This window comes from Mycobacterium sp. NGS54, assembly GCF_059812465.1.
This window is the reverse complement of the sequence record NZ_JCALCS010000003.1, coordinates 562,213-616,704: the sequence shown is the minus strand read 5'-3', so window position 1 is coordinate 616,704 and position 54,492 is coordinate 562,213. Positions and strand designations below refer to the sequence as shown.

At 68.3% G+C, this 54,492-nt stretch carries 61 protein-coding genes (2 of these 61 cut by a window edge); 23 read left to right on the top strand and 38 right to left on the bottom strand.

The window, feature by feature from the left end; translation table 11 throughout:
• A protein-coding gene (gene cmaA2 / locus AC5Y5E_RS11885; protein ID WP_499903171.1) for a cyclopropane mycolic acid synthase CmaA2 crosses the window boundary here: on the top strand, window positions 1-200 show its end. It extends 706 nt beyond the left edge of the window; 200 of the gene's 906 nt are visible here — the last part of the coding sequence; the start codon falls outside the window, past its left edge; the stop codon is at window positions 198-200.
• A gap of 33 nt (window positions 201-233) precedes the next feature.
• On the opposite strand, the gene AC5Y5E_RS11880 is transcribed toward cmaA2, so the two are convergent.
• The 9 genes from AC5Y5E_RS11880 to AC5Y5E_RS11840 all read right to left on the bottom strand — a co-directional run bounded on the left by AC5Y5E_RS11880 (window position 234) and on the right by AC5Y5E_RS11840 (window position 7,664).
• Entirely contained in the window at window positions 234-1,325 is a 1,092-nt protein-coding gene (locus AC5Y5E_RS11880; protein WP_499903170.1) for a lysophospholipid acyltransferase family protein, read from the bottom strand.
• A complete protein-coding gene (locus AC5Y5E_RS11875; RefSeq protein ID WP_499878962.1) occupies window positions 1,307-2,422 on the bottom strand; it encodes an SDR family oxidoreductase in 1,116 nt (371 codons plus the stop codon). Before AC5Y5E_RS11875 ends, AC5Y5E_RS11880 begins: the two co-directional genes overlap by 19 nt.
• Before the next feature lie 71 nt (window positions 2,423-2,493).
• The gene (locus AC5Y5E_RS11870) at window positions 2,494-2,595 is read right to left on the bottom strand and encodes a 30S ribosomal protein bS22 (protein WP_003402602.1); all 102 of its coding nucleotides are present in this window, start codon (window positions 2,593-2,595) and stop codon (window positions 2,494-2,496) included.
• Window positions 2,596-2,695: 100 nt separating this feature from the next.
• Window positions 2,696-2,953: a cell division/environmental response transcriptional regulator gene (locus AC5Y5E_RS11865; RefSeq protein ID WP_066917724.1), complete on the bottom strand. Its 258-nt coding sequence runs from the start codon at window positions 2,951-2,953 to the stop codon at window positions 2,696-2,698.
• A 140-nt stretch (window positions 2,954-3,093) separates the two neighbouring features.
• Window positions 3,094-3,966 (bottom strand): pyrroline-5-carboxylate reductase, encoded by an 873-nt coding sequence (gene proC, locus AC5Y5E_RS11860; protein WP_499903169.1) that lies wholly within the window; start codon window positions 3,964-3,966, stop codon window positions 3,094-3,096.
• A 27-nt stretch (window positions 3,967-3,993) separates the two neighbouring features.
• Window positions 3,994-4,821: a thioesterase family protein gene (locus AC5Y5E_RS11855; protein ID WP_499903168.1), complete on the bottom strand. Its 828-nt coding sequence runs from the start codon at window positions 4,819-4,821 to the stop codon at window positions 3,994-3,996.
• Window positions 4,822-4,847: 26 nt separating this feature from the next.
• On the bottom strand, window positions 4,848-5,690 hold the full coding sequence (locus AC5Y5E_RS11850; protein WP_499903167.1) for a sugar phosphate isomerase/epimerase family protein: 843 nt from the start codon (window positions 5,688-5,690) through the stop codon (window positions 4,848-4,850).
• Window positions 5,691-5,706: 16 nt separating this feature from the next.
• The gene (locus tag AC5Y5E_RS11845; RefSeq protein ID WP_499903166.1) at window positions 5,707-6,651 is read right to left on the bottom strand and encodes an Rv0497 family membrane protein; all 945 of its coding nucleotides are present in this window, start codon (window positions 6,649-6,651) and stop codon (window positions 5,707-5,709) included.
• Entirely contained in the window at window positions 6,648-7,664 is a 1,017-nt protein-coding gene (locus tag AC5Y5E_RS11840) for a Ppx/GppA family phosphatase (protein ID WP_499903165.1), read from the bottom strand. Before AC5Y5E_RS11840 ends, AC5Y5E_RS11845 begins: the two co-directional genes overlap by 4 nt.
• Before the next feature lie 95 nt (window positions 7,665-7,759).
• On the opposite strand from AC5Y5E_RS11840, the gene AC5Y5E_RS11835 reads away from it, so the two are divergent.
• Window positions 7,760-8,545: a DUF3109 family protein gene (locus tag AC5Y5E_RS11835; protein ID WP_499903164.1), complete on the top strand. Its 786-nt coding sequence runs from the start codon at window positions 7,760-7,762 to the stop codon at window positions 8,543-8,545.
• Here the strand turns inward: AC5Y5E_RS11835 and AC5Y5E_RS11830 are convergent, their stop codons facing one another.
• Entirely contained in the window at window positions 8,546-9,268 is a 723-nt protein-coding gene (locus tag AC5Y5E_RS11830; RefSeq protein ID WP_499903163.1) for a FadR/GntR family transcriptional regulator, read from the bottom strand.
• 76 nt (window positions 9,269-9,344) lie between these two features.
• On the opposite strand from AC5Y5E_RS11830, the gene AC5Y5E_RS11825 reads away from it, so the two are divergent.
• The 4 genes from AC5Y5E_RS11825 (at window position 9,345) to AC5Y5E_RS11810 (ending at window position 12,837) form a co-directional block, all read left to right on the top strand.
• Window positions 9,345-10,301 carry a tocopherol cyclase family protein gene (locus AC5Y5E_RS11825; protein WP_499903162.1) on the top strand — a complete coding sequence of 319 codons (957 nt, stop codon included), beginning with the start codon at window positions 9,345-9,347 and terminating at the stop codon, window positions 10,299-10,301.
• Entirely contained in the window at window positions 10,298-10,627 is a 330-nt protein-coding gene (locus tag AC5Y5E_RS11820) for a hypothetical protein (protein ID WP_499903161.1), read from the top strand. The genes AC5Y5E_RS11825 and AC5Y5E_RS11820 overlap by 4 nt, the downstream gene beginning before the upstream one ends.
• Window positions 10,624-12,483 carry a GMC family oxidoreductase gene (locus AC5Y5E_RS11815; RefSeq protein ID WP_499903160.1) on the top strand — a complete coding sequence of 620 codons (1,860 nt, stop codon included), beginning with the start codon at window positions 10,624-10,626 and terminating at the stop codon, window positions 12,481-12,483. The genes AC5Y5E_RS11820 and AC5Y5E_RS11815 overlap by 4 nt, the downstream gene beginning before the upstream one ends.
• Before the next feature lie 207 nt (window positions 12,484-12,690).
• Window positions 12,691-12,837, top strand: coding sequence for a hypothetical protein (locus AC5Y5E_RS11810; protein WP_499903159.1), 147 nt, complete (start codon window positions 12,691-12,693; stop codon window positions 12,835-12,837).
• Here the strand turns inward: AC5Y5E_RS11810 and regX are convergent.
• The 6 genes from regX to AC5Y5E_RS11780 all read right to left on the bottom strand — a co-directional run bounded on the left by regX (window position 12,834) and on the right by AC5Y5E_RS11780 (window position 18,867).
• The gene (gene regX, locus AC5Y5E_RS11805; RefSeq protein WP_046187060.1) at window positions 12,834-13,517 is read right to left on the bottom strand and encodes a two-component sensory transduction protein RegX; all 684 of its coding nucleotides are present in this window, start codon (window positions 13,515-13,517) and stop codon (window positions 12,834-12,836) included. The two genes, AC5Y5E_RS11810 and regX, sit on opposite strands and share 4 nt — an antisense overlap.
• On the bottom strand, window positions 13,514-14,734 hold the full coding sequence (locus tag AC5Y5E_RS11800) for a sensor histidine kinase (RefSeq protein ID WP_499903158.1): 1,221 nt from the start codon (window positions 14,732-14,734) through the stop codon (window positions 13,514-13,516). The genes regX and AC5Y5E_RS11800 overlap by 4 nt, the downstream gene beginning before the upstream one ends.
• A 149-nt stretch (window positions 14,735-14,883) precedes the next feature.
• A complete protein-coding gene (locus tag AC5Y5E_RS11795) occupies window positions 14,884-15,633 on the bottom strand; it encodes a phosphoglyceromutase (protein ID WP_499903157.1) in 750 nt (249 codons plus the stop codon).
• A gap of 26 nt (window positions 15,634-15,659) precedes the next feature.
• On the bottom strand, window positions 15,660-16,175 hold the full coding sequence (locus AC5Y5E_RS11790; protein WP_499903156.1) for a type III secretion system chaperone family protein: 516 nt from the start codon (window positions 16,173-16,175) through the stop codon (window positions 15,660-15,662).
• A complete protein-coding gene (gene mshA, locus AC5Y5E_RS11785; protein ID WP_499903155.1) occupies window positions 16,172-17,503 on the bottom strand; it encodes a D-inositol-3-phosphate glycosyltransferase in 1,332 nt (443 codons plus the stop codon). Before mshA ends, AC5Y5E_RS11790 begins: the two co-directional genes overlap by 4 nt.
• 53 nt (window positions 17,504-17,556) lie before the next feature.
• Window positions 17,557-18,867 (bottom strand): ROK family protein, encoded by a 1,311-nt coding sequence (locus AC5Y5E_RS11780; RefSeq protein WP_499903154.1) that lies wholly within the window; start codon window positions 18,865-18,867, stop codon window positions 17,557-17,559.
• A 173-nt stretch (window positions 18,868-19,040) separates the two neighbouring features.
• Between AC5Y5E_RS11780 and AC5Y5E_RS11775 the strand changes: the two genes are divergently transcribed.
• The gene (locus AC5Y5E_RS11775) at window positions 19,041-19,790 is read left to right on the top strand and encodes an SDR family oxidoreductase (protein ID WP_499903153.1); all 750 of its coding nucleotides are present in this window, start codon (window positions 19,041-19,043) and stop codon (window positions 19,788-19,790) included.
• Here AC5Y5E_RS11775 and AC5Y5E_RS11770 read toward each other — a convergent pair.
• The gene (locus AC5Y5E_RS11770; protein ID WP_499903152.1) at window positions 19,774-21,132 is read right to left on the bottom strand and encodes a L,D-transpeptidase; all 1,359 of its coding nucleotides are present in this window, start codon (window positions 21,130-21,132) and stop codon (window positions 19,774-19,776) included. The two genes, AC5Y5E_RS11775 and AC5Y5E_RS11770, sit on opposite strands and share 17 nt — an antisense overlap.
• A 40-nt stretch (window positions 21,133-21,172) precedes the next feature.
• Entirely contained in the window at window positions 21,173-22,270 is a 1,098-nt protein-coding gene (locus AC5Y5E_RS11765; protein WP_499903151.1) for a UDP-N-acetylmuramate dehydrogenase, read from the bottom strand.
• Window positions 22,271-22,296: 26 nt separating this feature from the next.
• On the opposite strand from AC5Y5E_RS11765, the gene AC5Y5E_RS11760 reads away from it, so the two are divergent.
• From AC5Y5E_RS11760 to AC5Y5E_RS11750, 3 genes are read left to right on the top strand one after another with little or no spacing between them, the layout of a single operon-like run.
• On the top strand, window positions 22,297-22,821 hold the full coding sequence (locus AC5Y5E_RS11760) for a DUF2505 domain-containing protein (RefSeq protein ID WP_499903150.1): 525 nt from the start codon (window positions 22,297-22,299) through the stop codon (window positions 22,819-22,821).
• A gap of 21 nt (window positions 22,822-22,842) precedes the next feature.
• Entirely contained in the window at window positions 22,843-23,685 is an 843-nt protein-coding gene (locus tag AC5Y5E_RS11755) for a carbon-nitrogen hydrolase family protein (RefSeq protein WP_499903149.1), read from the top strand.
• Complete coding sequence (locus AC5Y5E_RS11750) at window positions 23,682-24,722, top strand: LmeA family phospholipid-binding protein (protein ID WP_499903147.1); 1,041 nt, start codon at window positions 23,682-23,684, stop codon at window positions 24,720-24,722. The genes AC5Y5E_RS11755 and AC5Y5E_RS11750 overlap by 4 nt, the downstream gene beginning before the upstream one ends.
• Here the strand turns inward: AC5Y5E_RS11750 and deoC are convergent.
• From deoC to AC5Y5E_RS11720, 6 genes are all read right to left on the bottom strand, one after another.
• The gene (deoC, locus tag AC5Y5E_RS11745) at window positions 24,719-25,405 is read right to left on the bottom strand and encodes a deoxyribose-phosphate aldolase (RefSeq protein WP_499903146.1); all 687 of its coding nucleotides are present in this window, start codon (window positions 25,403-25,405) and stop codon (window positions 24,719-24,721) included. The genes AC5Y5E_RS11750 and deoC overlap by 4 nt on opposite strands.
• Window positions 25,406-25,825 (bottom strand): DUF2599 domain-containing protein, encoded by a 420-nt coding sequence (locus AC5Y5E_RS11740; RefSeq protein WP_499903145.1) that lies wholly within the window; start codon window positions 25,823-25,825, stop codon window positions 25,406-25,408.
• Between the two features lie 4 nt (window positions 25,826-25,829).
• A complete protein-coding gene (locus AC5Y5E_RS11735; protein ID WP_499903295.1) occupies window positions 25,830-26,093 on the bottom strand; it encodes a DUF2516 family protein in 264 nt (87 codons plus the stop codon).
• Between the two features lie 101 nt (window positions 26,094-26,194).
• A complete protein-coding gene (hbhA, locus tag AC5Y5E_RS11730) occupies window positions 26,195-26,788 on the bottom strand; it encodes a heparin-binding hemagglutinin HbhA (RefSeq protein ID WP_499903144.1) in 594 nt (197 codons plus the stop codon).
• Between the two features lie 278 nt (window positions 26,789-27,066).
• Window positions 27,067-27,486 carry a helix-turn-helix domain-containing protein gene (locus AC5Y5E_RS11725; RefSeq protein WP_499903143.1) on the bottom strand — a complete coding sequence of 140 codons (420 nt, stop codon included), beginning with the start codon at window positions 27,484-27,486 and terminating at the stop codon, window positions 27,067-27,069.
• A gap of 83 nt (window positions 27,487-27,569) precedes the next feature.
• Window positions 27,570-28,907, bottom strand: coding sequence for a DUF445 domain-containing protein (locus AC5Y5E_RS11720; protein ID WP_499903142.1), 1,338 nt, complete (start codon window positions 28,905-28,907; stop codon window positions 27,570-27,572).
• Between the two features lie 133 nt (window positions 28,908-29,040).
• Here AC5Y5E_RS11720 and AC5Y5E_RS11715 point away from each other — a divergent pair, with 133 nt between their 5' ends.
• From AC5Y5E_RS11715 to pcaA, 3 genes are all read left to right on the top strand, one after another.
• On the top strand, window positions 29,041-29,742 hold the full coding sequence (locus AC5Y5E_RS11715; RefSeq protein ID WP_499903141.1) for a TetR/AcrR family transcriptional regulator: 702 nt from the start codon (window positions 29,041-29,043) through the stop codon (window positions 29,740-29,742).
• A 12-nt stretch (window positions 29,743-29,754) separates the two neighbouring features.
• Complete coding sequence (locus AC5Y5E_RS11710; RefSeq protein ID WP_499903140.1) at window positions 29,755-30,768, top strand: prenyltransferase; 1,014 nt, start codon at window positions 29,755-29,757, stop codon at window positions 30,766-30,768.
• Between the two features lie 144 nt (window positions 30,769-30,912).
• On the top strand, window positions 30,913-31,776 hold the full coding sequence (pcaA, locus tag AC5Y5E_RS11705) for a cyclopropane mycolic acid synthase PcaA (RefSeq protein WP_499903139.1): 864 nt from the start codon (window positions 30,913-30,915) through the stop codon (window positions 31,774-31,776).
• Between the two features lie 49 nt (window positions 31,777-31,825).
• On the opposite strand, the gene AC5Y5E_RS11700 is transcribed toward pcaA, so the two are convergent.
• The 4 genes from AC5Y5E_RS11700 to AC5Y5E_RS11685 form a co-directional block, all read right to left on the bottom strand.
• Window positions 31,826-32,686 carry a cyclopropane mycolic acid synthase family methyltransferase gene (locus tag AC5Y5E_RS11700; RefSeq protein WP_499903138.1) on the bottom strand — a complete coding sequence of 287 codons (861 nt, stop codon included), beginning with the start codon at window positions 32,684-32,686 and terminating at the stop codon, window positions 31,826-31,828.
• Window positions 32,687-32,770: 84 nt separating this feature from the next.
• A complete protein-coding gene (locus tag AC5Y5E_RS11695; protein ID WP_499903137.1) occupies window positions 32,771-33,634 on the bottom strand; it encodes a 3-hydroxybutyryl-CoA dehydrogenase in 864 nt (287 codons plus the stop codon).
• Window positions 33,635-33,789: 155 nt separating this feature from the next.
• Entirely contained in the window at window positions 33,790-35,076 is a 1,287-nt protein-coding gene (gene aceA, locus AC5Y5E_RS11690) for an isocitrate lyase (protein WP_499903136.1), read from the bottom strand.
• Between the two features lie 285 nt (window positions 35,077-35,361).
• Window positions 35,362-36,156 carry an acyl-ACP thioesterase domain-containing protein gene (locus AC5Y5E_RS11685; RefSeq protein WP_499903135.1) on the bottom strand — a complete coding sequence of 265 codons (795 nt, stop codon included), beginning with the start codon at window positions 36,154-36,156 and terminating at the stop codon, window positions 35,362-35,364.
• Window positions 36,157-36,311: 155 nt separating this feature from the next.
• Here AC5Y5E_RS11685 and ramB point away from each other — a divergent pair, with 155 nt between their 5' ends.
• Together ramB and AC5Y5E_RS11675 are read left to right on the top strand one after the other, a co-directional pair.
• On the top strand, window positions 36,312-37,727 hold the full coding sequence (gene ramB, locus AC5Y5E_RS11680; RefSeq protein WP_499903134.1) for an acetate metabolism transcriptional regulator RamB: 1,416 nt from the start codon (window positions 36,312-36,314) through the stop codon (window positions 37,725-37,727).
• Window positions 37,724-38,281, top strand: a complete 558-nt coding sequence (locus AC5Y5E_RS11675; RefSeq protein WP_499903133.1) for a carboxymuconolactone decarboxylase family protein — start codon at window positions 37,724-37,726, stop codon at window positions 38,279-38,281. The genes ramB and AC5Y5E_RS11675 overlap by 4 nt, the downstream gene beginning before the upstream one ends.
• On the opposite strand, the gene AC5Y5E_RS11670 is transcribed toward AC5Y5E_RS11675, so the two are convergent.
• The 6 genes from AC5Y5E_RS11670 to adh are packed head-to-tail and all read right to left on the bottom strand — an operon-like array spanning window position 38,278 to window position 42,759.
• Window positions 38,278-38,553: a hypothetical protein gene (locus AC5Y5E_RS11670; protein WP_499903132.1), complete on the bottom strand. Its 276-nt coding sequence runs from the start codon at window positions 38,551-38,553 to the stop codon at window positions 38,278-38,280. The genes AC5Y5E_RS11675 and AC5Y5E_RS11670 overlap by 4 nt on opposite strands.
• A gap of 8 nt (window positions 38,554-38,561) precedes the next feature.
• Complete coding sequence (gene lpdA / locus AC5Y5E_RS11665) at window positions 38,562-39,965, bottom strand: dihydrolipoyl dehydrogenase (RefSeq protein ID WP_499903131.1); 1,404 nt, start codon at window positions 39,963-39,965, stop codon at window positions 38,562-38,564.
• Window positions 39,966-39,983: 18 nt separating this feature from the next.
• The gene (locus AC5Y5E_RS11660; RefSeq protein WP_499903130.1) at window positions 39,984-40,499 is read right to left on the bottom strand and encodes a hypothetical protein; all 516 of its coding nucleotides are present in this window, start codon (window positions 40,497-40,499) and stop codon (window positions 39,984-39,986) included.
• Window positions 40,492-40,770, bottom strand: coding sequence for a putative holin (locus tag AC5Y5E_RS11655; RefSeq protein WP_499903129.1), 279 nt, complete (start codon window positions 40,768-40,770; stop codon window positions 40,492-40,494). Before AC5Y5E_RS11655 ends, AC5Y5E_RS11660 begins: the two co-directional genes overlap by 8 nt.
• A 19-nt stretch (window positions 40,771-40,789) precedes the next feature.
• Window positions 40,790-41,236, bottom strand: a complete 447-nt coding sequence (locus tag AC5Y5E_RS11650; protein ID WP_499903128.1) for a DUF779 domain-containing protein — start codon at window positions 41,234-41,236, stop codon at window positions 40,790-40,792.
• Window positions 41,236-42,759, bottom strand: a complete 1,524-nt coding sequence (gene adh / locus AC5Y5E_RS11645) for an aldehyde dehydrogenase (RefSeq protein ID WP_499903127.1) — start codon at window positions 42,757-42,759, stop codon at window positions 41,236-41,238. The genes AC5Y5E_RS11650 and adh overlap by 1 nt, the downstream gene beginning before the upstream one ends.
• A gap of 57 nt (window positions 42,760-42,816) precedes the next feature.
• Between adh and AC5Y5E_RS11640 the strand changes: the two genes are divergently transcribed.
• Together AC5Y5E_RS11640 and AC5Y5E_RS11635 are read left to right on the top strand one after the other, a co-directional pair.
• Window positions 42,817-44,853, top strand: a complete 2,037-nt coding sequence (locus tag AC5Y5E_RS11640) for a prolyl oligopeptidase family serine peptidase (protein ID WP_499903126.1) — start codon at window positions 42,817-42,819, stop codon at window positions 44,851-44,853.
• 27 nt (window positions 44,854-44,880) lie between these two features.
• Complete coding sequence (locus AC5Y5E_RS11635; RefSeq protein WP_499878862.1) at window positions 44,881-45,123, top strand: hypothetical protein; 243 nt, start codon at window positions 44,881-44,883, stop codon at window positions 45,121-45,123.
• Here AC5Y5E_RS11635 and AC5Y5E_RS11630 read toward each other — a convergent pair.
• Window positions 45,120-46,364, bottom strand: coding sequence for a hypothetical protein (locus tag AC5Y5E_RS11630; protein ID WP_499903294.1), 1,245 nt, complete (start codon window positions 46,362-46,364; stop codon window positions 45,120-45,122). The genes AC5Y5E_RS11635 and AC5Y5E_RS11630 overlap by 4 nt on opposite strands.
• Window positions 46,365-46,521: 157 nt before the next feature.
• Between AC5Y5E_RS11630 and AC5Y5E_RS11625 the strand changes: the two genes are divergently transcribed.
• The 4 genes from AC5Y5E_RS11625 to AC5Y5E_RS11610 all read left to right on the top strand — a co-directional run bounded on the left by AC5Y5E_RS11625 (window position 46,522) and on the right by AC5Y5E_RS11610 (window position 48,799).
• Window positions 46,522-46,833: a hypothetical protein gene (locus tag AC5Y5E_RS11625; protein WP_499903125.1), complete on the top strand. Its 312-nt coding sequence runs from the start codon at window positions 46,522-46,524 to the stop codon at window positions 46,831-46,833.
• A gap of 7 nt (window positions 46,834-46,840) precedes the next feature.
• Window positions 46,841-47,749 carry a crotonase/enoyl-CoA hydratase family protein gene (locus AC5Y5E_RS11620; RefSeq protein ID WP_499903124.1) on the top strand — a complete coding sequence of 303 codons (909 nt, stop codon included), beginning with the start codon at window positions 46,841-46,843 and terminating at the stop codon, window positions 47,747-47,749.
• Window positions 47,750-47,815: 66 nt separating this feature from the next.
• Entirely contained in the window at window positions 47,816-48,274 is a 459-nt protein-coding gene (locus tag AC5Y5E_RS11615; RefSeq protein ID WP_068181455.1) for a DUF5078 domain-containing protein, read from the top strand.
• A gap of 171 nt (window positions 48,275-48,445) precedes the next feature.
• Window positions 48,446-48,799, top strand: coding sequence for a hypothetical protein (locus AC5Y5E_RS11610; protein WP_499903123.1), 354 nt, complete (start codon window positions 48,446-48,448; stop codon window positions 48,797-48,799).
• Window positions 48,800-48,813: 14 nt separating this feature from the next.
• On the opposite strand, the gene AC5Y5E_RS11605 is transcribed toward AC5Y5E_RS11610, so the two are convergent.
• The 3 genes from AC5Y5E_RS11605 to AC5Y5E_RS11595 all read right to left on the bottom strand — a co-directional run bounded on the left by AC5Y5E_RS11605 (window position 48,814) and on the right by AC5Y5E_RS11595 (window position 53,047).
• The gene (locus AC5Y5E_RS11605) at window positions 48,814-51,744 is read right to left on the bottom strand and encodes an MMPL/RND family transporter (RefSeq protein WP_499903122.1); all 2,931 of its coding nucleotides are present in this window, start codon (window positions 51,742-51,744) and stop codon (window positions 48,814-48,816) included.
• The gene (locus AC5Y5E_RS11600) at window positions 51,741-52,256 is read right to left on the bottom strand and encodes an MmpS family transport accessory protein (RefSeq protein WP_499903121.1); all 516 of its coding nucleotides are present in this window, start codon (window positions 52,254-52,256) and stop codon (window positions 51,741-51,743) included. The genes AC5Y5E_RS11605 and AC5Y5E_RS11600 overlap by 4 nt, the downstream gene beginning before the upstream one ends.
• A gap of 86 nt (window positions 52,257-52,342) precedes the next feature.
• Window positions 52,343-53,047 (bottom strand): TetR/AcrR family transcriptional regulator, encoded by a 705-nt coding sequence (locus AC5Y5E_RS11595; RefSeq protein WP_499903120.1) that lies wholly within the window; start codon window positions 53,045-53,047, stop codon window positions 52,343-52,345.
• A gap of 286 nt (window positions 53,048-53,333) precedes the next feature.
• Between AC5Y5E_RS11595 and AC5Y5E_RS11590 the strand changes: the two genes are divergently transcribed.
• Window positions 53,334-53,756, top strand: coding sequence for an MmpS family transport accessory protein (locus tag AC5Y5E_RS11590; protein WP_499903119.1), 423 nt, complete (start codon window positions 53,334-53,336; stop codon window positions 53,754-53,756).
• Window positions 53,753-54,492 carry the 5' end (the start) of an MMPL/RND family transporter gene (locus AC5Y5E_RS11585; RefSeq protein WP_499903118.1) on the top strand. Its footprint extends 2,149 nt past the window's final position, so only the first 740 of its 2,889 coding nucleotides appear in the window; its start codon is at window positions 53,753-53,755; its stop codon lies off the right edge, out of view. Before AC5Y5E_RS11590 ends, AC5Y5E_RS11585 begins: the two co-directional genes overlap by 4 nt.

The window sequence follows — 54,492 nt, the reverse complement described above, 5'->3', positions numbered from 1 at the left end:
TCGAGCGCTACCACCGGATCGGCAAGAACTACGTGCCGACGCTGACCACCTGGGCCGACACCCTCGAGGCGCACAAGGATGAGGCCATCGCCCTCAAGGGGCAGGAGACCTACGACATCTACATGCACTACCTGCGGGGCTGCTCGGACCTGTTCCGCGATCAGTACACGGACGTCTGCCAGTTCACGCTGGTCAAGTGAGCGGCGAACCGCCCAGCGCCTCGGCGTTGGGCGCTAGCCGAAGAAGATGTTGCGACGGCCGGCCAGCAGCCGGTACAGCGTCTGCTGGATGGTCTCACGCACCTGATCGGTCAGCTCGAAGGTGACCATCGGGTCTTCGGCGTCGGAGGCGGCGTAGTCGTTCGTGTAGATCGGTTCGCCGAACGCGATGCGCCACTTAGACGGCAGCGGCACCAGCCCCGCGGGCCCGGCCAACGGAAACAACGGGGTGATCGGGAAATAGGGCAGCCCGAACAGCCGCGCCAGCAGCTTGACGTCGGTGAGCATCGGGTAGATCTCTTCGGACCCCACGATCGAGCACGGGATGATCGGGGCCTTGGTGCGCAGCGCCGCCGTCACGAAGCCGCCGCGGCCGAACCTCTGCAGCCGGTAGCGGTCCTCGAAGCGCTTGCCCAGGCCCTTGTAGCCCTCCGGGAACACGGCGGTGAGCTCTCCCGCGGCCAGCAGGCGGTGCGCGTCCGTCGTGCAGGCCATGGTGTGGCCCGCCTTGCGCGCGGCTTCGCCGACCACGGGCAGGTCGAACACCATATCGGCGGCCAGCAGCCGCAGGTCCCGCTGCGCCGGATGTTCGTCGTGCACCGCCACCGAGAGCATCAGCCCGTCGAACGGCAACACCCCGGCGTGGTTGGCCACCACGAGCGCGGCGCCCTCGCTGGGCAGGTTCTCGATGCCGCTGACTTCGACCCGGAACCAGGACCGGAAGAAGAACCTCAGCAACGGCCGAACGATCGCGCTGTTGAAGTGGGGATCGAACCCGAATTCGTCGACGGTGTAGTCGCCGGTGAACCGCTGCCGCAGGAAGCCGGCGACGGCGGCGACCTTTTGCGCAAGATCGTTGAGTGGCGCCTCGGCCGTCGACGTCGCACCCGCCGCGCGCCGGTGTTCGTCGATTTCGCGGACGACCGCGGCGATTTGTTCGGCAGACGCCCGGCCCCGCGGATCGGTGAGCATCGAGGGATGTTGACGAGACGAGTCCGCCCGCTGATCGGCTCTCCGGCGAGCCGCTACCCGACCCCTATTTGTATGCAGTGGAATGACGTTCGCTCTGGTTTCGCCCGCCACGATACCTACCTGCCCCCACCCCATGGAATTGCATTTCGGCTTCCCCAGCGCTGCGCTAACGCTATGGCGCGACCCTCCAGGGAGCGTACCCGATCAGGGTCGATTATGGGAGTCAAGCCACGGCCGCGAACGTAGTCGTCGAACGCCCCGGCCGTCGTCCATTTCGGCTGGAAGCCGAGTTCCGTGCGCATTCTCGTGGTGTCCATCACGCGGCCGTAACTCAAGTAATTGAATTGGTCGCGAGTGATTTCGGTATAGCGATTAGCCCGTCTCAGCGAATCCAGCGCCCACACCCCAAAACCGGGTACCGGCACCGGGATTCGGCCGGCCCGGCGAATCGCCTGCGACAGCATGATGATGCCGTCCGCGCCGATGTTGAACGTGCCGGCCTTGCCCGCCATCGCGGCGCGCTCCAGGGCGCCCAGCGCGTCCTGCTCGTGCAGCAGCTGCAATCGCGCGTCCCGGCCGAACATCGTCGGGACCAGCGGACCCGCCAGATACCGTGACAGCGTCGTGTCCATCGCCGGCCCGATCATGTTGGCCAGCCGCAGAATCGTCACCGCGATGTCCGGGCGGCGCCGGCCCAGGCCGCGCACGTAACCCTCGATGTCGAGGCTGTCCTTGGCGAATCCGTCGCGGAAGGGTCGGCGGCTGCTGCTGTCCTCGGTGAACATCACCGGATCGTGTGCCGTGGACCCGTACACCTCGGAGGTCGACTTCAGCACCACGCGGCGCACCGATGGCGCCTTCTGGCAGGCCGCGAAGAGTTGCATCGCCCCCATCACGTTGATTTCCTTCAGCGCCGCGCTCCCGCCGGCCCGGGGCGCATAGGACGCCGCAGCGGCGTGCACCACCGTGTCGACGTCGCCGTTGCGAATCACCTTGGCAATGAAGGGATTACGAATGTCGGCGCGGACGAACTCGGCGCGCCCCATGCGGCGGAGCATGTCCTTGCTGGGGGCGATCGCGTCGACCGCGATGACCCCTTTGATCAACGGGTTCTGGGCGAGCCGCGCGGTCAGGTAGCCGCCCAGAAACCGGCACGCGCCGGTAACCAGCACAACTTTGGGGTAGTGCACGGTGCCGCTCGTTCCGGCACCTTCCCCGCTCGACTGATCCACTCAAACAGCCTAACGGGCTGGCGAGACGACGGCGTTAAGGCCGCGTGACGGTCGACTGGGCCGGCTGGCGGTTACTTGCCGAGTTTTCTGCGCTGCACCCGAGTGCGACGCAGCAGCTTGCGGTGCTTCTTCTTCGACATTCGCTTGCGCCGCTTCTTGATTACTGAACCCATGAACTCCGCTATCTGACCGGGGACCTGCTCCTGCTTGACCCGGACACTTTACCCGGCCCTCAGCATGGAACACCAAACCGGCAACCGCGGGGGGTGATGGTCAGCCCGCGTCGAAGTACGAAGTCTCCAGCATGTCGTGGACGGCCTTGGCGTGCACCCGGAAGGAGCGGCCCACCCGGACCGCCGGCAGCTCGCCGTTGTGCACCAGGCGGTACACCGTCATCTTGGACACCCGCATCAGCGCTGCCACCTCGGCGACGGTAAGAAACTGTGTCCTGGCCTGCTGGCCATCGCCGGAACCGGAGTCCCGCCCCTTAGCAGCGGAATCTCGCGCCGATGGCCCGTTGGTAGACGTCATCGCAACCCAATCGTGTCAGGCTCGCGCAATGCCAGCGGCTTCCCCTCCGCTGGCACCCACACGTGCATACAAAGAGGAGAATAGCGGGACTAGTGGGGTTAATGGTACTGGTGAGGGACAATCAATCCGGAAATCTCAAATTATTCCGATGTAATTCTTAGCTGCTCAGAGCGCCTTTTCGCGGCCTGGACGGCCGCGTCGACGGCCACCCGCAATCCCCCTCGCTCCAGTTCGCGCAGCGCAGCGGCGGTCGTGCCGCCGGGCGAGGTGACGGTCGCGCGCAGCTGCGCCGCCGACGCGTCCGCGTGCATCCCCGGCGGCTCCCCTTCGACGGCGCGCTGGGAGTCCATCCGCTCGAGCAGCATCGCCGCCGAGCCGGCCATCGTCTGCGCGGTCAGGTCGGTGGCGACCTGGCGGCTCAGCCCCGCAGCGACGCCGGCGTCCACCAGGGCCTCGACCATCAGGAAGAAATACGCCGGGCCGGAGCCGGACAGCGCGGTCACGGCGTCCATCTGCGTTTCCGGAACGGTGAGCACCCCGCCGACGGAGTCGAACAGGGCCGACACCTCCTCGAGCTGCGGTTCGGTGACGAAGCGGCCCTTGGCCAGCGCGGTCACCCCGGCGCCCACCACCGCCGCGGCGTTCGGCATCGCCCGGACCACGGGCGTCCCGGCCGGCAGCTTGGATTCGAAGTAGGTGATCGTGATCCCGGCGGCGACGGTGACGAACACCTGCTCGGCGCTGTCCGTCTCGGCCGCGCTGGCGGCCCGGGCCAGCTCCCCGAGCACCGTCTCGACGTCGGCCGGCTTCACCGCGACGACGACGAAGGTCGCGTTGTCCACCGCTTCCGTCACCGAGGCCAGACGCACCGAATAGGTGTCCGCGAGGTACTTGGCGCGCTCGGGCACTCGTTCGGCCACCACCAGGTCCTTGACCTGCCGGCCGGCGCGCAGCAGCCCCGACAGCAGCGCCTCGCCGATGCTGCCGCCACCGATGATCGCGATTCTCGCCATGCCCGAAAGCATTCCAGACAGCGACCGCTAGCGAGCGGCGGGCACCATCGCGAGCTGGCGCGTTTGCACCACCAGGCGGCCCAGCTGGTCGACGACGATGTGGTCCTCGTCGAACCAGTCGTGCCCGATCTCCACGCAGGTGGCGACGATTCGCAGCCAGCCGTCGGCGGGCAGGGCGCGCAGGAAGGCCGTCAGCTGGATGGTGGGCGCCCACCCGGTGCGGTCCACGGCGAACGTCACGGGCGCCGACACATCCCCGCACATGAGCGCGAACAGCGCGTCCGGGGCCACGTCGCGGGGGCGGGCCCACATCTGGATCACCGGCGGGTGGCCGTCACGGGGCCGCATCGTCGAGAGCAGCGGCCGCACGTCGCAGCCCTCGCCCAGGTGCACCAGGCCGGCCAGCGGGTGGCCCGGGCCGATCGGCTCGACGTCGTCGGGCGGCTCGGGTGCCATCAGGTCGGCGACCGGGTTCGCCGACAGCAGCGGCGCGTGCGAGCCGTCGGGGGGAAAATGCTCCGGCTGGCCGAGGTTGACCACGGCGTGCACCGCGGTGCGCTCGCCCTGCATGAGCTCGACGTCGACGACGCTGATCCGGCGGCCACGCTTGCGGAAGGAGGTCAACAGCCGCATCGGCCCCGGATCCGGCGCCCACAGGAAGCTCGCGGACACGGCCACCGGCTGGGGTCCGTCCGGGCCTTCACCGCACGCGGTCCGGGCGGCGTTGGCGCACAGCGCCAGCATCGCGCCGCCGTGCACCTTGGGCCCGATCGTCCAGTGCTTGTCGAGCTCGCCCTCGTACACGCCGGGGCCGGCCCCCCGCAACGTCATCGCGGTGGTGAATAAGGCGGTCATATATCTCCTGGCCGATCGGCGAAAGATCACCGCATCAGGTGGGTGCGCGCGAATTGCAGCGATTCGGTGAGCATGGCTTCACGCTCGTGCGCCGAGCGCGCGCTGGACGTGGACACCTCGAGGATGACGTGGCCGGCGAAGCGGCCGCCGGCCAGCATCTGGCACACCTCGGCGGTCGGTTGGGTGCCGCGCCCGGGGACCAAATGCTCGTCGGCGGGCAGGCCGCTGCCGTCGCACAGGTGCAGATGGGTCAGGCCCTCGCCCATCCGCTGGGCCATGTCCAGCGAATCGGTGCCCGCGGTCGCCGTGTGGGACAGGTCCAGCGTGTAATTCGCGTGGTCGCCGTCCAGCGGGTCGTAGGAAGGCGCGAACGCCGAGATCGCCGGGCCCGGCCCGCCGCCCCGCCTGCGCATCCGTTCCAGGGACTGGCCGGCCCCGAAGAACCGGTCGGCCCGGAACGGGAACATGTTCTCCACGGCCACCTTGACGTCGCTGGACGCCTCCAATGCGGCGACCTGATCGCTGAATCCCTCGGCGTAGCGCCGCTGCCACCGAAACGGCGGATGCACGACGACGGTCTGGGCGTCGAGCTGTTCGGCGGCCCGCACGCTGCGGTCCAGCTTGGGAATCGGGTTGGCGCCCCAGACCCGCTGCGAGATCAGCAGGCAGGGCGCGTGCACGGACAACACCGGCACGCGATAGCGCCGGGACAGCTTCTTGACCGCGCCGATGTCCTGGCTGACCGACTCGCTCCAGACCATCAGCTCGACGCCGTCGTACCCGAGCCGGTCCGCATACTCGAAGGCGGCCTCGGCCCGCAACGGGTAGACCGAGGCCGTCGACAGGCCGACTTTGATTGCTGGGCGCACTGTCGGTGTGTGGCGCCTAGCCCGACTGCAACGACAGCGCCAACGGTCCGAGGGTGATCAGCGCCCCGACCGCCACGGCGATCAGCGTGCTGGCGATGTCCTCGGTCTTGCGGACCACCCGAACCCCCACCACCAGGCCGAGAATGACCAGCACCGACAGCACCAAAGCCACGATGCTGTTCCAGCGCCACAGCTCGTCGAACGCGACGAACAGCCCGGCGCCGAACGCGACGGCCAGCATCGACTGCAACACGATCAGCGTTCCCCGCCAAAGCGCCGCAAGCCGGCCGGGCGCCTCGTGCTCGCGCTCGGCCTCGATGCCGAGGCGGTCTTCGTCGTCCTCGGCGATTGCGTCCGCGCCCCGCTCGGCGCCGCGGCGCCGCGCCACCTCGTCGGCCAGCGTCTGCCCGCCGAACAGCGTGGAATCGGACTGCAGGTAGGAGCGAACGTAGGCCGAGTCCTCGGACGCCGGGTCGGCGTCGCGGACCTCGGAGTCCATCACGTCCACCGGGACGTCGCCGTAGTGGTCGACCGGGTCCGGGCTCATGCCCTCGGCGCCGGACTGGCCGGTGCGGTTGGCGGGCACGTCGGCGTGCGGCAGGGGTCGCGGGTAGGCGCTGCGCTCGGGTCCCGTCAGCCGTTGCGGCTGCGGCGGCGACTTGGGCCAGCGCGGCTCGGGTTCGGACCAGTACGGCGCGTTGGGCCGGTCCTCGGCAACCTGCTCGGCGGCCGGCTCGCTGACCTGGACCGCTCCTTTGGCCGCGGGTTCGGTTTCGTCGTCACGGATGACGGGGATTTCGCCGGTGAGCTCGGCGACCGTGACCGCGTCGCTGTCGCCGCGCCGGCGGCGCCGCCGCCGGGTGACCGACGGCTCGCCGATCGTCCCATTCCTGGCCAGCAGTTCGGCCACCGAGATCGGCCGGGTGCCGGGGCTCTCGGTCTCGGAGTGTGGTCCGGTCATGATTTGTCGCCCTTCGATCGGTTGGCGTTCCGATCAGCCTTCTGGCCTCCAGCATCGCGCACGGAGCTGCCGACGAGGGAGGTTCCGTCGGCTTCGCTGTCGAGTTTTCGCAAGATGAGACCTTCCCGTAATGCCCACGGGCAGATATCCACCGCGTCGATCGACAGCACTCGCATACTCGCCTCGGCCACCAGGGCACCCGCCACGATCTGCGGTGCCCGTTCGGCGCTCACTCCCTCCAGTTCGGCCCGGTCAGCGGTCGTCATCCTAGAGATGAAAGATATGAGTTGTCTGAGGCCGTTTGCTGTCAACGTCCTCTTCACCCGCGGTCCGGCCGCCGATGGCGCGGCCCCGGTCAGCCGTGCCAGCGACCGGAACGTCTTGGACGTGGCGACCGCGAGATCGGGGGCGCCGGCGTCGAGCACCGTCTCGCAGGCTTCCGCGAGCTCGGCGTCCAGCCAGTCCCGCAGCATCGCCACGCGGCGCCGCCCGGGCGGATCGTCGGGCAGCCATTCGCGGGTCAACCGCCCCGCGCCCAGCGGCAACGACATCGCCACCTCGGGCTCCTCGTCGACACCGCTGGACATCTCCAGCGAGCCCCCGCCGATGTCGAGGTTGATGATCCGCCCGGCGCTCCACCCGTACCAGCGGCGCACCGCCAGGAACGTCAGCCGCGACTCGTCGACGCCGCGCAGCACCTCCAGTTCGACACCGGCCTCTTTGCGGACCCGCGACAGCACGTCGTCGGAATTCTCGGCGTCGCGGACCGCCGAGGTGGCGAAGGCCATCAGCTCCTCGCAGCCGGAGCTGTCCGCGATCTTGGCGAACTCTTCGATGGTCGAGACCAGCTTGTCGGCGCCGCGCTTGGTGATCTTTCCCGAGCTGTCGATGGACTCCGAGAGGCGCAGGGTAGCCTTCGTCGAACTCATGGGTGTCGGATGCCCACCGCGGTGGGCGTCAACCACCAACAGATGAACCGTGTTGCTGCCCACGTCGAGCACACCTAACCGCACAGAAACAAACTAGTCGCGCCGCAGGGGGTGCGCCGCGGAGGGCGGCCGTGTGTCAGCGGAGTCACCAGGCGGAATCGTGGACTAACGTTGACAAAATGGCGAATTCGCACCCGGAACCGGGTCAAGAGGTCGAATTGGATTTCGCCCGTGAGTGGGTGGAGTTCTACGACCCGGACAACCCCGAGCACCTGATCGCGGCCGACCTCACCTGGCTGCTCTCGCGGTGGACGTGCGTGTTCGGCACCCCGGCCTGCCGCGGCACGGTCGAGGGCCGCCCCGACGACGGGTGTTGCTCGCACGGCGCGTTTTTGTCCGACGACGACGACCGCGCGCGGCTCGACGATGCGGTCAAGACGCTGACCGACGACGACTGGCAATTCCGCGAAAAGGGCTTGGGCCGCAAGGGTTATCTGGAGCTCGACGAGCATGACGGCCAGCCCCAGTACCGCACCCGCAAGCACAAGGAAGCCTGCATTTTCCTGAACCGGCCCGGCTTCGCCGGCGGCGCCGGGTGCGCACTGCACACCAAGGCCCTCAAGCTGGGCGTGGCGCCGCTGACCATGAAACCCGACGTCTGCTGGCAGCTGCCCATCCGGCGCAGCCAGGAGTGGGTGACCCTCCCCGACGGCACCGAAATCCTCAAAACCTGGGTCACAGAATACGATCGCCGCGGCTGGGGCTCCGGCGGCGCGGACCTGCACTGGTATTGCACCGGCGATCCGGCCGCCCACGTCGGCGCCAAGCAGGTCTGGGAAAGCATGGCCGACGAACTCACCGAGCTGCTGGGCGCCAAGGCGTACGCCGAGTTGGCGGCAATGTGCAAGCGGCGCAGCAAGCTAGGTCTCATCGCGGTGCACCCGGCCACCAGGGTCGCCGAGTAATCACGTCCCCTGAGTCTTCCGGTACGACAACACCATTCGCAGCGCGCTTGCGTTTAGGTAGCCCTCGACCGCCGCGGCGGCCGCCTCGGCGTCGCGCGCCAGCACCGCCTCGGTGATCGCCCGCAGGTCGCCGACCACCGGGCCGGCGTCGTCATAGGCCGCGGTGAGCTCGTGCTCGCGGCCGCCGAACGCGTGCTCGACCCAGCGATACATCAACCCCAGCGCACGGTTGCGGCTGCTGTGGATCAACACCCGGAAATAGGCGAGGTCGGCGGCCTGCAGCGCCGCGGGCCCGTCGGCGTCGGCCACTGCCGCCAGCGCGGCGCGCAACGCCTCGGCATCCTCGGGCGCGCCCCGTTGCGCCGCCAAGCGGCCGATCAGCGGGCCCAGCGCCGCCCGGATCTCCAGCAATTCGACCAGGAACTCGGGGCCGAGTTTGCGGACCAGCGCCTCCACCACGGCGGGATGGGTGAGCGCCTCGGGGTCACGCACCACGTTGCCGCTGCCGTGCCGGGCCTCGATGAGGCCCATCTGCTGCAGGCGGGCCAGCCCCAGGCGCAGCGACGTGCGGTTCACGTTGAGCTGCTCGGCCAGCTCGCGCTCCGGCGGCAGCGTGGATCCGGGCGGAAAGACGCCGTCGAGGATGGCGTCGGCGATCGACGCGGCGATCTGTTCATCGACCCGCTGTCGATCCGGCGGTTGCAGCGCACTTGACTGGTTCATTGGCTCAACCAATATAGTGGACCAATCGGGTGTGGGGCATCAAGCACACATCCGCGTCGCGATCGAAGGTGAGCACATGGACGACGAGATGCGATCGGCAACGGCCCCGCGCTGGCGGGGCAAGGCCGGCCGCCTGGAGGTCTGGTACGCCACCCTGTCGGATCCGGTGACGCGGGCGGGGCTGTGGATCCACTGCGAGACGGTGGCCCCGGCGCACGCGGCGGACGCCCCCTACGCGCACGGCTGGGCGACCTGGTTCGCGCCCGACGGTCCGCCGCGCACCGAGCGATTCGGCCCCGAACCCGCCGCGCCGGCGGCGGGCGACGCGTGGTTCGACGCGGCCGGGGTGCGCGCGGCCCCGGAAAAACTGTCCGGGCGCGCCGGATCGCTCGCATGGGACCTGTCGTGGAAGGACGCCGGCACACCGCTGTGGACCTTCCCTCGCGCGGCATGGGAGCGCGAATTGCTGCCCGGCGCCCAGGTGGTCCTCGCGCCCACCGCCGAGTTCGCCGGCTCCCTGGGCGTCGCCGAAGCTGCGATCCCCCTCGACGGCTGGCGCGGCGGCGTCGCCCACATCTACGGGCACGGCAACGCGCGGCGCTGGGGATGGATCCACGCCGACCTCGGCAACGGCGACGTCATGGAGGCCGTCACAGCGGTGTCCCACAAGCCGGGGCTGCGCCGCCTCGCGCCGATGGCGTTCGTCCGGTTCCGCATCGACGGAAAGGACTGGCCCACAAGCCCTTTGCCGTCGCTGCGGCTGCGCACGACGCTGGGTGTGCGGCACTGGCAGCTGGAGGGACGCATGGGCGGTCGACGGGTGCTCATCCGGGTGGACCAGCCACCGGAGAGGTGCGTGAGCCTGGGCTACACCGATCCCGACGGTGGCCGCGCGGTGTGTACGAACACCGAGCAGGCCGACATCCACATCGAAGTCGACGACCGGCATTGGTCGGTGCTGGGAACCGGGCACGCCGAGGTCGGGCTGCGCGGCGCCGACGCACCGGAGATCAACGAAAGGATCCCGACGTGAGTTTTGCTCTCGACCCGCCCCTGCTCTTCGCCGCCGGAGTGCTCATCGAGCGGCGAGTGCCCTCGGACCGCCGCGATCTGGCCGAGGCCGCCACGCTCGGCGTCTTCTTCGGCGGCTCGTTCGGGCTCTACAACAACGTGCCCGGCCTCGGAATGCTGTGGCGGCCGTTCCGCGCCCAGAATGGGCGCGACTTCATGTGGAACAGTGGCGTTTTCGGCGTCGACACCGCCCGGGCGGGCTGGCCGCTGCACGCCGCGGCGGGCGCCATCTTCGCCACCTACCCGTTCTTCATCAAGCTGGGGCGCCGGCTCGGACGCATCCTATGAGCCGTCTCACCGCGTCGTTCGGCGCCGCGCTGCTCCCCCAGGAGTGCGGCGGTCCGGCGCCGGCCCAGCTCGTCGAGCGCGTCGACCGCTACCTGCAGCGGCTGCCCGCGACCTCGCGGTGGGCCGTGCGGGCCGGATTGCTCTCGGTCGCCGCGGCCAGCTATCTCACCCGCGGCCGCTCGCTGTCCCGGCTCGACGCCGGCCAGCGGGACCGGGTGCTGCGGCGGGTCGCGGCGCTCGGCCCTGACGCCGGTGCGGCCGTCGAGGCGATGAAGGCGGTCGTGTTGCTCGCCAACGGCGCCGAAACCTATGCACCGGAACTGCTTTCGCGCGCCCAGCGACACGACATCGCGCGTCCCGACGCGCCCTTGAACGTCACCCCCTCAGCCGAGAGCCGCTCCGTCGTCGCCGCCGACGCCGTCATAGTGGGGTCCGGCGCCGGCGGCGCGATGGTGGCGCGCACCCTGGCGCGGGCCGGCCTGGACACTGTCGTGCTCGAGGAGGGACGCCGCTGGACGGTCGAGGAATTCCGCAGCACCCACCCGATCGACCGCTACGCCGGTCTGTACCGGGGCGCCGGGGCCACCGTCGCCCTGGGCCGCCCGTCGGTGGTGCTGCCCATCGGTCGAGCGGTCGGGGGCACCACGGTGGTGAACTCCGGGACGTGTTATCGGCCGCCGGACGGCGTGGTGCGGCGCTGGCGCGACGACTTCGGCCTTGCCCTCGCCGATCCGGACCGGCTGAACGAGCGCCTCGACGACGTCGAGCGCACGCTGCGCGTGGCGCCGGTGCCGCTGGAGATCATGGGCCGCAACGGACGTCTGCTGCTGGATTCCGCCGCGGCGCTGGGGTGGCGCGCGGCGCCCATCCCGCGCAACGCGCCGGGCTGCGAGGGCTGCTGCCAGTGCGCGATCGGCTGCCCGCGCAACGCCAAGTTCGGCGTGCACCTCAACGCGTTGCCGCAGGCGTGCGCGGCGGGGGCGCGGATCATCTCAGAGGCCCGCGTCGAGCGGGTGCTGCACCGGCAAGGGCGCGCTCGCGGGGTGCGCGCCCGCCGGTCCGACGGCACCGCGATCGATGTTCTTGCGGACACCGTGATCATCGCCGCGGGCGCCACCGAGACGCCGGGGCTGTTGCGGCGCAGCGGTTTTGGTGCGCATCCCCGCCTCGGGAGAAATCTCGCGCTGCATCCGGCGATGATGCTGGCCGGGCGTTTCGACGACGACGTCGTCGCGTGGCACGGGGTGCTGCAAAGCGCGGCCGTCCACGAGTTCCACGAGTCCCATGGCGTGCTGATCGAAGCGACCTCCACGCCGCCGGGGATGGGCTCGATGGTCTATCCGGGCTACGGCGCCGAGCTGCTCGGCTGGCTGGACCGCGCCCCCCAGGTCGCGACGTTCGGCGCCATGGTGGCCGATCGGGGCGTCGGCTCGGTGTCCTCGGTGCGCGGCGAGACGCTGGTGCGCTATAACCTCGCCCGGGCCGACGCCGCCAAGCTGATGGTTGCGATCGAGGCGATGGGCCGGCTGCTGTTCGAGGCGGGCGCCGTCGAGGTGCTGACCGGCCTGCCCGCCGCGCCGACGGTGACGTCGCTGCCCGCGCTGCGCGATGCGCTGGGCCGAATCGACGCTCGCAGCCTGCACCTGGCCGCCTTTCACCCCACGGGTACCGCGGCAGCGGGCCGCGATGAGCAGCTGTGCCCGGTCGACGAAACGGGGCGCCTGCGCGCCGTGGACGGCGTGTGGGTCGCCGACGCGTCGATCCTGCCCAGCTGCCCGGAGGTGAACCCGCAGCTGTCGATCATGGGTCTGGCGTTGGGTGTTGCCGACGAGGTGGTCGGCGCCCGCGACAGTTGATTGTGAACCCTGGGCTTCCAGTGTGCGCGTACGGCTTTGACTGTGAAGGTGCGGCGGGATCCGGGCGATACACCCGCCCAGGATTCACACACAAAACCCAGCACTCACACGCAAAGCCGAGGATCCACACACCCACACACGGCGCGAGGGCAATCCGGCTCGCGTGGGTGCACGTGACCCGCCCCACCGTGCACGCCAACGGCGATCGTGCCCAGTACCGCCGCGGACGACGAGACCACCGACGCGGCCTGGTTCGACCTCGACGGGCTTCCGCCGATGACGGAGAACATGCGCCGGCGCATCACGTTGAGCGCAAGCGACGATGCCCGAACCGTTTTCGACGCGGGCGGTTAGCCCTCGAGCTTGTATCCCAAACCGCGCACCGTGACCAGGTGCACCGGGTTGGCGGGGTCGGCCTCGATCTTCGAGCGTAGGCGCTTGACGTGCACGTCCAGCGTCTTGGTGTCACCGACGTAATCCGCACCCCACACCCGGTCGATCAGCTGGCCGCGGGTCAGCACCCGCCCGCTGTTGCGCATCAGGTATTCGAGCAGGTCGAATTCCTTGAGCGGCAACGTGATCGTGTCACCGTTGACGGAGACGACGTGACGCTCGACGTCCATCCGGACCGGCCCGGACTCGAGCACGCCATCGCTGATTTCGGAGTCGTCGTCGCCGCCGCGGCGCAGCACCGCGCGGATCCGGGCGATCAACTCGCGCGCCGAATAGGGTTTCGTGACATAGTCATCCGCGCCCAGCTCGAGGCCGACGACCTTGTCGATCTCGCTGTCGCGCGCGGTCACCATGATCACCGGCACGCTGGAACGGGCGCGCAGCTGCTTGCACACGTCGGTGCCGGACATGCCCGGCAGCATCAGATCGAGCAGCACGATGTCGGCGCCGCCGCGGTCGAACTCGGCGAGCGCCGCGGGTCCGTCGGTTACCACGGTGGCCTCGAAGCCCTCCTTGCGCAGGAGGAATGCCAGAGGATCGGCCAGCGACTCCTCGTCCTCCACGATCAGCACACTGGTCATCGACTTAGTTCTTCCTCTCGTTGTGACCTGTTGGGCCGCACCTCGCGGCCCCGCGGTTGCTCGGGTTCCTCGTCGCCGTCCTTGTAGGCCGGAATCGAAAGAGTGAACGTCGATCCCGTTCCCGGCTTGCTCCACACGCCGATGCTGCCGTTGTGGTTGGCCGCAACGTGTTTGACGATCGCGAGCCCCAGCCCGCTGCCGCCGGTGGCCCGTGAACGCGCCTTGTCCCCCCGGAAGAACCGCTCGAAGACGCGTTCCTGGTCTTCCAGCGCGATCCCGATCCCGCGGTCGGTCACGGCGATCTCGATGTTGTCGCCGCGGCGCCGACGGCTGATCGACACCGGCGAACCCGGGGGCGAATAAGCGATCGCGTTGGACACCAGGTTGGCCAGCGCGGTCACCAGCAGCGTTTCGTCGCCCAGCACCCGCAGGCCGCTAGGCGCGTCGGTCCGCAGCTCGATATCGGCGTTTTCGGCGGCCACCTTGTGACGCGAAATCGCCTCCGACACAACGGTATCCACCTCGACGTCGGTGACGTTGGGCAACGGGTCCGCCCCTTGCAGCCGGGACAGCTCGATCAGCTCGGCGACCATGTCCCCCAACCGGTTGGCCTCCACCAGCACCTTTTCGGCGAAACGGCGAACCGTTTCGGAGTCGTCCGCGGAGGCCAGCAGGGCCTCGGCGAGCAGCGCCATGGCGCCCACCGGGGTCTTGAGCTCATGGCTGACGTTGGCCACGAAATCGCGCCTGGTGGCCTCCATCCGGGCGTAGTCGGACTGGTCGTGGACGAAAACCACCGCGAACCGGCGGTCCTCTTCGCTCAGCAACCGCGCCTGCCCGTGCACCGACAGCCCGGAGCGGCCCGCAGCGCGTTTGGCCGGCCGCAGGTCGAACTCCACGTCGACGCCGGTGAGCGCCTGCTGCGCGGCCTGCCAGGCCTGGTCGTCGAGCTGCCGGTCGCGCACCAGGCCCAATTCCCTGGCCCGGTCGTTGAGATAGACGACGTCGCGATGCGAATCCACCACCGCGGCTCCCAGCGGCATCAGCGCGACGATGCGTTGCAGCATCTGCGCGACGGTGATGCCCGTCCATTCGGTGGAGGATTGCTGACGGCGCTCGACCGCCCGCGGCGCCAGCCGGACCCCGGCCGCAACACCCACGGCCAGTGCCAGCACTGACAAGACCCCGGCCAGCAACAGCGCCGAGAACACACTCACAACAAAATCCTACAAATTTGGTGAACGCCGCCCTAGCGGAGCGCGGCCAAAATCGGACAAGTCACACCCTACGCATTAGGTGTTCCGCTTCCGTTTACGCGATGTTTGGCAAACAGGCCTTTAAAAGCTGCTGGTGGGCCCGGTGAAATTCAGCCGCGCCCCTGGCTGGCAACGGCGGCGGCCCCGGCTGCGGCCGCCTCCGGGTCCAGATAAGTTCCGCCCGGCAGCACCGGGCGCATGTCGGCGTCCAGGTCGTAGCGCAGCGGAATCCCGGTGGGGATGTTCAGCCCGACGATCTCGTCGTCGGACATTCCGTCCAGGTATTTGACCAGGGCGCGCAGCGAGTTGCCGTGCGCGACGATCAGCACCGTCTTGCCGGTCCGCAGGTCCGGGACGATGACGTCGGTGAAGTACGGCAGGAAACGGGCCACCACGTCGGCGAGGCATTCGGTCAGCGGGCCGCCGCCGATGTTGGCGTAGCGGGGGTCGGTGTCCTGGCTGAATTTGCTGCCCCGCTCGATCGGCGGCGGCGGCGTGTCGTAGCTGCGCCGCCAGGTCATGAACTGCTCCTCGCCGTAGCGCTCCTTGGTCTCGGCCTTGTTCAGGCCCTGCAGGGCGCCGTAGTGGCGTTCGTTGAGGCGCCAGCTGCGCCGCACCGGGATCCACAGCCGGTCGGCGGTGTCCAGGGCCAGGTGCGCGGTGGTGATCGCGCGACGCAGCAGCGAGGTGTAGAGCACGTCGGGCAGCAGCCCGTGTTCGGTCATCAGCTCGCCGCTGCGCACCGCTTCGGCCCGGCCCTTCTCGGTCAGCCCGACGTCGACCCATCCCGTGAACAGGTTGAGGGCATTCCAGTCGCTCTCGCCGTGGCGGAGCAGCACCAGCGTGGCAGTGTCTCCCATGCCGGAAAGTCTCTCACGCGGCCTTATCAGTCGTCGGAGTCGTCGTCGTCAATCAAGTGCGCGAACGCCTGCAGGTTCTTCAGCGACTCCCCGCGCGACACCCGCCACTCCCACTCTTTCTGAATTGACGAGCGAAAACCCAACTCCAGCAACGTATTAAAGTCCGAGTCCACCGCCTCGAGCACCTGGCCCAGCACGCGGTCGATCTCGTCGGCGTCGACCGACGCCAGCGACATGCGGCCCACCAGGTAGATGTCGCCGACGTTGTCGAGCGTGTACGCGACGCCGTACAGCCGGCGATTGCGCCTGAGCAGGAACCGGTACACACCCTCGTGGTTCTCGTCCGGCTTGCGGCACACGAACGCCTCCACGCGCACCGAATGCTCGCCGATGCTCAGGATGGTGTTGGTCTTGAGCTTGCGCTCCCCGGGCAGCTCCACCACCAGGCCCGGCAGCCCGCCGTGCGCCCCGGGGAATTCCGAGTAGGTCAGCCCGCTCGACCGCAGGGTGTGCTCGATCACGGCCTGCACGGTCGTGTTCATGCGTCCACCCCGCGGCGCGTGGTCCAGCGGCGGGGCTTGCGCATCGCCGCCCGGTCCCGGAATCGGCGCTGCCGCAGGGCGGTGAAGTCGCCGATCGCGCGCCGATAGCTGGCCAGCAGCGCGTCGGTGGTGTTCTCCCAGGAGAAGGTGGCCGCGTGCGCGGCGGCCGCGCGGCCCATCTCCTCCGCCCGCGCGGTGGGCAGGCGCAGCAGGCTATCGAGGGCGTCCGCCCAGTCACCGACGTCGTGCCCGGACACCAGGGCCCCGGAGATCCCGTCGCGCACCGCCACCGGCAGACCGCCGACGGCGGCGGCCACCACCGGAGTGCCGCACGCCTGCGCCTCGACGGCGACGAGGCCGAACGACTCCGAATAACTCGGCACCGCAACAAGATTCGCGGCCTGGAACAATTTGGCGAGGTCCGTGCGGGACTGCGGCGGCAGGAACGTCACCCGGTCGGTGATGCCGAGCTCGCCGGCCAGCCGAACGAGGCCGTCCGGGGAGGCCAGCCCGCTGCCCGACGGGCCGCCGGCCACCACGATGCGCACCCCGGGCAGTTTCGCGGCGGCGCGCAGCACGATGTCGGGCGCCTTCAGCGGCTGGATCCGCCCGACGAAGGCCACCACGTCCTCGTCGAGCGGTAGGCCGAGCGCGGCCCGCGCGGCGCGGCGCTCCCCCGGCCGGAACACGTCCAGGTCCACCCCGGGGTGCACCACGTCGATGCGCGCCGGATCGGCGTGGTGAATCGAAATCAACTGCCGCGCTTCGTCTTCGGTGTTGACGATCAGCCGGTCCGCCTCGTCGACCACCTGCTGCTCGCCCACCGTGCGCAACGGCGGCTCGGGCGCATCCCCGTCGGCCAGGGCCGCGTTTTTCACCGCGGCGAGCGTGTGCGCGGTGTGCACCAGCGGCACCGCCCAGCGGTCCCGGGCCAGCCAGCCGACCTGCCCGGACAGCCAGTAGTGGGAATGCACGATGTCGTAATAACCCGGCTCGTGCGACGCCTCGGCGCGCAGCACCGCGGCCGCGAACGCGCACAGCTGGGTCGGCAGGTCGTACTTGTCCAGGCCCTCGAACGGCCCCGCCACCACGTTGCGGACCAGCACCCCGGGCGCCACGTGGGCGACCGGCGGATCGGCCGACGCGGTGGCCCGGGTGAAGATCTCCACCTCGATGCCGCGGCGGGCCAGGTGCAGCGCGGTTTGCAGCACGTAGACGTTCATGCCGCCGGCGTCGCCGGTGCCCGGCTGGGCCAGCGGTGAGGTGTGCACCGCCAACACCGCAACCCGGCGCGGGCCGTTCGGCCGGAGGACGTCGTCGTGCCGCACTCTCTCATCTTTACAGGACGGGCCCCCGCGCGACCCCAAGGGCGCTGTTCGCGCTAAGCGGACGACTCGTCCGCGGCGACCTCGCGCAGCCGGGAGTCCAGCGCCCCGGCGCGCCGCATCGCGCCGAGCGGGTCGGCGTACAACCCGCCCAGCGACACCGTCCCGGCCCCGGCTTCCTGCACCCGGTTGCCGAAGGCGGTGACGCGAATATCGCGCGGCGCCAGGACCGAGCTGGCGGCGAACGCCGCCTCCACGTGCTCCATCGCCTCGGGGTATTCGGTGAAGGCCTGGCCGCCGACCACCAGCTCGTCGGGGTTGAGCATGTCGCGCAGCAGGGCGACCGCCTCGCCGAGCACGCGGGCCCGCTCCGCCAGCAGCTCCCTGGCCTGCTGGTTGCCGGCCCGGGCCACCCGCAGCAGGTCGGTCATCGCGGACGCGGACCCGCTGCTGCGGGTCGCGGGCGCGACGCCGGAGAGGATTTTCAGCCGGCGGGCGGCGGCCAGGACCGCTTCGTCGCTCACGGTGGACTCCAGCTGGCCGGCGCCGCCGAGCAACTCGGAGTGGGCGGGCAGCGCCGCGATCGTGCCGGGGCCGCTGGTCGGGCAGTGCACCCGCCCACCGATCACCAGCGCATAGCCCACGGTCTCGCGGGCGTAGACGTACAGGCTGGTCGGCGAGCTCGGCGCGAATCGCCGCAGGCCGAGCAGCAGCTCGGCGCCGGCCATGGCATCGACGTGCGAGGCCACCGAGACCGGCAGGCCGAGCGCGTCGGCCAGCACGGGGCCCACCGGCGCCTGCCGCCAGCCCAGCCTCGGGTGGTCGACGTGGCCGGTGGCGCTGTCGACGGTGCCACCGATCGCCACCCCGACCCACAGCGCGCGGCGCCGGTGCCAGCGTCGCAGGTAGCGGCTGGCGCTCTCGGCCAGCGACGCGAGCGCGGGCCCGGCGGCGCTGAGCGGGGTCGGGGTCTCGACGGTGTCCAGGGTGCGGCCGAACAGGTCGGTCGCCACGATGCTGGTGGTGCGCGCGCCGATGTGGATGCCGAGCGTCACGAACGGCTCGTGGTTGATCTCCACCGGCACCCGTGGACGTCCGATGGCGCCGGAGACGGCCAGGTCGGCGCGCTCGCGCAGCAGGCCGGCGTCGAGTAGCGCGATGACCTGCCGGTTGACCGTGGCGATGCTCAGCGATGTGACGCCGGCGATGACGTCGCGGCCGACCGGCCCGCGCAGCCGGACGGCCCGGAAGACCGAAGCCGCGGCCGAATCGGAGATGTGCAGCGCCGGGGGCAGGATCTGGCGGTGCAACCGCAGGGGGGCCTTACGGCTGGAGGAATGCGTGTGGGTGAGAGTTGTCGAGCGCACGAGCGTCCTTTGTCCGAGTTCGAATGGCCGGCTTCGGCCACGCCTGAAAAGTCAGGAGCGGCAAAGTGCGCGGCAACAACACGCACTCGCCGCGCAAAGACACGCGGCGGTGTTGTCGAACAGGGCGCTGAGGTGCACTCCGAGAATTTAGCACGTTTATTAGAGTTATTCCGATGAACGGCAAAGGGGGGCAACAACGGGTCGCGGTGGTCACCGGTGCGAGCTCCGGCATCGGCGAGGCCACCGCCAAAGTCCTTGCCGCCCTTGGCTTTCACGTGATCGCCGTGGCACGCCGCGCGGAGCGGATCAACGCGCTGGCCGACGAGATCGGTGGAACCGGCATTGTGGCCGACGTCACAGACGGTGCCGCGGTGCAAGCGCTGGCGGACCGGCTCGGCCGGGTCGACGTGTTGATCAACAACGCGGGTGGCGCCCGGGGCCTCGAACCCGTCGCCGACGCCGACCTCGAGCACTGGCGGTGGATGTGGGAGACCAACGTGCTGGGCACGTTGCGGGTCACCCGGGCGCTGCTGCCCAAGCTGGTCGACTCCGGTGACGGCCTGATCGTCACGGTCACCTCGGTCGCCGCGCTGGAGACCTACGACGGCGGCGCCGGCTACACGGCGGCCAAACACGCCCAGGGTGCGCTGCACCGGACGCTGCGCGGTGAGTTACTCGGAAAACCGGTGCGGCTCACCGAGATTGCCCCGGGTGCGGTCGAAACCGAGTTCTCGCTGGTCCGTTTCGACGGCGACGAACAGCGCGCGGACGAGGTGTACACCGGGATAACGCCGCTGACGGCCGCCGACGTAGCCGAGGTGATCGGATTCGTCGCCTCGCGCCCGTCCCACGTGGACCTGGACCTGATCGTGATGAAGCCGCGCGACCAGGCCAGCGCGACGCGGTTTAACCGCCGGGGCTAGGCGAGGTGGTGGTGGTCGTCGGCGTGCCCGACAACGTCGGGGCGTTCGACGGGGTCACCGGCGCGGTCACCGGAATCTGCGTGGCCGGCGGGTGCGCCGTCGGGGGCGGCAGCGCCGACATCGCCACCCAGGTGTCCCAGTCCACGGCCCAGTCCCAGATGTCGCCGTCGGAGTAGGACAGCTGGATCGAGCTGCCGGTCACCTCGACCGGGTCGCCGTACATCGCGGTCGGGTAATACTCCGCGGCGTCGGCGGTCGACAGGTTGATGCAGCCGTTGGTGACGTTGCTGTTGCCCTGCGCGCCCGCGCTCGACGGGTTGGCGTGGATGAACTCGCCGTTGTTGGAGATCCGCACCGCCCAGCGCTCGTGGGCGTTCGTGTAGCCGGCCGCCGGGTTGGACATGTAGAAGTCGGCGTACTTCTCGGTGACCACGTGAATGCCGTTGCGGGTGACGTTGCGGGCCTTGTCGGCCTCGCCGTAGCTGCACGGGAAGTCCATGATGACCCCGGCGTCGGTGACGACCTGGATGCGGTGCGAGGAGACCTCGGCCTTGACGACCTGCTTGCGGCCGATCTGGAAGTGCAGCGAGATGTCGTCGGCGCCGAACGCGCCGTCACCGAACGGTCGTCCGTAGAGCTTGGCGTCGACGTTGACGGTGGTGCCCGCCGGGTAGTACTCGCGGGGGCGCCAGTGTGCGCGCGCCCCCTGCGCCTCGTCGGGCAGCCACGCCCAGCTGCCCTCGACCGGCGGCGTGGTGGTGACGGTGAGCGCCTTCTCGACCGACGCCTTGTCGCTGATCGGCGCGTCGAACTGGATGATGATCGGCGCCGCGACACCAACGGTCTGGCCGTCGGCCAGCTGGAAGGCCCCGCCGATCTTCTTGCTCGGCGCCACGGTGGTGAACTTGCCGCTCAGCGGGACCGCCTTGCCGTTGTGGCCGACGGCCGAACCGCTCCAGGTGTAGGTCGCGTCGTAGCCCAGCGGCTCGGTAGTCGTGTAGACCGTGCGGTCGGAGTTGAAGGACCCGGCGACCACCTTGCCCGACGAGTTCGTCAGCGCCACCTTCTGGAACCAGCCGTCGGTCACCTGGACGCTGATCGGCGAGACCGGAACCACGTCGGCGGCGGCGTCCGCCGGTGAGAACTTCAGCTGGGGCGCCGGCGGCTCCTTCTTGCTCTCGGCTTGCTTGGCCACGGTGCCCGCGCAGGCGGCCAACACGCTGGGGGCGAACACGCCGAGCCCGAGGGCCGCCAGGGCCAGGCGCCGGTTAACCGGCGGCGGGGAACTGGATGTGCTCACGACACCTAAAGATACCGGGAGAATAGACACCAACGGCGCCACGGCAATTCGGCGCCGACGTGCAACGGCGGGAGATTAGCCGCTATAGCCTGCAGCCAAGCAGGACAGGCTCGGGTTTCAGTGTGATGCCAAACACAGCATGGACTCCGTCACGCACGGTTCGGGCCAGTGCGATGACGTCCTCCGCGGTGGCCCCGCCGCGGTTGGTCAGGGCGAGCGCGTGCTTGGTCGAAAGCCGGCAACGGGCCCCTTCATCCTGCGGATAGCCCTTGCCGAAGCCCGCCCGCTCCACCAGCCAACCGGCCGCCAGCTTGACCCCGTCCGGCGCCGGATAGTGCGGAACCGGCCCCTCGACGTCGCCGGCCAGCCGCTCGTAGGCCTCCGGTGCCACCACGGGGTTGGTGAAGAACGAACCCACGCTCCAAGTGTCGTGGTCGTTCGCGTCGAGCACCATCCCCTTGCGCGCCCGCAGCGTCAGCACCGCCTCGCGCACGGCGCCGGGGTCGGCGCGCTCGCCGCTGGCGACGTTCAACGCGGCCGTCAGCTCGCCGTAGCGCAACGGCGCGCTGCGGCCCGACGGATCCAGCGCGAACTCGACTTCCAGTGCTACCCAACGGATTTCGCCTCCCCGCTGGGAAGCCTTCTTGAAGACGCTGGTGCGGTACCCGAAGCCGAGCTCGTCGCCGGGCACCCAGCGCACCTCGCCGCTTTCGCGATCGAGTACCCGGACCCGGGTGATCGTGTCGGACACCTCCGCCCCGTAGGCGCCGACGTTCTGCACGGGCGTGGCGCCGGCCGACCCGGGGATGCCCGACAGGCACTCCAGGCCGCCCAGGCCGTGCTCGATCGACTTGACCACCACGTCGTCCCACACCGCACCGGCCTCGGCGCGGACCACGTTGCCGTCCACGGTGATGCCGTCGCCCGCCAGGCGCACCGCGGTCAGATCGGTCAGCGTATCGGCGATAACCAGGTTGGACCCGCCAGCAAACACCAGCACCGGGGTCGCCCGGGCGTCCGAGTCCAACTGCCGCAATACCGCGACCGCCTGCTCGGTGCTGGCGCAGGTGATCAGGCGTCGCGCGACCGGCCCAACCCGCAAGGTGGTCAGCGGCGCCAGCGGCACCGTCTCATCGACACGCGCGCCGTCGAAGAGCGAACCGGCACCGCTCGTTTTCATGGCCCGTAACGGTAGCCTGGCCAGCTATGCCGCATTCATTCGAGTTGTCGGCCGAGTACGAGGAAAGCGTCGAAGAGGTGCATCGGGCTTTCCAGGAGGAGGGCTACTGGCGGGCCAGGCTGGCCGACATTCCCGTCGACGAAGCGAAGCTGGAGTCGATGCGGGTCGGCGGCGAGTCCGGACGGGACGGCACCGTCGAGGTGGTCACGCTGCAGGTGGTGCGCAGCCACAACCTGCACGCCGTCGTCAAGCAGCTGCACCGGGGCGACATCCGCATCAGGCGCAGGGAAACCTGGGGCCCCCTCGTCGACGGCACCGCCATGGGCTCGATCGCGGTCAGCATCCTCGACACCCCGGTGCAGGTGTCCGGCCCGGGGGAACTGGCGCCGCTCGCCGACTCCGGCGGCGCGCGGCTGACCTGCCAAGTCACCGTCCAGGTGCGGATCCCGATCATCGGCGGCAAGGTGGAGCGGCTCATCGGCGCTCAGCTGGACGAGCTGGTCAGCCGGGAACAACGGTTGACCGCGGAGTGGATCGCCAAGAGCGCCTGAGCCGGGCCTAAGCTGGCGCCCATGCGAATCGCGCTGGCGCAGATCCTCAGTGGCAGCGAGCCGGCGGCGAACCTCGAGCTGGTCCGCGAGCACACCCGCCGCGCCGCCGACGCCGGCGCACGGCTGGTGGCTTTCCCCGAGGCGACCATGTGCCGATTCGGCGTCCCCCTGGCCCCGATCGCCGAGCCCGTCGACGGGCCCTGGGCGAACGGCGTGCGCGGGATCGCGACCGAGTCCGGGATCACCGTGGTCGCGGGCATGTTCACCCCGGCCGGCGACGGACGCGTGAAGAACACGCTGATCGTGGCCGGGCCCGGCGCCCCCAACCGGCCGGACACCCACTACGACAAGATCCACCTGTACGACGCGTTCGGCTTCACCGAGTCGCGCACCGTCGCGCCGGGCCACGACCCGGTGGTGGTCGAGGTCGACGACGTCCGGGTGGGATTGAGCGTTTGCTACGACGTCCGCTTCCCCGCGCTCTACACCGAGCTGGCCCGCCGCGGCGCCCAGCTGATCGTCGTCTGCGCGTCCTGGGGCTCCGGGCCGGGCAAGCTCGACCAGTGGACGCTGCTGGCCCGGGCCCGCGCGCTGGACTCGATGAGCTACGTCGCCGCGGTCGGTCAGGCCGATCCCGGCGACGCCCTGACCAAGTCCGGGTCGGGCGCGGGCGCGCCGCTGGGCGTGGGCGGCAGCCTCGTCGTCTCACCGCTGGGCGAGGTGGTCGCCTCGGCCGGCGACGGCCCCCAGCTCGTGGTCGCCGACATCGACGTGGACCGGGTCGCCGCGGCCCGGGACAGCATCGCGGTGCTGCGCAACCGCTCCGACTTTGCTCAGGTGGATAGGGCAGAATCGGTTGGGTGACGAACCCACAGGGCCCACCAGGACCACCGAACGAGGGCCCCTCGACATGGGCCCGTCCCGGCAACCAGGGGCCCTTCGGCCAGCCCCCGACTGAGCGGCCGACCGAACGGATCAGCACCGGCGGCCCGGCGCAGCAGGCGCCGCCGCCGGCCGCCGCGGGTCAGCAGACCGAGCAGTTGGCCGTCCCGCACCAGAACCCGCAGCGACCCACTTACCCGCCGCCGCCCGTCCCGCCCGCGGGCCCGACGGGCAAGCTCGCGACCCCCGACGAAGAGCCGGCACCGGTGAAGAGAAAACGACGCCTCCTTCGCGACCCGCTGTCCATCGCGCTGATCTGCATCATCGTTTTCGCGCTCCTCATCGCCGCGCTGATCGGGGGCGAGCTGTACGTCCGTCACGAGGCGAACTCCAAAGTCGCCCAGGCGGTGGCGTGCGAGGTCAAGGACCAGGCCACCGCGTCCTTCGGCGTGACGCCGCTGATGCTGTGGCAACACGCCACGAAGCACTACACCAACATCTCGGTGCAGACGGCCGGCAACAACATCCGCGACGCCAAGGGCATGAAGCTCAACCTCAACATCCGCGACGTCCGGCTGCAGTCGAGCGCCAACTCGAAAGGCACCATCGGCTCGCTGGACGCCAGCATCGCCTGGACCAATGACGGCATCAAGCAGTCGGTGCAGAACGCGATCCCGGTCCTGGGTCCGTTCGTCACCAACAGCGTGACCACTCACCCGGCCGACGGCACCATCGAGCTGAAGGGCATGCTCGACAACATCACGGCCAAGCCGGTGGTGTCCGGCACCGGGCTGCAATTGCAGATCGTCAGCTTCAACGCGCTGGGCTTCACCATGCCGAAGGAATCGGTGCAGTCGACGCTGGACGACTTCACCGCGCAATTCACCAAGAACTACCCGCTGGGAATCCACGCCGACAGTGTGCAGGTGACCGATACCGGTGTGACAGCCCACTTTTCGACGCAGAACGCCAGCATTCCGAACGACAACACCACCGACCCCTGCTTCGCCAACCTCTAGGAAGCGCCGAGCCCGTCGAGCACCGCGCGGGTTCCCGATAGACCGAGGCGGGTCGCGCCGGCCTCCAGCATCGCTAGCGCGTCGGCGGCGGTGCGGATGCCGCCGCTCGCCTTGACGCCCAGCCGCCCGCCGACGGTCTCGGCCATCACGGCGACGGCATGCACCGACGCCCCGCCCGCCGGGTGAAAGCCGGTCGAGGTCTTGACGAAGTCGGCGCCGGCGTCCTCGGCGGCGCGGCACACGTCCGCCAGCGTGCCCACACCCGCCCGGGCCAGCAGCACCGCCGACTCGACGATGACTTTGAGCACCGCTAGCGGCACCGCGGCGCGCACCGCCTCGATATCGGATCGCACGGCGGCGACGTCGCCGGCCAGCGCGGCGCCCACGTCGATGACCATGTCGATCTCGCCGGCGCCGGCCGCCACGGCCAGCGCGGCCTCGTGCGCCTTGACCGCCGGCACGTGCTTGCCCGACGGAAAGCCGGCCACCGCCGCCACCCGGACGCCGGGGCTGGCGGCCTGCGACGCCACCGCGACCATCGACGGCGAGACACACACCGCGTAGACCCCGAGGTCGCCCGCCTCCGCGACCAGCGCGGCCACGTCGGCGCGGGTGGCCTCGGGTTTGAGCAGGGTGTGGTCGATCAGGGCCGCCAGCTGGGCCCGCGTGGGTCGGCTCGCCACCTAGAAGCCTTCTTCCGGACCGCCGGGATTGCAGCCGGTGGCGAACATTTCGGCGTCGTCGACCACCGGGCGCCACGGCTCCAGGTTCCAGCTCGCCTTGCCCGGTTGTACGAACTCGGCGAGCTGCCAGTGGCAGACGAACTGTGCGCGCATGCCGGGGGTGGCGGCGTCCGGCGACAGCGCGAGCACCTCGGCCCAGGCCTCGTCGGCCTGCGCCGCGGTGCCCGGTTGTCTGGCGGCCAGCCGCCCGGATGGGGTCGGGAAAACCCGCAGGCTGGACAGGCCCTGCCAGCGGGACCACTGGGTGTGGTCGATGAAAGGGGGTGACGGGGTGGCGTCGGCCCGAGCGACGGACGCGGGGGCCGGCGGGCCCAGCAAGGCGACCAGGGCCAGTGCCGGCGCGGCCAGCAGGGCTCTCATCCCGCTAGCGCGACTTGCCCTGAATCTCGAGGAGTTTCGGCCGCACGTCGACCAGATACACGCCGGCGGCGCAGGCGGAGATCGCCATGCCGAGCACGCCGAACACGAAACTCAAGACGGACGAAAGTGCCACGGCCACGCCGAGGATCACCAACCACACCGGCTTGGTCAGCTTTTCTGCGGCGGTATAGGCGTCGGTTCGCTGCAGCGCGGCGTGCACGAAGGCGTACACCGCCGTCAGCGCGACGGCGATCTGCAGGACGAACATGACGATGCTCACGGCGTGGGTCACGCATCAAGGGTATGCGGGCACCGTCCAAAACGTCGACTCCGAGTTGTCCGGGGACAACTCGGAGTCGCGCGTGGAGGCTACTTCTGGGTGACCTTCTTGGCTGAGGCCTTCTTGGCCGGGGCCTTCTTGGCCGGAGCCTTCTTGGCGGGCGCCTTCTTGGCCGGAGCCTTCTTGGCCGACTCGGCCTTCTTGGGAAGGTCGATGCCGACCAGCTTGGCGGCGCGCTCGCCGACCGCCCGGGTCTGCGTCGCGACGGTGCCGAGCGCCTCCTGGGTCAGCTCGACGGCCTGGTCGACGTAGCCCTCGGCGCGCGCCGAGGCGTCCTCGAAGGGCCGCTGGCTGCGCAGGCGCTCCAGGGCGGCCTCGCCGCGGTCGACCAGCTCGTTGTAGCGACTGGTCGCGGCCTCCAGGTAGCCCTCGGCGGCCTTGCGCAGCTCGTCGGAGGTGAAGCGCTCGCGCAGCTCGGTGAACTGCTCGGGCAGGTCCTCCTGAAGCTTGGACAGGCGGGCGCGGCGCTCCTCGACCCGGCTGCGGGTCTCGGTGCGGGTTTCTTCGGCCCGCTCGCGCAGGTTGGTGATCAGGTCGTTGACGGTGGCCAGCGCCAGGTCGGCCGCGCCGAGCGCCGCCAGCAACGGAGCCCGCAAGTCCTCGACGTTCGGGTTTTCAGCCATGGTGTTTCCTTTCATAATTTGTTTCTTATCGGGGTTGCTGCGTGTCTGATCTGGAAGAAGGGCAGGCGGGGACTGGGTCAAGACCCGCGGATTGACGTGGCCCGCATCTTGCCTGGGGAACCTCCTGATTGATCGGGTCGGCTGATCGAGTTCGCAGCGTGGGCCAGGCATCCGGACTTGGTGGGCCTGGCGTCAAACCCCTTCCCTTCGGGTAACCAAGCGGCTTGGCATCTATGCGTCACCAAGTCATCGGTGTCACTGGCGCGACTGCGAATGCCTCACTCGTCGCTGTCGGATTCGCTGGGACTCTCCTCGAAATTGGATTCGTTCTGCTCGGCGAATGACGCGTAGATGTCGAGCAGGATCTGCTTCTGGCGCTCGGTGATCGCCGTGTCGGTGATGATGGCGTCGCGCACCTGGTTCTTGTCGCTGGGCTCGAGAATCCCGGCCCGCACGTAGAGCACTTCGGCGGAGATCCGCAACGCCTTCGCGATCTGGCTCAGGACGTCGGCGGACGGCTTGCGCAGTCCGCGCTCCACCTGGCTCAGGTATGGATTGCTGACGCCGGACCGCTCGGCCAGCTGCCGCACCGAGACTTGCGCGTTCTCACGCAGGTCGCGAATGAAGCTGCCGAGGTCGGAGGCCATGTCGGAGGCCGCCGTCGACACCTTGGCGGAGAGCTTCTCCTCCTGCGGCATCGCTACTCCTCGGATCGATTGGCGTGGCTTATGGCCTCAGCCTACGACCCAGTGCTTGCTTTTGCAAGCACTTGTTAGCACCCCTAGAAAAGCAGCTGCGCGACGGCGTAGATGATCAGCCCCGCCAGGGACCCGACCACGGTGCCGTTGATCCGGATGAATTGCAGATCACGACCCACGTGCAGCTCGATGCGCCGGCTGGCCTCCTCCGCGTCCCAGCGCTCGATCGTGTCGGTGATGATCGCGGTGATTTCCACCCCGTACTCCGAGACCAGGTGCTGCGCCGCCCGCACGATCCAGTTGTCGACCTTGTCGCGCAGCTCGGCGTCGTCGCGCAGCGACTCGCCGATCTGGACCACGGTGTCGGCGATGCGGGTCCGCAGGGTGCTGGAGGGGTCGTCGACGCCCTCGAGCACCAGCCTCTTCAGCGTCTTCCACGCCGTCGCCGCGGCGTTGGCGATCTCGTCGCGCGCCATCAGCTGTTCCTTGACGGCGTCGGCGCGCGCGATGGTCTCCGCGTCGTTCTGCAGGTCGTCGGCGAACTCGAACAGGAAGCGCGTCGCCGAACGGCGCAACTCGTGGTCGGGGTTGCGGCGCACCTTGTCGGTGAAGTCCATCAACTCGCGGTGGATCCGGTCGCCGACGAGGTGGTCGATGAACCGCGGAGACCAGCTCGGCGAGTCACGTTCGACCACGCGCTGGATCACCTCCCCGGCGTTCAGCGACCACTGGAACGCCCGGTCGGCCAGCAGCTGGATCAGCGCCTCCTGGCGGTTCTCTGCCAGCAGGGTGGCCAGCACCCGGCCCACCGGCGGGCCCCACTGCGGTTCGGCGATGCGCCGCACGATCATCCGGTCGATGACCTGCTGGACGTCCTCGTCGCGCAACAGCTCCACCAGCACCCGCAGCACCGTCGCCGTCTCGCCGGCCACCCGCTCGGCGTGCGTGGCCTCCGATAGCCACTTGCCCAGCCGGCTGGGCACCTGGGCGTCGCGCAGCTTGGTCTCGACGACGGGCGGCGACAGGAAGTTCTCCCGCACGAAGGTTCCCAGCCCCTCCCCGAGTTGGTCCTTCTTGCGCTTGATGATCGCGGTGTGCGGAATGGGTATGCCCAGCGGGTGCTTGAACAGCGCGGTGACCGCGAACCAGTCGGCCAGGGCGCCCACCATGCCGGCCTCGGCGGCCGCACCGACGTAACCGACCCAGGTCGCCGTGATGGCGTGGGCCTGTGCCCACCGGCAGGCCAGGAACAGGCCCGTAGCGCCGACCAGGAAGCCCAGCGCCACCATCTTCATCCGGCGCAGCGCCACCCGCCGCTGGGCATCGGCGTCCGGATCCGCCCCGGCGAAGGATTCCGCCAGGGAGGTGCGGAGCTGCCCCGCCGGTGCGTCGCCGCCGGGTGAGGCTCGGTGTGCCACCACACCATCATGTATCCCCGCGGCCAGTTAGTGTTACCGCCCTGCTGGGACGGCCCGCGCACGCCCGGCCCATCCGCCAAAACGGCCGGCGCAAGCCGTAGTATCGGGGGCGTCTGATGAGTGGGAAGCGGCGAGATTGGCAGAGCGGATCCCGGCGGTGGCCGTGAAGACGGATGGTCGCAAAAGGCGCTGGCACCAACATAAGGTGGAGCGCCGCAACGAGCTGGTCGACGGCACGATCGTGGCGATCCGCCGGCACGGCCGCTTCCTGAGCATGGACGAGATCGCGGCGGAGATCGGTGTCTCCAAGACCGTGCTGTACCGCTACTTCGTCGACAAGAACGACCTGACCACCGCGGTGCTGATGCGCTTCGCGCAGTCGACGCTGATCCCCAACATGGCGGGCGCGCTGACCTCCAACCTGGACGGCTTCGACCTGACCCGCGAGATCATCCGGGTGTATGTCGAGACCGTCGCCGACGAGCCGGAGCCCTATCGGTTCGTGATGGCCAACAGCTCGCCGACCAAGAGCAAGGTGATCGCCGACTCGGAGCGAATCATCGCCCGCATGCTTGCCATGATGTTGCGGCGCCGCATGCAGGAGGCCGGGATGGACACGGGCGGCGTGGAGACGTGGTCCTACATCATGGTCGGCGGCGTGCAGTTGGCCACCCACTCCTGGATCTCCGACCCCCGGATGAGCGCCGACGAGCTGATCGACTACCTGACCATGCTGAGCTGGAGCGCGATCTGCGGGATCGTCGAGGCGGGCGGGTCGCTGGAGAAGTTCCGCGGGCAGCCGCACCCCTCGCCGATCCTGCCCCCGCGAGAGTCATGAGACGGGCGCCCGATGCCTGACGTGAGCGCGGGCTCGCGCCTGCGGTCGTGGGCGTACGCGCTTCGCACCACCAACCCACCCCCGGATGGTCCGGTCGACGCCGTCACGCGGTGGCTCGTGGTGACCCGGGCGGCGGTGCTGCCGATGACCCTGGTCGCCGGCCTGGTGGCGGCCCTGCTGGCGGTCGGCAAGCCCGGGCTGGACTGGCGCTGGCTGGTCCTGGCCGTGCTCGGCATCACGCTGGCGCACACCGCCAACAACCTGATGAACGACCTCTACGACACCCAGGTCGGCACCGACAGCGCCACCTACCCGCGCGCGCTGTACGCCCCGCACCCGGTGCTTTCAGGGCTGATCAGCCGCCGCACCCTCGTCCTGGCGATCCTGGCGGTCAACGTCGCGGATCTGGCCATCCTGGTGACGCTGGCGTGGGCGCGGGGGTGGCCGGTGGTGGCGTTCGCGCTCGGCGGGTTCGCCCTCAGCGTCGCCTACACGGCGCCACCGCTGCGGCTGAAGAAGCGCGGCCTCGGCGAACCGGACGTCTTCGTCGTGTGGGGCCCGCTGATGGTGTGCGGCACCTACTACTCCGCGGTGGGCACGGTCGGTTGGGACGTCGTCGTGGCATCGCTGCCCTACGGCTTGCTGTGCACAACGGTGCTGATGGGCAAGCACATCGACAAGATTCCCTACGACGAGCCGCTGGGCATCCGGACCCTGCCCGTGCTGCTCGGCGAGGCGCGGGCCCGGGCCGTCACCCTGGGCATGATGGTCGGCTTCTATGTGCTGGTGGCCGTCGCCGTCGCGGTGGGGGCGATGCCGTGGCCCGCGCTGATCGTCGCGGTGGCGCTGCCGCGGCTGGCGAAGGTGTGGCCGTATTTCCGCCGCCCGAGGCCCGACGAGCCGCCACCGAAGTTTCCGGTGTGGCCGCTGTGGTACGCCGCACTGGCCTGGGTGCACGTGCGCCAGGCGGGTGCGCTGCTGGTCCTGGGGCTTGCGGCGGGCGCCGTGTTGCACACCGCTTTGTGACCCACGTGTGACGCAAAGCCGACTTCGGCGATGCGACTTGTCCGGCCTTAACGGCTAGCATGCAGGGGATGCATCGGGGGTGAACCCGGGGCGCCTGGTCGCCAGGACGCCCGGAACCCGAGATACAGAAAGGCCCTACTGCTCATGTCTGTGCAGCTCACGCCGCATTTTGGGAACGTGCAAGCGCACTACGATCTGTCCGACGACTTCTTCCGGTTGTTCCTCGACCCCACCCAGACCTACAGCTGCGCCTACTTCGAGCGGGACGACATGACGCTCGAGGAGGCGCAGATCGCCAAGATCGACCTGTCGCTGGGCAAGCTCGGACTCGAGCCGGGAATGACGCTGCTCGACGTCGGTTGCGGCTGGGGCGCCACGTTGCGGCGCGCCATCGAGAAGTACGACGTCAACGTCGTGGGCCTGACGCTGTCGGAGAACCAGGCCGAGCACGTTCAGCAGACGTTCGACCAGCTGGACACGAAGCGCTCGGCGCGGGTGTTGCTGGAGGGCTGGGAGAAGTTCGACGAGCCCGTCGACCGCATCGTTTCCATCGGCGCGTTCGAGCACTTCGGCCGCCAGCGCTGGGGCCACTTCTTCAAGATGGCCTACCGGGTGCTGCCGGCCGACGGCGTCATGATGATGCACACCATCACCCGTCCGACCTTCAAGGAGGCCAGGGCGCAGGGCACCCCGTTGACCCATGAGGTCGTTCATTTCACCCAGTTCATCCTGGCCGAGATCTTCCCCGGCGGATGGCTGCCGACGATCCCGTCGGTCGAAGAGCACGCGACCGACGCCGGTTTCAAGGTGAGCCGGATCCAGTCATTGCAGCTGCACTACGCGAGGACGCTGGAAATTTGGGCCGCGGCGCTCGAGTCCAACAAGGACGAGGCCGTGGCGATCCAGTCGGAGCAGGTCTACGACCGGTACATGAAGTACCTGACCGGCTGCGCCAAGCTGTTCCGCCAGGGCTACACCGACGTCAACCAGTTCACCTGCGAGAAGTGACCGACGGCGCCGGCCGGGGCCGGCGCCGCCTGGTAGATGACCGCGGACGCTACTTGGTCAGCGTGAACTGGCCGACGTTGCTGATGCCCTTGCGAAAGAAGTCCTCGCAGCCCGTCAAATAGTGCATATAGCGCTCGTATACCTCTTCGGACTGGATGGCGATCGCCTTTTCCTTGTTCGCCTCGAGATTGGCCGCCCAGATATTCAGCGTCCGTTCATAATGCTCACGCAGTAATTGCACTCTTTCGACGGAAAATCCCGCCGCCGGCGCCAGCGCTTCAATGTCTTCCTGCGCCGGCAACTGACCGCCCGGGAAAATTTCGGTGTAGATAAATCGGGTGAAGCGCACGTCGCTCATCGTCAGCGCGATACCGCGCTCGTGCATCTGCTTCTGTGAATGCGCCAAGATTGTGTGCAGGAGCATCCGGCCATCATCGGGGAGGACGTCATAGGCGCGGTCGAAAAACGCGGGCCAACGCTCGGCCTTGAACGCTTCGAATGCCCCGATGCTGACGATCCGGTCGACCTTGTCGTCGAACTCTTCCCAGCCCTGCAGCCGCACTTCGACGTTGCGCTCGGTCGGGATTCCCGCCAGCCTGGCCTTGCTGTACTCAAACTGGTTGCGGCTGAGCGTAATTCCGATCACGTTGACATCGAATTTCTCGACCGCCCGCTGCAGCGCGCCGCCCCAGCCGCAGCCGATGTCGAGCAGCGTCATGCCGGGCTCGAGGTTCAGCTTTCCCAGCGCCAGGTCGAACTTCGCATTCTGAGCTTCCTCGAGGGTCATATCGTCTCGCTCGAAGTAAGCGCAGGTATAGCCCATTGTTGGGTCTAGGAATAGCGCAAAAAACTCGTCCGATACATCATAGATAGATTGCGACTCTTCGTAATACGGCTCCAACGAAGTCATGGTTGCCCGATACACCTCTCGCTTGTTGACCCGGAGAATAATATCGGATGCGCAGATCGGCCGCCACATGGCCACCCGGCCGTGTCAGTAAATATAAAAACCTTGGCCGGATTTTTTGCCCAGCCGACCGGCCTCCACCATACGCAGCAGCAACGGCGGCGGACCGTATTGCGGTTCTTTGAATTCTTCGAACATTTTATCCGCGATGAGTTTGAGGGTGTCGAGGCCGACGAGGTCGGACAGCCGCAGCGGGCCCATCGGGTGCGAGAGCCCCGCGACGACGGCCTTGTCCACGTCCTCGACGCTGGCGAAGCCGGCCTCCACCATCCGGATCGCCGACAGCAGGTAGGGCACCAGCAGCGCGTTGACCACGAAGCCGGACCGGTCCGAGCAGCGCACGACCTGCTTGCCCAGCACCGCGCCGGCGAACTGCTCGGTGCGGGCGGCGGCGGCCTCGTCGGTGACCAGCGTGCTCACCAACTCGACCAGCGGCAGCACCGGGACCGGGTTGAAGAAGTGCAGACCCAGCACGCGCTCGGGGTTCTTGGTGGCCGCGGCGACCTTCATGATCGGGATACTGGAGGTGTTCGACGCCAGCACGGCGTCGGGATCGGTGACGACCCGGTCCAGTTCGGCGAAGAGTTCGGCCTTGACGGCCTCGTCCTCGACGATGGCCTCGATCACCAGTTGGCGGTCGGCCAGGTCTTTGAGGTCGGTGGTGAAGGTCAGCTTGCCGAGCGCGCGGTCCCGCTCCCGCTCGGTCACCTTGCCGGCGCTGACGCCCCGCTCCAGTGACTTGACGATGCGGTTACGCCCCGCCGTGATCAGCGCCTCGGTCGGCTCGTACACCGTTACGTCGACTCCCGCGCGGACGGAGACCTCGGCGATGCCCGAGCCCATCTGACCGGCACCGACAACCCCGACCCGCTGGATCGCTGCGTCGCTCACTTGTTGTCTCTCTCCCGAGTCGTATTGTCATGCACCGCAATAGGCCCCGCCCAGCGTGGCCGGGCGGGGCCTATGCTACTTCAGCCGCGAGCAGACGCAGACTCGCATGATCTCAATCGCAAACGTGCGATTCTGCGTCTGGTCGGCAGACTAACTCAGTGGAACTGGCCCTCTTCGGTCGAGCCGGTCAGCGCCGTGGTCGACGAGGTGGGGTCCACCGTGGTCGCGATCCGGTCGAAGTAACCGGCACCGACCTCGCGCTGGTGCTTGGTGGCGGTGTAGCCACGCTCCTCGGCGGCGAACTCGCGCTCCTGCAGCTCCACGTAGGCGCTCATCTGGTTGCGGGCGTAGCCGTAGGCCAGATCGAACATCGAGTAGTTCAGCGCGTGGAAGCCGGCCAGCGTGATGAACTGGAACTTGAATCCCATTGCGGCAAGCTCCTTCTGGAACTTCGCGATGGTGCCGTCGTCCAGGTGCTTGCGCCAGTTGAACGAGGGCGAGCAGTTGTACGCCAGCATCTGGTCGGGGAACTCCGACTTCACCGACTCGGAGAACTTGCGCGCCAGCTCGAGGTCCGGGGTGCCGGTCTCCATCCAGATCAGGTCGGCGAACGGGGCGTAGGCCTTCGCCCGCGCGATGCAGGGCTCGATGCCGTTCTTGGTCCGGTAGAAACCCTCGCGGGTGCGCTCGCCCGTGATGAACGGCTGGTCGCGCTCGTCGACGTCGGACGTGATGAGCGTCGCCGCCTCGGCGTCGGTCCGGGCGATCACCACGGTCGGAACGTCGCAGACGTCGGCGGCCAGCCGGGCCGAGGTGAGCGTGCGGATGTGCTGCTGGGTCGGGATCAGCACCTTGCCGCCCAGGTGACCGCACTTCTTCTCCGAGGCCAGCTGGTCCTCCCAGTGCGAACCCGCGACACCGGCGGCGATCATGGCCTTCTGCAGCTCGAAGACGTTGAGCGCGCCGCCGAAGCCGGCCTCGCCGTCCGCCACGATCGGCGCCAGCCAGTTCTCCACCGACCGGTCGCCCTCGACCTTGGCGATCTGGTCGGCGCGCAGCAGCGCGTTGTTGATCCGGCGGACCACCTGCGGCACCGAGTTGGCCGGGTACAGGCTCTGGTCGGGGTAGGTGTGGCCGGACAGGTTGGCGTCACCGGCGACCTGCCACCCGGACAGGTAGATGGCCTTCAGGCCGGCGCGCACCTGCTGTACGGCCTGGTTGCCGGTCAGCGCACCCAGGGCGTTGACCCACTCCAGGTCGTGCAGCTCTTCCCACAACACCTCCGCGCCGCGGCGGGCCAGGGTGTTCTCCTCGACGACGCTGCCTTGCAGCGCGACGACGTCCTCGGCGGTGTAGGTGCGCGTGACGCCCTTCCACCGGGGGTTCGTGTCCCAGTCGTGCTGGATCTGCTCGGCGCTCTTGGGGGTGCCAACGACAGACATTGGGCTTACTCCTTAAACGGTCATCATTGCTGAGTTAACGCTGAACGGTCCACGCCAACCGGCTTGCGACGGTAGCTATGGCTCAACTTCACTGGCGTGCTAACTCGAAGATGGCACACCTCGTTCCTGCAGGTCCACCCGTTTCATTTGCGAATTTCCGCCACAAGATCGCGCGAGTTTGCAAACCTTGCGAAGATGAACGCTAACTGAACCGTTACAGAAACTACCGGTCGGTAACCGAATTTCAGCAGGTCAGAAAGGGAAATGACGGGACCGGAGGTACCGCTACAAAGCGAAGATCGCGGCGACGGCTTTCGTCTCGTCTCCGACGGCGTATGTGAGCGTTGTAACAGCGCGATCGGCCAGGTTGGGACCGAATTGATCGGTCGAGCCCGCCGGGTGGACGTGCGAGATGATCTCCAGCTTGTCGCCCAGCGCGACCGGCGCCTCGTGCTCGATCGTGGTGCGCAACGGCCACCGCAGCAGCTCGGGGTGCGACGCCAGGTAGTCCTCGACGACGCTCCAGTACACCGAGTTGTTCATGTGGTCGAACAGGTCGATGTCGGTCACCCGGACCGGGAACTCGTGGATCTCGGTCGCGTCGTCGCGGCTGCCGGGCTTGAGGTAGCCCTTCCACTTGAGGCGATTCACGGAGGTGGTCTTGTGCAGGCCCGCCAGGAAGTCGTCGGCGATGCGCGACGGCATCTGGGTCTCCCGGTTGATGTTGATCCAGAACGCCTCGGATTCGATCAGGCCACCCTTGCGTCCGTCGATGCGGACCCGCATCTCGCACCAGCGGTTCGAGGTTCCCGAACACCAGCGCCGGCACCGCAGCATGTCCTGGAACTCGATCGGGCGGATCAGGTCGACCATGGTGCGCCGGACGATCCACAGCGGATGGGTCTCCTCGAAGCCCATCTCGCGCAGCTGGTCCTGGCCGATGTCCTGGATGTGGCGGGCGGCCGCGTCCAGCCGCAGCCGGCCGGTGCGGTCGATGTCGCCGACCCGCAGCGGCCACTCGCGACCGAACACGTCGGGATGGCCGTCGGGAACCGGCATCAGCTCTTTGTCCAGGCTCACGGCTTCCCTCCCTCCAGATCGCTAACCCAGGTTAGCCCCCATACCCGACGCGAATAATGCCAAATCGCAACTCGCGAACACCAATCATGACCCGAAGGCGCCACGGTGCCAACTCTGCGAACCAGGCCTTCGCAGCGCCGGGTACGCTTCGTTAGGTGGCCAAAACTTTCGTCGGCTCCCGCGTTCGGCAACTGCGCAACGAGCGCGGGTTTTCCCAGGCCGCGCTGGCCCAGATGCTGGAGATCTCGCCCAGCTACCTCAACCAGATCGAGCACGACGTACGCCCGCTGACGGTGGCCGTGCTGCTGCGGATCACCGAGGTGTTCGGGGTGGACGCGACCTTCTTCGCCTCGCAGGACGACACCCGGCTGGTCGCCGAGCTGCGCGAGGTGACCATGGACCGCGACCTGGACATCGACGTCGACCCGACCGAAGTCGCCGAGATGGTCAGCGCCCATCCCGGGCTGGCCCGCGCGGTGGTCAACCTGCACCGGCGCTACCGGATCACCACCGCGCAGCTGGCCGCCGCCACCGAGGAGCGGTACTCCGACGGCAGCGGCAGCGGGTCGATCACCATGCCCCACGAAGAGGTGCGCGACTACTTCTACCAACGCCAGAACTACCTGCACGAGCTGGACACCGCCGCCGAGGACCTCACCATCAAGATGCGGTTGCACCACGGCGACCTGGCCCGCGAGCTGACGCGCCGGCTCACCGAGATGCACGGGGTGCACATCGTCAGGCGCATCGATCTCGGCGACACCGTCCTGCACCGCTTCGACCCCGGCACCAAGACGCTGGAGATCAGCAATCACCTCTCCCCGGGTCAGCAGGTGTTCAAGTTGGCCGCCGAATTGGCCTACCTGGAGTTCGGTGACCTGATCGACAGCCTGGTCGCCGAGGGCAAGTTCACCAGCGAGGAGTCGCACACCCTGCTGCGGCTGGGGCTGGCCAATTACTTCGCGGCGGCCGCGGTGCTGCCCTACCGCCAATTCCACGACGTCGCAGAGAATTTCCGCTACGACGTCGAGCGGCTGTCGTCGTTCTACTCGGCCAGTTACGAGACCATCGCGCACCGGCTTTCGACGCTGCAACGGCCGACGATGCGGGGCGTGCCGTTCTCGTTCGTCCGGGTGGACCGCGCCGGCAACATGTCAAAACGGCAGTCGGCCACCGGATTTCACTTCTCCTCCAGCGGCGGGACGTGCCCGCTGTGGAATGTCTACGAAACCTTCGCCAACCCCGGCAAGATCCTGGTGCAGATCGCCCAGATGCCCGACGGGCGCAACTACATGTGGGTGGCTCGCACCGTGGAGCGCCGCGCAGCGCGGTATGGTCAGCCCGGTAAGACCTTCGCGATCGGGCTGGGCTGCGAGCTCCGCCACGCGCACCGGCTCGCCTACTCGGAAGGACTCGACTTGTCGGGTGATATCGCCACACCGATCGGCGCGGGCTGCCGGGTCTGCGAGCGCGACAACTGCCCGCAGCGGGCGTTCCCGGCGTTGGGCCGCGCGCTGGATCTGGACGAGCACCGCAGCACCGTGTCGCCGTACCTGGTGAAGCAGCCGTGACCGCGCCGACAGGCCGGATCCCGTCGGGCCGGTTCCGCGAGCTGGGGCCCATCAACTGGGTGATGGCCAAGGCGGCCGCGCGCCGGATGAGGGTGCCGGAGATGCACCTGTTCACCACCCTGGGACAGCGCCGCGCGCTGTTCTGGACCTGGTCGATGTACAGCGGCCGCCTGCTGCGGGGCCGGCTGCCGGCGATCGACACCGAGTTGGTGATCCTGCGGGTCGCGCACGTGCGTGGCTGCGAATACGAGCTGCAGCACCACCGCGGGATGGCCCGCCATCAGGGCCTGGACGACGACCTGCAGGCCGCCATCTTCGCCTGGCCCGAGAAGCTGGACCGGGTCGAGGCGCGCCTGACGGTGCGGCAGCAGGCGCTGCTGGCGGCCACCGACGAGTTCGTCAAGGATCGCACGGTCACCGAGGACACCTGGCGGCAGCTGGCGACCCACCTGGATCGGCGCCAGCTCATCGAATTCTGCTTGCTGGCAAGCCAATACGACGGCCTGGCCGCGACGATGTCGGCGCTGGCCATCCCGTTGGACAAGCCCAGCTAGAAGTACACGTCGGCCAGCACCGCCAGCGTCAGCGCCAGCGGCGCGACCGGCAGGCCGAAGCCGAACCCCGACCACGCGTATTTCCCGCGGCGGCGTTGCACGAGTCCCCACAGCACGGCGCCGACGGCGAGCGCGGCCGAGCCGAGCAGCACCGTCGGGGCCCACTGGCCCACCGCCGCGTTGTCGTCGGCTATCGAAAAGGCCACCAACCACAGGACATAGCCCGCGGCGACGCCGCCGATGACGCCAATCACGGTGTCGCTGCGGATCATTGGCAAGCTCAGAAGTTGATCATGTGGCCGGTCAAGCCGTGGAAGCATTCCTGCAGCGCCTCCGACATGGTCGGGTGGGTGTGCACGTTGCGGGCCAGCTCGGTGGCGGTGAGGTCCCACTTCTGGGCCAGTGTCAGCTCGGGCAGCAACTCGGACACGTCGTGGCCGATCAGGTGCCCGCCCAGCAGCTCGCCGTACTTGCTGTCGGCGACCAGCTTGACGAAGCCGCTGGGGTCGCCCACCCCGTGCGCCTTGGCGTTGGCGGTGAACGGGAACTTGGCGACCACGACGTCGTAGCCTTCGTCGCGGGCCTGCTCCTCGGTGAGCCCGAAGCTCGCGACGTTGGGCTGGCAGAAGGTCGCGCGCGGCAGCATGCGGTAGTCGCCGAGGGCCAAAGTCTCGGCGCCGGCGATGGTTTCGGCCGCAACCACGCCCATGGCCTCGGCGACGTGGGCAAGCATCAGCTTGCCGGTCACGTCGCCGATGGCGTAGATGTGGTCGACGTTGGTGCGCATGTAGTCGGTGATGCCGATCGCCTTGCGGTCGGTCAGCGCGACGCCGGCCGCCTCCAGGCCGTAGCCCTCGACGTTGGGCGCGAAACCGATGGCCTGCAACACCTTTTCGGCCTTGAGGTCCTCGGACTTGCCGTCCTTGCTGACGGTGACGGTGACCACCGAGCCGTCGTCGTTGATGGTCTCCACCTTCGTTCCGGTCAAGACCTTGACGCCCAGCTTCTTGAACTGCTTCTCGATCTCCTTGGACACCTCGGCGTCCTCGTTGGGCAGCGCGCGGGGCAGGAACTCGACGATGGTGACGTCGACGCCGTAGTTCTTCAGCACGTAGCCGAACTCCATGCCGATGGCCCCCGCGCCGGCGATGACGATCGACTGCGGCAGCTCCCGCGTCAGGATCAGTTCCTCGTAGGTGACCACGTTTTCCGACAGCGACGTTCCCGGGACCAGCCGGGTGCTGCTGCCGGTGGCGATGATGACGTTGTCGAACGTGACCGTCACCGGATTTTCAGCGCCGCCCTCATTCAATTCGACGGACAGCGTGTGCGCGTCGGTGAACCGGCCGTACCCGTGGATCTCGGTGATCTTGTTCTTCTTCATCAGGAAGTGCACGCCGGCGACGCGGCCCTCGGCCACCTTGCGGCTGCGGTCGAAGGCAACGCCGTAGTCGAAGGTCGCCTCGCCGCCGATGCCGAAGGTCTGGGCCTCCTTGGTGAAGATGTGCGCGAGTTCGGCGTTGCGCAGCAACGCCTTGGACGGGATGCAGCCGACGTTGAGGCAGACTCCGCCCCAGTACTTCGGCTCGATGATCGCGGTGTTCAAGCCGAGCTGCGCGGCGCGAATGGCCGCGACATATCCGCCGGGACCGGCCCCGAGGACGACGACGTCATAGTGGGTCACGAGCCCTACCCTAATGGGCTAGTACGGGATGACGCCGATCAGGCAGTGGCCGGTGTGGGCGCAGTAGTAGTAGCCGTACAGGGGCGCCGCGGCGGCGACCGAGGCGAACGGCCCCGACATCACCGCGAGCGACAGCGCGGAGACCAGCGGCCTGCCCTCCGCCATCGCAAGCAGCACGCCGCCCACCGCGCAGGCCACGACGAACACCAGGACCGTGAACACCGCGGGCGTCTTGTCGATCGAGTGATACCACCAATAGAAGAGCCCGAGCCCGCCCACGCCCGCCATGATCCACCCGCCGAAAAGCACCAGAACCAGGTGCCACCACCGCAGGTACTGGTAGCGGCCGGGCACGGTGACCGGTTGCACCGGCAGGCCGCCGCCGTCGGCCACGGCATCCTCCTCGGCGGCCTCCTCCTTGACGTCCGGGGCGGGCTCGGCCTCCTCGGCCGGCCGCGGACCGGTCGCATCGTCATCGTCGTCGGAGAAGTCCGGCACCCACGATTGCGTGCCGGTGTCCTCGTCGTCAGCCACCGGAGGTCACCCGCAGCGCGACGAGCACGCCGAACCAGCCCGGCCCGAGCGACAGGATGAACGCGCCGAGCGCGGTGACCCAGCGGCGCCCCGAGAACAGGACCGTCAGCAGGCCGAGCCCGGCGGGAGTCCCGAGCACCAGTGCGATGACGACGTCGGGCCGGATCCTCGCGTGGACCGACACGGTGAGCGCGACCCCGGCCAGCACGCCGACCGCGCAGCCCATCAGCATGGCGCCGGCCAACAGCCGGGGGCGCGGGAGGGGGATCACGCTGACGAGGGTAGCGCCGTCATCCGGCGTCGACGGCCACCACGCGCCCGCGCGCCGCCGGGCGCTCGCCGCGCTCGTAGGCGGCGCCCGTGATGACGGGTTCGGCCGCCAGCTCGGCCTGCTCTTCGTCGGTGAAGACGCGACCGCGGGACAGGAACCGCACGCCCTCGGGCGCCTCCAGGCTGAACCCGCCGCCGCGCCCGGGGACGACGTCGATGACCAGCTGGGTGTGCTTCCAGGTCTGGTACTGCGGGCCGGAGATCCACACCGGCACGCCGTCCCCGACGTCGAGCACGCCGAGCAACACATCGCGGTCGCCGACCAGGAAATCCCCGCACGGGTAGCACATCGGCGACGACCCGTCGCAGCAGCCGCCGGACTGGTGGAACATCACCGGGCCGTGCCGCTCCTGCAGGCGCGCCAGCAGGTCCGCGGCCCCGGCGGTGATCACGGCACCAGCGACCATCAGAAGAATCCCTGCGCCTTCTCGGAGTAGGACACCAGCATGTTCTTGGTCTGCTGGTAGTGGTCGAGCATCATCTTGTGGTTCTCCCGGCCGATGCCGGACTGCTTGTACCCGCCGAACGCGGCGTGCGCCGGGTAGGCGTGGTAGCAGTTGACCCACACGCGGCCGGCCTGGATGTCGCGTCCGGCCCGGTAGGCGGTGTTGCCGTCGCGGCTCCACACGCCGGCGCCCAGGCCGTAGAGGGTGTCGTTGGCGATCGAGATCGCGTCGTCGTAGTCGGTGAACGACGTCACCGCCACCACCGGCCCGAAGATCTCCTCCTGGAAGATCCGCATCTTGTTGTTGCCGCCGAAGATCGTCGGCTGCATGTAGTAGCCGCCGGCCAGGTCGCCGCCCAGCTCGGCACGCTCGCCACCGCAAATGACCTGCGCGCCTTCGTTTTTGCCGATTTCGATGTAGGACAGGATCTTTTCCATCTGGTCGTTGGACGCCTGCGAGCCCAGCATCGTCTCGCTGTCCAGCGGGTCGCCCTGCCGGACCGCCTTGGTGCGGATCGCGGCCAGCTCGAGGAACTCGTCGTAGATGTCGGCCTGGATCAGGCTGCGCGACGGGCAGGTGCACACCTCGCCCTGGTTGAGGGCGAACATGGTGAAGCCCTCCAGCGCCTTGTCGCAGAAGTCGTCGCCCTTGGCCATCACGTCGGAGAAGAAAATGTTGGGGCTCTTGCCGCCGAGCTCCAGCGTGACCGGGATCAGGTTCTGCGAGGCGTACTGCATGATCAGCCGCCCGGTGGTGGTTTCGCCGGTGAACGCGACCTTGGCGATCCGGTTGCTCGACGCCAGCGGCTTGCCCGCCTCGGCGCCGAAGCCGTTGACGACGTTGAGCACGCCGGCCGGTAACAGGTCACCGATCAGCGACATCAGGTAGAGCACCGAAACCGGCGTCTGCTCCGCGGGTTTGAGCACCACCGCGTTGCCGGCGGCCAGCGCCGGCGCCATCTTCCACGCGGCCATCAGGATGGGGAAGTTCCACGGAATGATCTGTCCCACCACCCCGAGCGGCTCGTGGAAGTGGTAGGCGACGGTGTCCTCGTCGATCTGCGACAGCGAACCCTCCTGCGCGCGCAGGGCCGCCGCGAAATACCGGAAATGGTCGGCCGCCAGCGGGATGTCGGCGGCCAGCGCCTCGCGGACCGGTTTGCCGTTGTCCCAGACTTCGGCCACCGCCAGCGCGGCGGTGTTCTCCTCGATCCGGTCGGCGATCTTGTTCAGGATCGCCGCCCGCTCGGCGGGCGCGGTCTTGCCCCACGCCGGGGCCGCCGCGTGCGCGGCGTCCAGCGCCTTGTCGATGTCGGCCTCGTCGGAGCGGGCGACCTCGCAGAAGGTCTGGCCGGTCACCGGCGTCGGGTTTTCGAAATAGCGGCCGCCCGCGGGGGCGACCCACTGGCCCCCGATGAAGTTCTCGTACCGGCTTTCGTACGACATCAACGCTCCGGCGGCGCCCGGACGTGCGAAAACAGTCATCTGCCCGCTCCTCGTTCGACCCTGTGTAACACACCTCACACTACCGCCGGGGACAGAATGGCTGCCATGACGAGCTCCCAAGACCCCTACCTCTGGCTTGAGGACGTGACCGGCGACGACGCGCTGGCCTGGGTACGCGCGCGCAACGAGCCCACCCTGGCCGAGTTCCGCGACGAGCGGTTCGAGCGGATGCGGGCCGAGGCCCTCGAGGTGCTCGACACGGATGCCCGCATCCCGTATGTGGTCCGCCGCGGCGAACACCTCTACAACTTCTGGCGCGACGCCGCCAACCCGCGGGGGCTGTGGCGCCGCACCACGCTGGACAGCTACCGCACCGCTTCGCCGGAGTGGGACGTGCTCATCGACGTCGACGAACTGGGCCGGGCCGACGACACGAAATGGGTGTGGGCGGGCGCCGGTGTCATCGAACCCGACCACACCCGGGCGCTGGTCGGCCTGTCCCGCGGCGGCTCGGACGCGTCGGTCGTGCGCGAATTCGACATGCTCACACGCGAATTCGTCCCCGACGGGTTCGAACTGCCCGAGGCCAAGTCGCAGGTCGCCTGGGCCGACATCGACACCGTGCTGGTCGGCACCGACTTCGGTGCCGACTCGCTCACCGAGTCCGGCTACCCGCGCGTGATCAAGCGATGGCGGCGCGGCACGCCGCTGGCCGAGGCACAGACCGTCTTCGAGGGCGCCCGCTCCGACGTCCGGGTCTCGGCCTCGGTGGATCGGACGCCGGGCTTCGAGCGCACCTTCCTGGGCCGGGCGCTCGACTTCTGGAACGAGGAGGTCTACGAGCTGCGCGGCCCGGAGCTGATCCGCATCGACGCGCCCACCGACGCGGGCCTGTCGATGCACCGCGAGTGGATCCTGATCGAGCTGCGCACGGATTGGTACATCGGCGACGCGACATACCCCGCGGGTTCGCTGCTGGCGGCCGACTACGACGAATTCCTCGCGGGCACAGCGGAATTGCACGTTATCTTCGAGCCCGACGAGCACACCGCCCTGAACCACTACGCGTGGACGAAGGACCGCCTGCTGATGGTCACGCTGGCCGACGTGGCCAGCCGGGTGGAGATCGTCACCCCAGGTGACTGGCGTCGCGAGCCGGTCGCGGGCATCCCGGCGGCGACCAACACCGTCGTCGTCGCGGCCGACGACAAGGGCGACGAGTTCTTCCTCGATTCCAGCGGGTTCCTCGCGCCGTCGCGCCTGATGCGGGGCACCGGCGAGGGGCCGCTCGACCCGATCAAATCGGCCCCGGCCTTCTTCGACGCCGAAAACCTGTCCGTGTCACAGCATTTCGTCGCCTCGGAGGACGGCACCTCGATCCCGTACTTCGTCGTGCGGCGCAGCGATGCCGACGGCCCCGGTCCCACGCTGCTGAGCGGGTACGGCGGATTCGAGACCGCCAACACGCCGGCCTACAGCGGCGTGCTGGGCCGGCTGTGGCTGGCCCGCGGCGGCAGCTACGTGTTGGCCAACATCCGCGGCGGCGGGGAGTACGGGCCCGGCTGGCACACCCAGGCGATGCGCGAGAACCGGCACAAGGTCGCCGAGGACTTCGCCGCGGTGGCAACCGATTTGGTGGACCGCGGCGTCACGACCGTCGCGCAGCTGGGCGCCCGGGGCGGCAGCAACGGCGGGCTGCTGATGGGCATCATGCTGACCCAATACCTGGAGCGGTTCGGCGCGCTGGTCTGCGACGTGCCGCTGCTGGACATGAAGCGCTACCACCTGCTGCTGGCCGGGGCGTCGTGGATGGCCGAATACGGCGATCCGGACAACCCCGAGGACTGGGCGTTCATCTCCGAATACTCCCCGTACCAGAACATTTCGCAGGCCCGCGACTACCCGCCGGTGCTGATGACCACGTCCACCCGCGACGATCGGGTGCACCCGGGCCACGCCCGCAAGATGACGGCCGCCCTGCAGGCCGCGGGCCACCCGGTCTGGTACTACGAGAACATCGAGGGCGGGCATGCCGGCGCCGCCGACAACGAACAGGTCGCGTTCAAGTCGGCGCTCAGCTTCTCCTTCCTGTGGCGCACGCTGTCGGCCGGACTAAGATCTAAGGTGATCTAACTGATTTTGTCGAGGAAGGCGTGCATCATGCGAGCACTGAGGTTCATCGGCGTGGCGACGTTGACGGCCGTCGCTCCCATCGCGATCCTCCTGGGAAGTGGCCCGGCGCACGCCGATACCGACCTTGGGAAGCCATGCGCGCCGGAGGGCGCGAAAGTGTGGGGCAATCCCGGCCCGATCTACTGCGAGCGCCAGGCTGACGGGCAAACGCAATGGGTGTCCATTCCCGTCTCGGCGATGTGCGTGGCGTTCTGCGTCAACCACCCCTAGATCTGATCGTCGCGCCGGTTCCGGCGACCGATCAGCCAGGCGACAACGACGACCGCCATCGCGAGGCCCCCGTACCTCAGCGCGGACGGCCACCAGGCTTCGGCGTGCTGGGCGGGCGCCTTGAGAGCGGCCAGCGCCACCAGGTAGCTGCCGTTGTCGGTCGGCCCGGCGCCCGGTAGCGACTGGGTCCTGGTCACCCTGATCTGGGCCGGGCTGCTGGGATCGTTCACCTGACCCCAGGCCAGGGTCGAGTCGTCGAGCAGGAAGCTGTCCTGGCTGCCCGCGGGCTGGCCGGCGTCGTGGCCCAGCACCACCACTTGGCCGACCGCCACGGTCTGGTTGGCCGCGACGACATCGGCGGCGACGTCTTGGTACACCTCCGGGGGCGCCGGCGGCGTGTAGTTCGGCGGCGGCGGGCCGCTCGACCCCGCCGGCGGTATCCAGGCCCCGCCGTAGAAGCTGCCCGACACGACATGGCTGTAGCCGACCGCGGTGAACGGGACCACGCCGGTCGTGGCGGCGTCGAGCACGATACGGCCCCCGGCCGGCACGAACGCCTCCCGATAGGCGCCGTCGTAGAAGTAGCGGAAGGTCATCGCCTCGCTGAGCGGGTTGAACAGGGCCGGGCGGTGGTCGTCGTCGTAGTCGACGTAGTCCCAATGCCGGGGGCGCACCAACTCCCGGTTGTCGGCCTTGATCAGGTCGACGTTGCCGCTGTGGGCGTCGACCACGTTCTGCACCTGGCGATTGAAGTCGTACACCTGGCTCGGCGGCTCCAGGGGGCTGGCGGGGTTGATCCGCGTCGCCGGTGCGGCCTTGGCGTCCGTGACCGCGTTCGGCGGCGCGTCCAGGCCCTTCGGCGGCGCCACCACCGAGGCGTTGCCCGCCGCGCCGGGTGGCAGTTTCGGGGTCTGCACCGCAACCGTGGTGGGGGTCGAGGGGCTCGGCGGAACGGCGCGGGGCGGTTGCACCGGCGGCGCGGGTTCCACCGGAAGCGGCTCCGGCGTCCACACCGGCACCCTGCTCGGGGACGGCTGGGCGGGCCGGGCCGGCGCGGCGTCGTAGCACACGTTCGCGGTGTGGTACTCCTCCACGTACGCCAGGCAGTTCTGGCAGGACGCGGGGTTTGACCCGTCGCCGGCGCACGGAGCCGCGTGTGCCACACCGGGTGTGGTGGCCGCCACGGTCAACGGCGCCAGCGCCAACGCGACGGCCGCCGCCGCCGCGATCACCTTGCCCATTGCTCCCTGGCCGATCAACCTGGGCAGCCGGTTACGTTCGAACGCCGCCCCGCCCACTGGCAGACCTTCCCACCCCCACCTGGTTGGACATGCTAGCGGCCCCGGCTGTGGGGGCCGGTTCGGGGCGGCGCGCCTCGGCCGGCCATAGGATCGTCGCGTGGCGGCCACCGAACGCATCGAACTCACCCTGCTGGCGACCGGTTTGATATTCATCGCGGTGGGGGCCGCGCAGGCGCGCTACCGATTCATCAAGGAACGCCGACCGGGCCGGCGGTTCTACTGGGCGACCTCGATCATCGGCATCGTCTCGTTCGCCGCCGGGGTGGGCCAAATCTGGCCGAACGCCGTCGTCGTCGCGGCCATTTTTTCCGCGATCGTCGCCTTCTCGGCCTACCTGACGACGCCGTACCTGAAGATCGGCGGGCGAATTTATGCCTCGTCGCCGGAGAACCGCCAGCCCGACCCCTAAGGAAGCCATGCCCGATTTCGAAACCCTGCTGTACCGCACGGCCGGCCCGGTCGCCACCATCACGCTGAACCGCCCCGAGCACCTCAACACGATCGTCCCGCCCATGCCCGACGAGATCGAGGCGGCCATCGGGCTGGCCGAACGCGACCACGAGATCAAGGTCATCGTGCTGCGCGGCGCGGGCCGAGCCTTCTCCGGCGGCTACGACTTCGGCGGCGGCTTCCAGCACTGGGGCGACGCGATGATGACCGACGGCCAGTGGGACCCGGGCAAGGACTTCGCGATGGTCACCGCGCGCGAGACCGGGCCGACGCAGAAGTTCATGGCCATCTGGCGCGCATCCAAACCGGTGATCGCGCAGGTGCACGGCTGGTGCGTCGGCGGGGCCAGCGACTACGCGTTGTGTGCCGACATCGTGATCGCCAGCGACGACGCGGTGATCGGCACCCCGTACAGCCGGATGTGGGGCGCGTATCTGACCGGCATGTGGCTCTACCGGCTGAGCCTGGCCAAGGCCAAGTGGCACTCGCTGACCGGCAGGCCGCTGACCGGCGTCCAGGCCGCCGAGGTCGAGCTGATCAACGAGGCGGTGCCGTTCGAGCGGCTCGAGGCGCGCGTCGCCGAGATCGCCGCCGAGCTGGCGCGAATCCCGTTGTCGCAGTTGCGGGCGCAGAAGCTGGTCGTCAACCAGGCCTACGAGAACATGGGCCTGGCCTCCACGCAGATGCTGGGCGGCATCCTCGACGGCCTGATGCGCAACACCCCCGACGCGCTCGACTTCATCAACACCGCCCAGACCCAGGGCGTGCGCGCCGCGGTCGAGCGCCGCGACGGCCCGTTCGGCGATTACAGCCAGGCCCCGCCGGAGCTGCGGCCGGATCCTCGCCACGTCATAGTGCCTGATCGCGATGGATAGTGAGATGGACTACGAATATGCCCCGGGGCCCCCACCGCGGCCGGAGAAAGTGCTACCGTAACGACTATGTCTCGGCTGAGTTCCGGCCTGCGCGCAGGCGTTGTCTTTGTTGCTTTCCTGGTAGCCATGAGCATTGCGGCTGCGACCTTCCCGAAGACGGCCGCGGCCGATTCCACGGAAGACTTCCCGGTCCCACGCCGGCAGATCGAGACCACCTGCGACGCCGAGCAGTACCTGGCGGCCGTCCGGGACACCAGCCCGGTTTACTACCAGCGGTACATGATCGACTTCAACAACCACGCCAACCTTCAGCAGGCGACGATCGATAAGGCGCACTGGTTTTACTCGCTGTCGCCGGCGGACCGCAGGACTTATTCCGAAAACTTCTACAACGGCGATCCGCTGACCTTCGCCTGGGTCAATCACATGAAGATCTTCTTCAACAACAAGGGCGTCGTCGCCAAGGCCACCGACGTGTGCAACCAGTACCCGCCCGGCGACATGTCGGTATGGAACTGGTCCTAGATCCACTCTGGCCTTTATTCACGCGCCGGTTTAAACTCGGCGACTGTCGGGAATCGTTTATTTCCCCGCTTTTGGGGACAAATCAATAGTTCTTGACTGGTATTCCGCGCAATTGGGGACACCGGTTCGCTCGACCACCTTTTACAGGATTGACATCATGCGCATGCCGGGATGCTGCGACCCCTCGGGGACGCGATGAGCGCGGTAGACCCCCAGTCGGACGCGCTGGCGACGCTGGACTGGCAGGAGATCACCTGCCAGGCCGAGGGCGGCTGCACCAACCGCGCAACGCACATCGTGTACCGGCACGCCGTGGACCAATGCAACCGGCCGAACCTCGACCCGTCCGGCAACGTCGTCGAGATCCTGTGCATCGGTTGCCTGCGCCGGCTCAAGACTCAGGTGCTGGCGCAGGTCGACCGGATCAACCGCTGCCCGGGCGGCTACTGCCTGACGTGCGGGGCGCCGGTGCACAAGCTCTCCGACGTCATGCGCAAGATGGTGCAGCTGCGCACCTACGCCTGAACCCGCACACAAGATCAGCGCGGTTGCACCACCCCGCCCGCCGGGCGCTCCTCGACGCCGCTGAGGATCAGCTCGCGCACGGCGGGACGCGGTCCGTACGGCCGCAGCATGGTGCTGGCGGGCCGTGGTCGCACGTGCTGCGGCCACCAGAACCAGCGCCCGAGCAGGGTGGCCAGCGACGGTGTCATGAACGACCGCACGATCAAGGTGTCGAACAACAGACCCAGCGCGATCGTCGTGCCAAACTGAGCCATAATCAGCAGCGGGCTGAACGTGAACGTGGCCATGGTCGCGGCGAACACCAGACCGGCGGAGGTCACCACCGAGCCCGAACCGGCCATCGCGCGGATCGTCCCCGTCTTGAGCCCAGCGTGAATTTCCTCCTTGAACCGCGAGATCAGCAGCAGGTTGTAGTCCGAGCCGACCGCCAGCAGCAGGATGATCGCCATCGCGAGCACCATCCAGTGCAACTTCATGCCCAGGATGTACTGCCATAGGAGCACGGAGAGTCCGAACGAGGCACCCAGTGACAGCAACACCGTACCGACGATGACAACGGCCGCCACGACGCTTCGGGTGATCACCAGCATGATGATGAAAATCAGTGTGGCTGCGGCAATTGCGGCGATCAGCAGGTCGATGTCAGAGCCGTCGTGCATGTCCTTGTATGTCGCGGCGGTACCGCCGAGGTACACCTTGGAGCCCTCCCAGGGCGTGCCCTTGATCGCCTCGTGCACGGCCTGCTTGATCGGTTCGATGTGGCTGATGCCGTCGGGACTCGCCGGGTCGCCTTCATGGGAGATGATCAAGCGCACGGCGTGCCCATCCGGCGAGATGAACTGTTTGAGACCCCGCGCGAAATCCGGGCTCTTGAACGCCTCCGGCGGAAGGTAGAAGGTGTCGTCGTTCTTGGCCTTGTCGAAGGCATCGCCTTGGGCGGTGGCGTTGTCGGACTGCGCTTTCGCCTGTTCGTTGAGACCCGTGGTGGTCGCGTAGTTCGACATGACGGTGTCGAGGTTGTGCTGCTGGCTCTCGATCTGCGGCGGTATCAGCGCCACCAGCTTCGGCTGGATCTGATCCAGCTTGTCCAGGTTCGCGCTGAGGTTCACGATGTTCTGCGCCACCTGGTCGATGCCATCGAGCGCGTTGAAGATCGACCGGATCGCCCAGCAGGCCGGAATGTCGTAGCAGTGCCGCTCCCAGTAGAAGTAACTGCGGATCGGCCGGAAGAAGTCGTCGAAGTTGGCGATGTCGTCGCGCAGCGACTCGGTGATCTGCACGGTTTCCTTGGTGAGCCTGGTGGTTTCGTGCGTCGTGTTGCTCAGGTCCTGGGTCACCTGCATCTGCTCATGCAGCGTGGCCATGGTCTTCTTCAGCTCGTCCGCCTGCTTGAGCAGGTTTGCCGCCTGCTCTTCCTGATAGTGCTGGGTCTGGATCCGCCCTGCGGCCTGTGCACCCATCTGAAAACCGAGGGTGCTGTGGTCGAGCGGCGTGCCCAACGGTCGGGTGATGGTCTGCACCCGTCCGATACCGGGGATGTGGAACACCGCCTTGGCCACCTTGTCCAGGATCAGGAAATCGGCCGGGTTACGCAGGTCGTGATCGGTCTCGATCATCAACAGTTCGGGATTGAGCCGAGCCTGGTCGAAGTGCCGGTCCGCGGCGGCATAACCGACGTTGGCCGGGGTGTCTGCCGGCAGGAAGTGGCGGTTGTCGTAGTCCGTCTTGTAGCCCGGCAGGGCGAGCAGACCAACCAGTGCGATCCCGATGGTCACCGCGAGAACCGGTGCGGGCCAGCGGACGACCGCGGTGCCGATGCGGCGCCAGCCCCGGGTCTGCAGCTTGCGCTTCGGATCCATGAGCTTGAAGAATGACGCCACGGTCAGCACTGCGGGGCCCAGCGTCAAGGCCGCGAGCACCGCTATCAACATGCCGATGGCGCATGGTGCGCCCAATGACTGGAAATACGGCAACCGGCAGAAGCTCAGGCAGTACATCGCGCCGGCGATCGTCAGGCCCGACCCGAGCACGACATGCGCGGTGCTATGGAACATGGTGTAGAAGGCTTGTTCGCGGGTTTCCCCCAGGCCGCGGGCCTCGTGGTAGCGCCCGACCACGAAGATCGCGTAGTCCGTTCCGGCGGCTATCGCCATCATCACCAAGATATTGTTGGCGAACGTGGAGAGTCCGATGATGTCGTTGTTGGCCAGCAAGGCGACGACGCCTCGGGCCGCCAACAATTCGACGAAGACCATGAACAACACGGCCACGACGGTGACGAGCGAGCGATAGACGAAGAGCAGCATGATAAAAATCACCAGGATCGTGACCATGGTGACTATCGCGACACCCTTCTCGCCCGCGTGGGACTGGTCGGCAAACAACGGACCAGCGCCGGTGACGTACGCCTTGATCCCCGGCGGGGCGGGCACCGAGTTGACGATCTTGCGGACGGCGTCGGCGGACTCGGCGGATAGGCCGCCGCCCATGTTGCCGGCGAGGTAGACCTGGACGTAGGCGGCCTTCTGGTCGTGGCTCTGGGAACCCGCGGCGGTCAGCGGATCGCTCCAGAAATCCTGCACGTGCTGAACGTGTTTCTTGTCTTGCTCAAGGCGCCTGACGATCTCGTCGTAATAGGCGTGCGCTTCCGGCCCGAGCGGCTTGTCACCCTCCAGCAGGATCATGGCCGAGCTGTCGGAGTTGAACTCTTTGAACGTCGATCCGACCTTCATCATCGACTGGAAGGATGCCGCGTCAGTCGGACTCATCGACACCGAGTGGGTCTTGGAGACGGCCTCCAGCTGCGGGGCCGCGGTGTTGGTGACGAACACGATGCCCAACCACACCAGGACGACCGGCACGGCAAGCCGATGGATCATCCGCGGCAGGAACGGCGGAATCAGCGGCTGATCGACGCGCGGCGGAACCACGCCCGGCTCGCTCATGCGGACTTGTCCAAGCAGTAGACGAAGGGGTTCACGTTTTCGTTGGAATCCGAGCGATTCGGAGCCTTGATGACGTCACCGTGCCCGTCGTGGTTGTTCACGACGAACTGGCAGGCGATCCAACTGCCGTCGCCTTGCGCCACCAGGTTTGCCGGGATGCCGGGCTTTGTCGAACTCAATATTTTGCTCCAGGGCAAGGGCACGTTGAGGGCCTGCTGCGGATGGGAATTTTCGTCGAGGTAGTTGACGGTTGCCGTGCTGCCCGGTGAGCCCCACACCTCGAGCGTGATCGTCTTGGCGTTGAACTCGTCGAGGACCTCGCCCGAGGTGCCACCACCGAACGAACCCTTGTGTACGCCGAAGACACCGTGCAACCGGTACACCACGAATCCCGACACCGCGACCACGGCCACGATTGTGAGCACCAGCCAGAAACGGCCCAGCAACCCCTTCTTCTTGACGCGCTTTGGGGCGACCTTGTTGCCCTCGCTGCCGGCGGAGCCCTGCTTCATCAGCGGCTCCGTCCTCGGCTCAGGCGCCGAGCGGCCGGACAGCTCGACATCCTTCGCACCGGTTGCAGTTCGCCAAACCATGGCGCTCATGCCTCCCTGTTCGGTCGCGGGGACTCGGTGACGAGGCCGATGCACGTTGCCGTGAGCACCCGGGTGAGGGCGGACGGGAATTCGATGTTCCACTCGGGCACCAGCACCTCCGGCTCGTCGGCGTAGGCGTTGGTGAGTCGCTCCGGCGGATTGGCGATGTGCCAGAAGGCGGCGGCCAGCGAGTAGGCGGCAATCAGGATGTCGAAGGAGCCGGACCGGCCGAGCGCCGGCAGCGCGCGCTCGATCGCGTCGGCCAGCGCGACGGCGGCCGCGGAAATGGTGCGCCTGATGTCGACGACCCGCTCGACCTCCACCTCGTGCTCGAGGTGCAGGTGCAGGTTGGCGAGCAGGTCGCAGAACAGCGGGTCGGCCCCCAGCCCGTTGGCCAGCGTCTCGGCCACCCGCGCCGGTGACATCGGACCGGGCTCGCCGAGCTGCTCGCACACCGTGGTCGACCAGCGCACCCAGCCTTCGGCGGCGAGGTGCAGCAGGACCTCCTTGTGCGAGGTGAAGTAGCGGCGCACGGCGGAATAGTGGATTCCGGCGCGACCGGCGACGGCGGTCAAGGTGACCGACGCGACGCCCGTCTCGAGCGCCAGTGACCGCGCGGCCTCGACGAGTGCCGCCGCACGCTGGCGCTTGTTCTCCTCCGTGCGGGCGCGCTGGAAGGTCAGTTGCGCCATCGGGCGAGGATAACGCACATCGCGTGATTTGTATAACGCACGCCGTGTGATTTGTCCCAGGTCACAGCTCGCAGTCGATTTCCGGTTACGCACGTGATATGCGTTACAATCCAGGGCGCGAGGGGAAGGAGTCAACGGTCCCGGACCGGGCGACAATTCGGCCGTGATTTACTTAGGTAAGCCTTGGCTGTTCTCACCGGGATCGGCGGACGGGCGCAGCACGGCGATCCGTAGTTGACCACGTTCGGCGGCGACGGACCGCACGCAGAACTACCGACCGCTGAAAGGGATTCCAATTTTCAAGGTGCTGTCCCGAACGTGGATTCCACTGGTCATCGTGGCGGTCGTGATGGTCGGTGGCTTCATCGTGTATCGGGTCCACGGTTACTTCGGCTCGGAAAAGCGCGAATCGTATGCCGACAGCAACCTGCAGAATCCCAAGCCGTTCAACCCGAAACGGATTGTCTACGAGGTGTTCGGGCCGCCCGGAACGCTCGCCGACATCAGCTATTTCGACGTGAACGCCGACCCGCAGCGCATCGACGGGGCACCGCTGCCGTGGACGCTGCGCGTCACCACCGACAAGGCGGCCATGATGGGAAATCTCACGGCGCGGGGCGATAGCGACAGCATCGGCTGCCGCATCACGGTGGACGACGTGGTCAAGGCCGAGCGAATCTCCAACGGGGTCCACGCCTTCACCTTCTGCGTGGTGAAGTCCGCGTGAGCACGAAATTCGCCGAATTCGCGCGCGACACCCACCCCGAGCGGCCGCGCATCGCGCGGACCATCCACACCCTCGCGGTGCCGATCATCCTGTTCTGGGTGGGCGTCGCCGTCGTCCTGAGCCTGTTCGTCCCGTCGCTGGAAGTGGTCGGCCAGGAGCGGTCGGTGTCGTTGAGCCCAAAGGACGCACCGTCTTTCGTGGCGATGAAACAGATCGGCCACGCGTTCAACGAGGGCGAGACCGACAGCTCGGCGATGATCGTGCTGGAGGGTAGCCAGCCCCTCGGCGACGACGCCCACAGGTACTACGACACCATCATCCGCAAGTTGCGCGACGACAAGGCGCACGTGCTGAGCATCCAGGACTTCTGGGGCGATCCGCTCACAGCGGCGGGCGCGCAGAGCAACGACGGCAAGGCCGTGACCGTGCAGGTCAATCTCGCCGGTAACCAGGGCGAGCCGTTGGCCAACGAATCCGTCGAATCCGTCCGCAAGATCGTGAACAGCGTGCCCGCGCCGCCCGGGGTCAGGGCGTACGTCACCGGGGTCTCGGCGATGGCCGCGGATCTGCACCACAGTGGCGACAAGTCGATGGTCAGGATCACGCTGACGACGGTCGCGGTGATTTTGATCGTGTTGCTCTTCGTCTACCGGTCGATCCTCACCGTGATCCTGTTGCTGATCACGGTGGGTTTCGAATTGACCGCGGCGCGGGGCGCCGTCGCGGTGATGGGGCA

Excerpts from the sequence above, each read along its gene's own strand:
- AC5Y5E_RS11615 (WP_068181455.1), top strand. The coding sequence starts at position 47,816 with ATGTCTCGGCTGAGTTCCGGCCTGCGCGCAGGCGTTGTCTTTGTTGCT.
- AC5Y5E_RS11650 (WP_499903128.1), bottom strand. The coding sequence starts at position 41,236 with ATGGTCGCTGGTGCCGTGATCACCGCCGGGGCCGCGGACCTGCTGGCG.
- AC5Y5E_RS11725 (WP_499903143.1), bottom strand. The coding sequence starts at position 27,486 with ATGCCGCAGGAGGAGAAGCTCTCCGCCAAGGTGTCGACGGCGGCCTCC.
- AC5Y5E_RS11735 (WP_499903295.1), bottom strand. The coding sequence starts at position 26,093 with ATGTTCGTCCTGCAGATCGCCGTCGCGCTGACGGCGGTGTACGCCTTC.
- AC5Y5E_RS11710 (WP_499903140.1), top strand. The coding sequence starts at position 29,755 with ATGCCTGACGTGAGCGCGGGCTCGCGCCTGCGGTCGTGGGCGTACGCG.
- AC5Y5E_RS11630 (WP_499903294.1), bottom strand. The coding sequence starts at position 46,364 with ATGGGCAAGGTGATCGCGGCGGCGGCGGCCGTCGCGTTGGCGCTGGCG.
- AC5Y5E_RS11640 (WP_499903126.1), top strand. The coding sequence starts at position 42,817 with ATGGCTGCCATGACGAGCTCCCAAGACCCCTACCTCTGGCTTGAGGAC.
- AC5Y5E_RS11755 (WP_499903149.1), top strand. The coding sequence starts at position 22,843 with ATGCGAATCGCGCTGGCGCAGATCCTCAGTGGCAGCGAGCCGGCGGCG.
- AC5Y5E_RS11870 (WP_003402602.1), bottom strand. The coding sequence starts at position 2,595 with ATGGGTTCAGTAATCAAGAAGCGGCGCAAGCGAATGTCGAAGAAGAAG.
- aceA (WP_499903136.1), bottom strand. The coding sequence starts at position 35,076 with ATGTCTGTCGTTGGCACCCCCAAGAGCGCCGAGCAGATCCAGCACGAC.
- AC5Y5E_RS11610 (WP_499903123.1), top strand. The coding sequence starts at position 48,446 with ATGCTGCGACCCCTCGGGGACGCGATGAGCGCGGTAGACCCCCAGTCG.
- AC5Y5E_RS11795 (WP_499903157.1), bottom strand. The coding sequence starts at position 15,633 with ATGGGAGACACTGCCACGCTGGTGCTGCTCCGCCACGGCGAGAGCGAC.
- AC5Y5E_RS11775 (WP_499903153.1), top strand. The coding sequence starts at position 19,041 with ATGAACGGCAAAGGGGGGCAACAACGGGTCGCGGTGGTCACCGGTGCG.
- AC5Y5E_RS11845 (WP_499903166.1), bottom strand. The coding sequence starts at position 6,651 with ATGACCGGACCACACTCCGAGACCGAGAGCCCCGGCACCCGGCCGATC.
- AC5Y5E_RS11620 (WP_499903124.1), top strand. The coding sequence starts at position 46,841 with ATGCCCGATTTCGAAACCCTGCTGTACCGCACGGCCGGCCCGGTCGCC.
- AC5Y5E_RS11855 (WP_499903168.1), bottom strand. The coding sequence starts at position 4,821 with ATGACCGCCTTATTCACCACCGCGATGACGTTGCGGGGGGCCGGCCCC.
- AC5Y5E_RS11700 (WP_499903138.1), bottom strand. The coding sequence starts at position 32,686 with ATGACTTCGTTGGAGCCGTATTACGAAGAGTCGCAATCTATCTATGAT.
- AC5Y5E_RS11825 (WP_499903162.1), top strand. The coding sequence starts at position 9,345 with ATGGACGACGAGATGCGATCGGCAACGGCCCCGCGCTGGCGGGGCAAG.
- AC5Y5E_RS11790 (WP_499903156.1), bottom strand. The coding sequence starts at position 16,175 with ATGAACACGACCGTGCAGGCCGTGATCGAGCACACCCTGCGGTCGAGC.
- proC (WP_499903169.1), bottom strand. The coding sequence starts at position 3,966 with ATGGCGAGAATCGCGATCATCGGTGGCGGCAGCATCGGCGAGGCGCTG.
- AC5Y5E_RS11830 (WP_499903163.1), bottom strand. The coding sequence starts at position 9,268 with ATGAACCAGTCAAGTGCGCTGCAACCGCCGGATCGACAGCGGGTCGAT.
- AC5Y5E_RS11760 (WP_499903150.1), top strand. The coding sequence starts at position 22,297 with ATGCCGCATTCATTCGAGTTGTCGGCCGAGTACGAGGAAAGCGTCGAA.
- AC5Y5E_RS11670 (WP_499903132.1), bottom strand. The coding sequence starts at position 38,553 with ATGATCCGCAGCGACACCGTGATTGGCGTCATCGGCGGCGTCGCCGCG.
- hbhA (WP_499903144.1), bottom strand. The coding sequence starts at position 26,788 with ATGGCTGAAAACCCGAACGTCGAGGACTTGCGGGCTCCGTTGCTGGCG.
- AC5Y5E_RS11635 (WP_499878862.1), top strand. The coding sequence starts at position 44,881 with ATGCGAGCACTGAGGTTCATCGGCGTGGCGACGTTGACGGCCGTCGCT.
- AC5Y5E_RS11600 (WP_499903121.1), bottom strand. The coding sequence starts at position 52,256 with ATGAAGCAGGGCTCCGCCGGCAGCGAGGGCAACAAGGTCGCCCCAAAG.
- regX (WP_046187060.1), bottom strand. The coding sequence starts at position 13,517 with ATGACCAGTGTGCTGATCGTGGAGGACGAGGAGTCGCTGGCCGATCCT.
- AC5Y5E_RS11605 (WP_499903122.1), bottom strand. The coding sequence starts at position 51,744 with ATGAGCGAGCCGGGCGTGGTTCCGCCGCGCGTCGATCAGCCGCTGATT.
- AC5Y5E_RS11740 (WP_499903145.1), bottom strand. The coding sequence starts at position 25,825 with ATGAGAGCCCTGCTGGCCGCGCCGGCACTGGCCCTGGTCGCCTTGCTG.
- AC5Y5E_RS11765 (WP_499903151.1), bottom strand. The coding sequence starts at position 22,270 with ATGAAAACGAGCGGTGCCGGTTCGCTCTTCGACGGCGCGCGTGTCGAT.
- AC5Y5E_RS11835 (WP_499903164.1), top strand. The coding sequence starts at position 7,760 with ATGGCGAATTCGCACCCGGAACCGGGTCAAGAGGTCGAATTGGATTTC.
- AC5Y5E_RS11880 (WP_499903170.1), bottom strand. The coding sequence starts at position 1,325 with ATGGGGTGGGGGCAGGTAGGTATCGTGGCGGGCGAAACCAGAGCGAAC.
- adh (WP_499903127.1), bottom strand. The coding sequence starts at position 42,759 with ATGACTGTTTTCGCACGTCCGGGCGCCGCCGGAGCGTTGATGTCGTAC.
- AC5Y5E_RS11865 (WP_066917724.1), bottom strand. The coding sequence starts at position 2,953 with ATGACGTCTACCAACGGGCCATCGGCGCGAGATTCCGCTGCTAAGGGG.
- AC5Y5E_RS11815 (WP_499903160.1), top strand. The coding sequence starts at position 10,624 with ATGAGCCGTCTCACCGCGTCGTTCGGCGCCGCGCTGCTCCCCCAGGAG.
- pcaA (WP_499903139.1), top strand. The coding sequence starts at position 30,913 with ATGTCTGTGCAGCTCACGCCGCATTTTGGGAACGTGCAAGCGCACTAC.